The 41490-nt window shown below is 66.4% G+C and carries 41 protein-coding genes and 1 tRNA gene (1 of these 42 only partly in view); 25 read left to right on the forward strand and 17 right to left on the reverse strand.

The window, feature by feature from the left end; genetic code table 11:
• Positions 1-395, reverse strand: the 5' portion of a protein-coding gene (gene rsmD, locus ACR9ZH_RS05775) for a 16S rRNA (guanine(966)-N(2))-methyltransferase RsmD (protein WP_481289810.1). 175 nt of this gene lie to the left of the window's left edge; the window shows 395 of its 570 coding nt (coding positions 1-395); the start codon lies at positions 393-395; its stop codon lies beyond the left edge, outside the window.
• A gap of 64 nt (positions 396-459) precedes the next feature.
• On the opposite strand from rsmD, the gene ftsY reads away from it, so the two are divergent.
• From ftsY to ACR9ZH_RS05805, 6 genes are all read left to right on the forward strand, one after another.
• Complete coding sequence (gene ftsY, locus ACR9ZH_RS05780) at positions 460-1614, forward strand: signal recognition particle-docking protein FtsY (RefSeq protein WP_481289811.1); 1155 nt, start codon at positions 460-462, stop codon at positions 1612-1614.
• A gap of 6 nt (positions 1615-1620) precedes the next feature.
• Positions 1621-2658, forward strand: a complete 1038-nt coding sequence (locus ACR9ZH_RS05785; protein WP_481289812.1) for an AsmA family protein — start codon at positions 1621-1623, stop codon at positions 2656-2658.
• Positions 2655-3701 (forward strand): A/G-specific adenine glycosylase, encoded by a 1047-nt coding sequence (gene mutY, locus ACR9ZH_RS05790; RefSeq protein ID WP_481289813.1) that lies wholly within the window; start codon positions 2655-2657, stop codon positions 3699-3701. Before ACR9ZH_RS05785 ends, mutY begins: the two co-directional genes overlap by 4 nt.
• The gene (locus ACR9ZH_RS05795; RefSeq protein ID WP_481289814.1) at positions 3698-3976 is read left to right on the forward strand and encodes an oxidative damage protection protein; all 279 of its coding nucleotides are present in this window, start codon (positions 3698-3700) and stop codon (positions 3974-3976) included. Before mutY ends, ACR9ZH_RS05795 begins: the two co-directional genes overlap by 4 nt.
• 66 nt (positions 3977-4042) lie before the next feature.
• Positions 4043-4118: transfer RNA gene (locus tag ACR9ZH_RS05800), tRNA-Phe, on the forward strand.
• 83 nt (positions 4119-4201) lie between these two features.
• Positions 4202-4483: a hypothetical protein gene (locus ACR9ZH_RS05805; RefSeq protein WP_481289815.1), complete on the forward strand. Its 282-nt coding sequence runs from the start codon at positions 4202-4204 to the stop codon at positions 4481-4483.
• 30 nt (positions 4484-4513) lie between these two features.
• On the opposite strand, the gene ACR9ZH_RS05810 is transcribed toward ACR9ZH_RS05805, so the two are convergent.
• The 3 genes from ACR9ZH_RS05810 to ACR9ZH_RS05820 all read right to left on the reverse strand — a co-directional run bounded on the left by ACR9ZH_RS05810 (position 4514) and on the right by ACR9ZH_RS05820 (position 5486).
• Positions 4514-4753: a hypothetical protein gene (locus ACR9ZH_RS05810; RefSeq protein ID WP_481289816.1), complete on the reverse strand. Its 240-nt coding sequence runs from the start codon at positions 4751-4753 to the stop codon at positions 4514-4516.
• Positions 4750-4938 (reverse strand): DUF3606 domain-containing protein, encoded by a 189-nt coding sequence (locus tag ACR9ZH_RS05815; RefSeq protein WP_481289817.1) that lies wholly within the window; start codon positions 4936-4938, stop codon positions 4750-4752. Before ACR9ZH_RS05815 ends, ACR9ZH_RS05810 begins: the two co-directional genes overlap by 4 nt.
• 101 nt (positions 4939-5039) lie before the next feature.
• Positions 5040-5486, reverse strand: a complete 447-nt coding sequence (locus ACR9ZH_RS05820; protein WP_481289818.1) for a hypothetical protein — start codon at positions 5484-5486, stop codon at positions 5040-5042.
• A 161-nt stretch (positions 5487-5647) separates the two neighbouring features.
• Between ACR9ZH_RS05820 and ACR9ZH_RS05825 the strand changes: the two genes are divergently transcribed.
• From ACR9ZH_RS05825 to parC, 3 genes are all read left to right on the forward strand, one after another.
• Positions 5648-6478 (forward strand): endonuclease/exonuclease/phosphatase family protein, encoded by an 831-nt coding sequence (locus tag ACR9ZH_RS05825; RefSeq protein WP_481289819.1) that lies wholly within the window; start codon positions 5648-5650, stop codon positions 6476-6478.
• Positions 6479-6562: 84 nt separating this feature from the next.
• A complete protein-coding gene (locus ACR9ZH_RS05830) occupies positions 6563-7600 on the forward strand; it encodes a proline iminopeptidase-family hydrolase (RefSeq protein ID WP_481289820.1) in 1038 nt (345 codons plus the stop codon).
• Positions 7601-7697: 97 nt separating this feature from the next.
• On the forward strand, positions 7698-9938 hold the full coding sequence (gene parC, locus ACR9ZH_RS05835) for a DNA topoisomerase IV subunit A (protein WP_481289821.1): 2241 nt from the start codon (positions 7698-7700) through the stop codon (positions 9936-9938).
• 116 nt (positions 9939-10054) lie between these two features.
• On the opposite strand, the gene ACR9ZH_RS05840 is transcribed toward parC, so the two are convergent.
• Positions 10055-10543 (reverse strand): NUDIX hydrolase, encoded by a 489-nt coding sequence (locus ACR9ZH_RS05840; RefSeq protein WP_481289822.1) that lies wholly within the window; start codon positions 10541-10543, stop codon positions 10055-10057.
• A 40-nt stretch (positions 10544-10583) separates the two neighbouring features.
• On the opposite strand from ACR9ZH_RS05840, the gene ACR9ZH_RS05845 reads away from it, so the two are divergent.
• Positions 10584-11456: a phosphodiester glycosidase family protein gene (locus ACR9ZH_RS05845; RefSeq protein WP_481289823.1), complete on the forward strand. Its 873-nt coding sequence runs from the start codon at positions 10584-10586 to the stop codon at positions 11454-11456.
• Positions 11457-11480: 24 nt separating this feature from the next.
• Here the strand turns inward: ACR9ZH_RS05845 and ACR9ZH_RS05850 are convergent, their stop codons facing one another.
• The 6 genes from ACR9ZH_RS05850 to map all read right to left on the reverse strand — a co-directional run bounded on the left by ACR9ZH_RS05850 (position 11481) and on the right by map (position 21689).
• Complete coding sequence (locus tag ACR9ZH_RS05850; RefSeq protein WP_481289824.1) at positions 11481-15701, reverse strand: hypothetical protein; 4221 nt, start codon at positions 15699-15701, stop codon at positions 11481-11483.
• A 112-nt stretch (positions 15702-15813) separates the two neighbouring features.
• Positions 15814-16944 (reverse strand): succinyl-diaminopimelate desuccinylase, encoded by a 1131-nt coding sequence (gene dapE / locus ACR9ZH_RS05855; RefSeq protein ID WP_481289825.1) that lies wholly within the window; start codon positions 16942-16944, stop codon positions 15814-15816.
• 11 nt (positions 16945-16955) lie between these two features.
• Complete coding sequence (locus ACR9ZH_RS05860; RefSeq protein WP_481289826.1) at positions 16956-17309, reverse strand: Spx/MgsR family RNA polymerase-binding regulatory protein; 354 nt, start codon at positions 17307-17309, stop codon at positions 16956-16958.
• Positions 17310-17312: 3 nt separating this feature from the next.
• Positions 17313-18140, reverse strand: a complete 828-nt coding sequence (dapD, locus tag ACR9ZH_RS05865; protein ID WP_481289850.1) for a 2,3,4,5-tetrahydropyridine-2,6-dicarboxylate N-succinyltransferase — start codon at positions 18138-18140, stop codon at positions 17313-17315.
• The gene (glnD, locus tag ACR9ZH_RS05870) at positions 18127-20790 is read right to left on the reverse strand and encodes a [protein-PII] uridylyltransferase (protein ID WP_481289827.1); all 2664 of its coding nucleotides are present in this window, start codon (positions 20788-20790) and stop codon (positions 18127-18129) included. The genes dapD and glnD overlap by 14 nt, the downstream gene beginning before the upstream one ends.
• Before the next feature lie 131 nt (positions 20791-20921).
• On the reverse strand, positions 20922-21689 hold the full coding sequence (gene map, locus ACR9ZH_RS05875; protein ID WP_481289828.1) for a type I methionyl aminopeptidase: 768 nt from the start codon (positions 21687-21689) through the stop codon (positions 20922-20924).
• 350 nt (positions 21690-22039) lie between these two features.
• Here map and rpsB point away from each other — a divergent pair, with 350 nt between their 5' ends.
• The 15 genes from rpsB (at position 22040) to ACR9ZH_RS05950 (ending at position 37031) form a co-directional block, all read left to right on the forward strand.
• Complete coding sequence (gene rpsB / locus ACR9ZH_RS05880; RefSeq protein ID WP_481289829.1) at positions 22040-22891, forward strand: 30S ribosomal protein S2; 852 nt, start codon at positions 22040-22042, stop codon at positions 22889-22891.
• Between the two features lie 81 nt (positions 22892-22972).
• Positions 22973-23851 carry a translation elongation factor Ts gene (tsf, locus tag ACR9ZH_RS05885; RefSeq protein ID WP_481289830.1) on the forward strand — a complete coding sequence of 293 codons (879 nt, stop codon included), beginning with the start codon at positions 22973-22975 and terminating at the stop codon, positions 23849-23851.
• Between the two features lie 168 nt (positions 23852-24019).
• Entirely contained in the window at positions 24020-24742 is a 723-nt protein-coding gene (pyrH, locus tag ACR9ZH_RS05890; protein ID WP_481289831.1) for a UMP kinase, read from the forward strand.
• A 68-nt stretch (positions 24743-24810) separates the two neighbouring features.
• Complete coding sequence (frr, locus tag ACR9ZH_RS05895) at positions 24811-25368, forward strand: ribosome recycling factor (protein ID WP_481289832.1); 558 nt, start codon at positions 24811-24813, stop codon at positions 25366-25368.
• Between the two features lie 21 nt (positions 25369-25389).
• Positions 25390-26124 (forward strand): polyprenyl diphosphate synthase, encoded by a 735-nt coding sequence (gene uppS / locus ACR9ZH_RS05900; RefSeq protein WP_481289833.1) that lies wholly within the window; start codon positions 25390-25392, stop codon positions 26122-26124.
• A 12-nt stretch (positions 26125-26136) separates the two neighbouring features.
• The gene (locus tag ACR9ZH_RS05905; protein ID WP_481289834.1) at positions 26137-26955 is read left to right on the forward strand and encodes a phosphatidate cytidylyltransferase; all 819 of its coding nucleotides are present in this window, start codon (positions 26137-26139) and stop codon (positions 26953-26955) included.
• Between the two features lie 2 nt (positions 26956-26957).
• On the forward strand, positions 26958-28142 hold the full coding sequence (locus tag ACR9ZH_RS05910; RefSeq protein WP_481289835.1) for a 1-deoxy-D-xylulose-5-phosphate reductoisomerase: 1185 nt from the start codon (positions 26958-26960) through the stop codon (positions 28140-28142).
• 45 nt (positions 28143-28187) lie between these two features.
• The gene (gene rseP, locus ACR9ZH_RS05915) at positions 28188-29531 is read left to right on the forward strand and encodes an RIP metalloprotease RseP (RefSeq protein WP_481289836.1); all 1344 of its coding nucleotides are present in this window, start codon (positions 28188-28190) and stop codon (positions 29529-29531) included.
• 150 nt (positions 29532-29681) lie between these two features.
• A complete protein-coding gene (gene bamA, locus ACR9ZH_RS05920) occupies positions 29682-32105 on the forward strand; it encodes an outer membrane protein assembly factor BamA (protein WP_481289837.1) in 2424 nt (807 codons plus the stop codon).
• 178 nt (positions 32106-32283) lie between these two features.
• Positions 32284-33312 carry a UDP-3-O-(3-hydroxymyristoyl)glucosamine N-acyltransferase gene (gene lpxD / locus ACR9ZH_RS05925; protein ID WP_481289838.1) on the forward strand — a complete coding sequence of 343 codons (1029 nt, stop codon included), beginning with the start codon at positions 32284-32286 and terminating at the stop codon, positions 33310-33312.
• Positions 33313-33317: 5 nt separating this feature from the next.
• Positions 33318-33782 (forward strand): 3-hydroxyacyl-ACP dehydratase FabZ, encoded by a 465-nt coding sequence (gene fabZ, locus ACR9ZH_RS05930; protein WP_481289851.1) that lies wholly within the window; start codon positions 33318-33320, stop codon positions 33780-33782.
• Positions 33779-34552, forward strand: coding sequence for an acyl-ACP--UDP-N-acetylglucosamine O-acyltransferase (gene lpxA, locus ACR9ZH_RS05935; RefSeq protein ID WP_481289839.1), 774 nt, complete (start codon positions 33779-33781; stop codon positions 34550-34552). The genes fabZ and lpxA overlap by 4 nt, the downstream gene beginning before the upstream one ends.
• A 134-nt stretch (positions 34553-34686) precedes the next feature.
• The gene (gene lpxB / locus ACR9ZH_RS05940) at positions 34687-35886 is read left to right on the forward strand and encodes a lipid-A-disaccharide synthase (protein ID WP_481289840.1); all 1200 of its coding nucleotides are present in this window, start codon (positions 34687-34689) and stop codon (positions 35884-35886) included.
• Between the two features lie 10 nt (positions 35887-35896).
• Positions 35897-36550, forward strand: coding sequence for a ribonuclease HII (gene rnhB / locus ACR9ZH_RS05945; RefSeq protein ID WP_481289841.1), 654 nt, complete (start codon positions 35897-35899; stop codon positions 36548-36550).
• Between the two features lie 115 nt (positions 36551-36665).
• Positions 36666-37031 (forward strand): hypothetical protein, encoded by a 366-nt coding sequence (locus ACR9ZH_RS05950; protein ID WP_481289842.1) that lies wholly within the window; start codon positions 36666-36668, stop codon positions 37029-37031.
• A 108-nt stretch (positions 37032-37139) separates the two neighbouring features.
• Here the strand turns inward: ACR9ZH_RS05950 and ACR9ZH_RS05955 are convergent, their stop codons facing one another.
• The 6 genes from ACR9ZH_RS05955 to ACR9ZH_RS05980 form a co-directional block, all read right to left on the reverse strand.
• Positions 37140-38330, reverse strand: coding sequence for a molybdopterin molybdotransferase MoeA (locus ACR9ZH_RS05955; protein ID WP_481289843.1), 1191 nt, complete (start codon positions 38328-38330; stop codon positions 37140-37142).
• The gene (gene moaCB / locus ACR9ZH_RS05960) at positions 38330-39268 is read right to left on the reverse strand and encodes a bifunctional molybdenum cofactor biosynthesis protein MoaC/MoaB (RefSeq protein WP_481289844.1); all 939 of its coding nucleotides are present in this window, start codon (positions 39266-39268) and stop codon (positions 38330-38332) included. Before moaCB ends, ACR9ZH_RS05955 begins: the two co-directional genes overlap by 1 nt.
• Positions 39265-39750 (reverse strand): molybdenum cofactor biosynthesis protein MoaE, encoded by a 486-nt coding sequence (locus ACR9ZH_RS05965; RefSeq protein ID WP_481289845.1) that lies wholly within the window; start codon positions 39748-39750, stop codon positions 39265-39267. The genes moaCB and ACR9ZH_RS05965 overlap by 4 nt, the downstream gene beginning before the upstream one ends.
• A gap of 1 nt (position 39751) precedes the next feature.
• A complete protein-coding gene (locus tag ACR9ZH_RS05970) occupies positions 39752-40003 on the reverse strand; it encodes a MoaD/ThiS family protein (RefSeq protein ID WP_481289846.1) in 252 nt (83 codons plus the stop codon).
• A gap of 26 nt (positions 40004-40029) precedes the next feature.
• Complete coding sequence (moaA, locus tag ACR9ZH_RS05975) at positions 40030-41004, reverse strand: GTP 3',8-cyclase MoaA (protein ID WP_481289847.1); 975 nt, start codon at positions 41002-41004, stop codon at positions 40030-40032.
• A gap of 164 nt (positions 41005-41168) precedes the next feature.
• On the reverse strand, positions 41169-41490 hold a 322-nt coding region (locus ACR9ZH_RS05980; protein WP_481289848.1), incomplete at its 5' end, for a hypothetical protein.

The following is a 41490-nucleotide window of genomic DNA, read 5'->3' on the forward strand; positions in this document are numbered from 1 at the left end:
GTCTCCGCCCAGGCATCGAGGGCGAAGGGCGGATCCAGCAGCACCAGGTCGAACGGTTGCGCGGGGCCGCGCAACCAGCGGCCCGCGTCGTCGCAGACGACGTCCGCCGTTACCTTGAGTCGCACGAGGTTCGCCTTCAGCGCCGCGACGAGACGCGGCTCGCGTTCCACGAAGGTGACCGACGCGGCGCCGCGCGACAGCGCCTCGAGGCCCAGTGCCCCCGTACCGGCGTACAGATCCAGGCAACGGGCCCCCTCCACCACCGGCTGCAGCCAGTTGAACAGGGTCTCCCGCACGCGGTCCGTCGTGGGCCGCAGGCCCGGAAGGTCGGGCACTTCGATCCGCGAGTTGCGCAGGGAGCCGCCGATGACGCGGATGCGGCCGGACGCGGTCATCGCTCAGCGGCCAGTGAGGGCGAGGGTGATAGCATTCGCCTATTGTCTTTGAATCCCTCGCGCAATGCTCAAGTTCTGGAAGAAGAAGACCACCGAACCGGCTGCCACCGAGCCTGCGGCACCGGAAGACCGCGCCGACCTCGCTGCCGATCCCGCCTCGGCAGAATCCGGTACAGGCATTTCGGAAGCGCTGGCCGAAACCGCGCAGCCGGAGCCCGATGCGCCCGAGGTGGCGCCGGAACTGGAGGAATCCGCGGTCGTCGAGGCCGCTCGCGAGGCCGTGTCTCAGGAAGCGGAGCGTCCCGCGCGCCGCAGCTGGCGCGACCGCCTGTCCGGCAGCGGGTTCGCGAAGAGCCTCAGCTCCCTCTTCGTCCGTCATCCGAAGCTCGACGACGACCTGCTCGACGAGCTGGAAACCGCGCTCATCACCGCCGACGTGGGTGTCGACGCCAGCACGCGGCTGGTCGAGGACCTGCGCAGGCGCATGCACAAGCGCGAGTTCGCCGATGCCGGCGCACTGCTGAAGGCCCTGCGCACCGAGCTCGTCGCCCTCCTGAAGCCCGTCGAGCAGCCGCTCGACGTCGCCGCGCCGTCGCCGTTCGTGATCCTTACCGTGGGCATCAACGGCGTTGGCAAGACCACCACGATCGGCAAGCTCGCGCGGCGCTACGCCGACGAAGGCCGTAGCGTGATGCTCGCCGCCGGCGACACCTTCCGCGCGGCCGCCGTGGAGCAGTTGAAAACCTGGGGCGAGCGCAACAAGGTGCCCGTAGTCTCGCAGGGGCAAGACGCCGATTCGGCCAGCGTGATCTTCGACGCGCTGCAGGCCGCGCGGTCGCGTGGCACACAGGTCCTGATCGCCGACACCGCGGGCCGTTTGCACACCCAGGGTGGCCTGATGGACGAGCTGGGCAAGATCGGACGGGTCATGAAGAAGCTGGACGCCGGCGCGCCGCACGAGGTGCTGATGGTGATCGACGGCACGACCGGACAGAACGCGATAAGCCAGGTGCGCCAGTTCCGCGATACGGCGGGCGTTACCGGCCTGGTAGTGACCAAGCTCGACGGTACCGCCAAGGGCGGAGTGATGTTCGCACTGGCCCGGGAGTTCGGCCTGCCGATCCGTTACGTCGGCCTGGGCGAGACGGCCACCGACCTGCGCGTATTCGACGCCGAGGCGTTCGTGGATGGCCTGCTGCCAGCCAGCATCGGCGGCTGAGTGGCGATGAACCGTCCGCTGCGGATCGGTCTCTATACCGCCGCCGGCCTCGTCGTCGCCGTCCTGCTGGCGGCGTTCATCGCCACGTACGTGATGCTGCAACCGGAGCGTTTCACCTCGCTCCTCCAATCCCGCGCGCGCGCCGCGGGTCTCGAGCTTACCCTGGCCAACCCGGCGAGCCCGACCTTATGGCCGAAGCCCGCGCTGGAACTCGAGGGACTGACCGTACGCGCCAGCGCCGCCGACACGCCGTTGCTGGTGGCATCGCGCGGCAAGCTCGTCCTGCCCTGGCACACGCTGATCGGCGGGGAGGCACGCATTTCGCGACTGGAGGTGGAAGGTGCGCGGATCGACCTCGACGCACTCGCGGTTTACCTCGACACCCTTCCCTCGCGTCCGTCCACCGCCGGCGCGATCCTGCCCACCATCGACGCGGGCTTCCGCATCGAGCGCGGCACGCTCCTGCGCGGCAACCAGTTGCTTCTGTCGGACGTGGACATCGACGCCGGAAGACTCGCCAACCGGTTACCGTTCGCCGTTGCGCTGGCAGCCAGCACCGCCGACGGCACCGCCTACTCCCTGGAACTGGAGACGACGCCCTCGTTGTCGCGCGGCGTGCTGACGCTCGGCGATATCGAACTCGGCCTGTCCAGCGAGCCCCGCTTCGCCGCGCGCCTGCAGGGCAACGCCACCTGGCGCGGCGGCGCCGATGTGGGTGCCTCCCTCTCCGGGCGTGTGACCCGCGCAGCGGGTCCACCGTACGCCATGGCGCTCGACATCACGCCGGCAAACGAGCGGGATCCGCTCTACGTCGCCCTGAAGCTGGACGGCGAAAACGACCGTACCGATATTCGCATTCCGCCGATCGGATTCACCGAATGGTGGGGCGGCATCCAGGCCGGCGGTCCGCCGACGCTCCCGCCCTTGCTTGGCACCATCGAAGCGAAGGCGCTCGACATGGGCAACGTGCACGTGAAGGGCTTGCGCATCCGTGCGACGCCGCAGGCACCGGCCGCGGCGACATCCACCGCGAGCACGCCATGAACGCCTTTGCACGCGAACTGTTGCGCTGGTACGACCACCACGGACGCAAGGACCTGCCCTGGCAGCATCCGCGCGACGCATACCGGGTATGGTTGTCCGAGATCATGCTGCAGCAGACCCAGGTGATCACGGTCATCGGTTACTTCCAGCGCTTCGTCGACCGCCTGCCCACGCTCGCCTCACTGGCCGCTGCCGACGAGGACACCGTGCTGGCCCTGTGGTCCGGCCTCGGCTACTACCGCCGGGCGCGCTTCCTGCACCGAGCGGCGCAACTGTGCGTCGAACGCCACGGCGGCGAACTGCCGCGCGACCTCGACGCGTTGATGGCCCTGCCCGGCATCGGACGCTCCACGGCCGGCGCGATCCTGGCCCAGGCTCACGGGATGCGTTTCCCGATCCTCGACGGCAACGTCAAGCGCGTTCTCGCGCGCTACCACGGTATCGCCGGGTTTCCCGGCGAGAGCGCAATCGAGAAGCAACTGTGGCGTCACGCCGACGAGCACACGCCGGCGGAGCGAACCGCCGACTACACGCAGGCCATCATGGACCTCGGTGCCACCGTGTGCGTACGCGCGAAGCCGCTGTGCCTGCTCTGTCCGCAGGCGGCCACCTGCGTCGCTCACCGCGACGGGCTTACCGCGCTGCTGCCCACGGCGAAGCCGGGCAAGAAGATTCCCACGCGCTCGCTTGCCATGCTGCTCTTGCGCGACACGCGTGGACGCGTGCTGCTCGAGAAGCGCGGACCGCAAGGCGTCTGGTCGGGCCTGTGGAGTCTGCCCGAAGCGGTGGATCCCGACGCCGCCGATGCGGTGGCCTCGGGCCTCGCGCGCGTCGGCGAGGCCAGCCCGCTTCCTGCCTTTACTCACGTCTTCAGCCATTACAGGCTGGACGTGTCGCCTATCCTGTTCGACCATGCGGCCCCGCTCGCCGCCGTGGCGGACGGCGACGACCGCCGCTGGTGCGGCCGCGAGGAACTCGCCTCGCTCGGCCTGCCCGCTCCGGTGCGGACGCTGCTGACCAATCTTCCGGAGATCGATCCATGAGCCGCATGGTCCATTGCGTAAAACTCGGCCACGAGGCCGAAGGCCTCGATTTCGCGCCCTGGCCGGGCGAACTCGGCAAGCGCATCTACGAGAGCGTGTCGAAGGAAGCCTGGGCCAGGTGGCTCGCCCACCAGACCATGCTGATCAACGAGATGCGCCTGTCCCCGCTCGACCCGAACACGCGCAAGTTCCTCAGCGCGGAAATGGAAAAGTACTTCTTCGGCGGCGATGTGACCCAGCCCGCCGGATACGTTCCGCCCGAATCCGACGCTTGACGGCGACGCCCGCAACCGATTTAATACGCGGCTCCACTCGCCGCAACGATCGTTGCAGGCATCTGTGGCTCGGTAGCTCAGTTGGTAGAGCAGGGGATTGAAAATCCCCGTGTCGGCGGTTCGATTCCGTCCCGAGCCACCACATTCCCGACGCCTCTTCCCCTTTCGCCGGAAATCCTGCATGTTGCCTCATGCTGGATCAATCGGACTGAGACAGGGGAACCCATGCGCACCGCTCTACTCGTTTTCGTCGTCGGCCTTCTGGCCGCGTGCACGGCGCCCAGGCAGGTCACGCTTCCCAACGGCGACCAGGCCTATGTCATCTCCTGTGACTCGGGCTCGCAAGATATCGGCGACTGCTACAACAAAGCCTCGGGCCTGTGCCACGGACCTTATGAAGTCGTGGACCGCAGCGAGGGATCCCAGGTCAGTTACAGCGCCAGCCCGTTCAGATCGACCGGCGGCGTCATGCCGAAGCGGGACATCACGGTCGAATGCGGCAGCTGAGTTAGCGGCGGATGCGCTGACCCGAGCGCGCTAAGACGCGGCGGGCCGCGCCACGACCATCCAACCGCCCGAAAGCGTTTCTTTCAGCACCTCGACGCGCCTCATGCGTCCCGTCGTCACTGTAGACGCGGACGTCAGGGCGAACTCGACCGCCCGGCCTTCCGTGGGGAAGAGGTGCTTGGATCCGCCCGGGAGCACCACGCGCCAGATCCGCTCGTTGATGCCGGGATAAAAAATGAAGATGCGGAATGGCCTGCCTTCGTCATTCATACGCGGCGGCGCCGGCGGAGCTCCGCCCTCACGTCCCAGGAGTGCTCACCGACGTTTTTCACGGCACTGCGCAATGCCAGCTCGCTGACGCCGAGAACGCGCGTCCAGTAGCGGATGTCCGCCCGCAGGGTGACGTTCACCCTGGTCAGGTCGGTCGGCGCGGCGACGTATATCTCGTCGGTCATGGGCGAAGCCTCTTTCGAAGACCCACGGTTACCACGAAACCTGTTACGCGGACGTAAGTGGACAGGCTCGGATCGCATCACTTACCGGGCAACGAACGCATTCATTCGCCGGGTCCGCATGCGCGCAAGGCATCGTCGAGTACGGCGGACTCGTTGGCATGGCCCGGAGGCTGTCCCCCGTGCAGAAGCGCCCGGATGTGCGATTCCATCGCCCTTTGCAGCCGGTTGCGCGCCTCCTGCCCGCAAGGCGTGCGGGCTTTCCACGCCGACAGCGCCTGGGTATGACCGACGAGCCTGTCCAGGTACGGCTGACGATTCCCTTCCGGAGCGTTCAAGGCCTCGCCCATCTGCGTGTGCCAGCTGGCCAGGTCGCCGCGCAGTTCCGCCGTGTCGGCCGCAAGCGCCTTCGCATCCCTCTCGCGAGCGCGATGCGACGCTGTGAACGCGAGCATGGCCGTAGTCGCCGACGCGATGAAGGCGACCGCCACCACGATGAGCACGGTCTTGCCACCGTGCGACAGCTTTTCGGGATCGGCTTCTTTTTCCATGGGACGCGGTTTCGACGAATCGGGACCTGCCGGTATACCGCGTGCCCTCGCACGATGCAAAAGAGAGCGGACGAGAGCGCATGCGCCTGGCGAACCCGTCACGACAATGACCTCGTCACGCCGCTATAGTCGGTGGACCCGTTCAGCCGAAGCCGGTGCCCATGACTCGTCTCTCCCGAATCGCCCTTGCCTTCGCCCTTGCCACGTTAGCCCTGCCTTCCCTCGCCACGGACCTCAAGGTCATGACGTTCAACGTCCGTACGATGACCGGGAAGGACGGCCCAAACGGCTGGGAGTTCCGGCGGGATCTTTTCGCCGACACCATCCGCCAGATGCATCCCGACGTGATCGGCACGCAGGAGCTGTACAAGCAGCAGGGCGACGACACGGTGGCGCGCCTGCCCGAGTACACCTGGTTCGGTCGCGACCGTTACGGCAAGCACACCGACGAACACATGGGCATTTTCTATCGCAAGGACAGCCTGAAGCTCATAAAGTCCGGCGACTTCTGGTATTCCAGCACGCCGGACAAGCCGGCAAGCATGGACTGGGGCAACATCATGCCCCGCATGGTGAACTGGGCGCTGTTCGAGCGTCTGTCCGACCACAAGCGCTTCTACCTGCTGGACACCCACCTGCCCTACCGCGACCAGGACGAAGACATCCGCACGCGCTGCACGAAGCTGCTCGCGGAATGGATTGCCAGGCTGCCGAAGGGCGTGCCGGTGATCGTCACCGGCGACTTCAACACCGGGCCCGATGGCGAGTCGCACAAGGTGATCACGGCGTCACTGAAGGATGCCTGGGCTACCGCACCGAAACGTGAGGGTCCGGCCGAAACCTTCCACGATTTCACCGGCAGGGCGACCAAGCGCATCGACTGGATCCTTTCGAGTGGCGTGACCGCGACGGCCGTCCAGACAATCACCACGTCGAAGGATGGTCGCTATCCGTCGGACCACTTCCCGGTGCAGGCGGACTTCGACCTGTAAATGAAAGTGAGAGCGCTCCCACAGGTTCTTGCACACAGGCCTGCGGGCGCCGATGATGCCCGCACATCTCTTTGGGGATACACCATGCGCCGTCTGTTCGTTGCCGCACTATTAGCCGTCACCGCGCTCTGCGCGCATGCCGCCACGCCCGCGGCGGTCACGCCAGGTTCCTATTTCGACAACACCGGCCGCGACGACGTGTTGTCCGGTGGCCAGAAATCCATTGTCATCGACACGCCCAAGGGCAAGTTCCGGGTCTGGACCAAGCGGGTGGGCAACAATCCGACGATCAAGGTCCTGTTGCTGCACGGGGGACCGGGCGCCACGCACGAGTACTTCGAGGCCTTCGACAGCTACTTCCCCGGCGCGGGCATCGAGTATTACTACTACGACCAGCTGGGCTCGGCCTTCAGCGACAAGCCCACCGATCCCTCACTGTGGGAAATCCCGCGCTTCGTCGATGAAGTGGAACAGGTACGCAAGGCGTTGCACCTGGACAAGGACAACTTCTACCTCCTCGGCCATTCCTGGGGTGGCGTCCTCGCGATCGAGTACGCGTTGAAGTATCCGCAGCACCTCAAGGGCCTGGTCATTTCGAACATGATGGACAGCATCCCGGCGTACAACGACTACGCCAACAAGGTGCTGATGCCGTCCATGGATCCTAAGAAGCTCGCCGAGGTGAAGCGCCTCGAGAAGGAGCATAAGACCCAGGACCCGGCCTACATGGCCATCCTCATGCCCATGCATTACGAGAAGCACATCCTCCGGATGCCGGCGGCGCAGTGGCCGGACCCGGTGGAGCGGGCCTTCACGCACATCAACGAGCAGATCTACGTGTCCATGCAGGGGCCCAGCGAGCTCGGCGCCAGCGGCAAGCTGCTGCACTGGGACCGTAGCGAGGCCCTGAAGACCATCAAGGTGCCGACGCTGGTCATCGGCGCCCAGTACGACACCATGGATCCGAAATACATGGAGGCCATGGCGAAGAAGATGCCGGACGCCCGTTTCCTGCTCTGCCCGCAAGGCTCGCACCTGGCCATGTACGACGACCAGAAGACCTATTTCACCGGCCTGATCGGGTTCCTCAAGGATGTGGACGCGGGTAAGCCGTTGAAGTGAGGGGGGCCGGAAGGCGGTCTTCGCTCCTGAGACGCCTTTCTGGCAACATCGTCCGGTTATCGACGCGCCGTGGCGCGCCTGCCGGATGCACAAACCTATGAATTTGCAAGCCAATTACGAACAGATTCCGCTCAAGGAGTACGCCGAGCGGGCCTATCTCGACTACTCGATGTACGTGGTGCTGGACCGCGCCCTGCCCTTCGTGGGCGACGGCCTCAAACCGGTCCAGCGCCGCATCATCTACGCCATGAGCGAACTCGCGCTGGGCGCCGCCGCCAAGCCGAAGAAATCGGCGCGTACCATCGGCGACGTGATCGGCAAGTTCCACCCGCATGGCGACTCGGCCTGCTACGAGGCCATGGTGCTCATGGCCCAGCCGTTCTCCTACCGCTATCCGCTGGTGGACGGCCACGGCAACTTCGGTTCGCCCGACGATCCCAAGAGCTTCGCGGCCATGCGTTATACGGAGTCCCGGCTGACTCCGATCGCCGAGGTGCTGCTTTCCGAGCTGGGCCACGGCACCACCGACTGGGTCCCGAACTTCGACGGCACGCTGGAAGAACCCTCCTGGCTGCCCGCCCGCGTGCCGCACGTGCTGCTGAACGGCTCCATGGGCATCGCCGTGGGCATGGCCACCGACATCCCGCCGCACAACCTGCGCGAGATCGCCAGCGCCTGCATCCGCCTGCTCGACGATCCGGATGCCACCATCACCGACCTGTGCGAGCACGTGCAGGGTCCGGACTATCCGACCACGGCCGAAATCATCACGCCGCGCAAGGAAATCCTGGCGATGTACCAGAACGGCACGGGCTCCGTCCGTGCCCGGGCCGTGTACGAGCGCGACGACGGCAACATCGTGATCACCGCCCTGCCCCACCAGGTGTCCCCGTCGAAGATCCTCGAGCAGATCGCCGCGCAGATGCGCGCGAAGAAGCTGCCGATGCTGGAAGACCTGCGCGACGAGTCCGACCACGAGAACCCCATCCGCCTCGTGCTGGTGCCGCGCTCGAACCGCGTGGACGTGGACGAAATGATGCAGCACCTCTTCGCCACCACCGACCTGGAGAAGAGCTTCCGCATCAACCTGAACATGATCGGCCTCGACGGCCGTCCGCAGGTCAAGGATCTGAAAATGATCCTGGCCGAATGGCTGCGTTTCCGCACGGATACCGTCACCCGCCGCCTCAACCATCGCCTGGGCCGCGTCGAACGCCGCCTGCACATGCTCGAGGCGTTGCGCATCGCCTACCTCAACATCGACGAGGTGATCCGCATCGTCCGTACCGAGGAAGAGCCGAAGCCGGTGCTCATCGCCCGCTTCCGCCTCGACGAGGAACAGGCCGACTACATTCTCGAGACGAAGCTGCGCCAGCTGGCCCGGCTCGAGGAAATGAAGATCAACGAGGAACGCGACAAGCTCGAGGAAGAGCGCGCGCGCATCAACGTGCTGCTGAAATCGCCGGCCAAGCTCAAGGGCCTCATCAAGGAAGAGCTGCGCAGCGACGCCGAGAAATACGGCGACGAGCGCCGCTCGCCGCTGATCGAACGCAGCGTCGCCCAGGCGCTGGACGAGAGCGCGCTGGTCGCTTCCGAGCCGGTCACCGTGGTGCTCTCGCAGAAGGGCTGGGTGCGCGCGGGCAAGGGCCATGAAATCGACGGCGAGGCGCTCTCCTACCGCGACGGCGACAGCCTGCTGGCGATCTCCCGCGCACGTACGACGCAGCAGGTCGCGTTCATCGACTCGACCGGCCGTGCCTATGCCACGCCCGCGCACACGCTGCCTTCGGCACGCGGTAACGGCGAACCCCTCACCGGCCGCTTCAGCCCGCCGGCGGGCGCGCGTTTCGATGCCGTCGTCGCCGCGGATAACGATACGCGCATCATCCTCGCCACCGACTTCGGCTATGGCTTCGTGACCCGGTTCGAGGCGCTCACGGGCCGGCAGAAGGCCGGCAAGCAGATCATCACGCTGAGCGACGGCGCGCGCGTGGTCGCCCCGGCCATCACCGCCGATCCCTCGCGCGACCGCGTCGTGGTCGTCACCGGCGAAGGCCACCTCCTGATGTTCTCCGTGGCGGAGCTGCCCGAACTCGACAAGGGCAAGGGCAACAAACTGATCGAGATCCCGAAGGCGAAGCTGGCTTCGGGCGAGGAACGCGTCGTCGGCGTGGCGGTGGTCGCCGAGGGAAAGGGCGAGGTCACGCTTTACGCGGGACAGCGCAAGCTCACGCTGAAGTGGGCCGACCTCGTCGAGTACGGCGGCAACCGCGCCACCCGTGGTGGCGTGCTGCCGCGCGGATTGCGGCGCGTGGAGCGGATCGAGACGACGGGCTGACGAATGCGCAAGCCGTAGGAGCGCGCCTGCGCGTGCTGAGCCTTTGAGGCCGGGCCTTGGAGCTGGCGCGCGGGCGTCATGACTGCGGCGAAAGGATGTCGCGCGCAGGCGCGCTCCTACAGGCGCGTGACGCTCCAGGAGACCATGCGCCCGTCCTTGTACGGCATCACGCCGTGGAACGGGCGCGGGTCGGCGTCGAAGACCAGCGGCAGGAAGTGGCGGTCGCCCTCCCACATCGGCAGCGTGTCCAGGGCATCGACGGGCACCCACTCGAGCGCCCCTTCATGGTTCGACGCCAGCGGCGTGCCCTCGAAACGGGTGATGACGAAGATGAAGCCCAGCCAGTCCTCGCCATGCTTCCCGAAGCCCGGCCAGTTCAGCGTGCCGCGCAGGCTCATGTCCAGGCACTCGATCCCCGCCTCCTCGCGGATCTCGCGCCGCATGCACGAGGCGATGTCCTCGCCGGGCTCCATCTTGCCGCCCAGGCCGTTGTACTTCCCCAGGTGCTGGTCGTCGGCACGGGCGTTGCGGTGGATCATGAGGACGCGCTTGCCGTCCGGCGACAACACGTAACCGAGCGTGGCGACGATGGGCGTATAAGGCATGACGATGAGGAAGTGGAGGAAAAACCCGGGAGTTTACGCCTTGCGCCCGGAATCCGCCGCAGCGCAGCTTGCGCGGGGCGCCGCGCCCGGCGACCATCGGCAGATGCTCCATCCCAATTTCCGCCGCTTGTTCAGCCACGCCACGTTCCGCATCCTCGCCGCCGGCAGTATCGCCGCCCTGGCGGGCTGCGCGAGCCCGGCCGATGCCGTGGAAGGCCGCGACCTCGTCTTCGACAGCCAGTCCTATTTCGCCGTCACCGTCGACACGCGCAAGGAAGACATCGAGCTTTATTGGCGCAATCCGGACAGCGGCCAGCCCTTCGGTGGTCTCGAGGCGCTGAAGACCTGGACGGCGAGCAAGGGCCGCCCGCTGGCCTTCGCCACCAACGCGGGCATCTACGACCGCGAATTCAAGCCGCTCGGTCTTTACGTGGAGAACGGCAAGACCGTCGTCCCGCTCAACCTGGCGCACGGCAATCCGCGCTCTGGCAATTTCTCGCTGCTGCCCAACGGCGTCTTCGCCGTGTACGACGACGGCAGCACCGAGGTGCGCACCAGCGACGATTTTCGCGCCGCGGGACGCAAGCCGCGCTGGGCCACGCAGTCCGGTCCCATGCTGGTGATCGACGGCGAGATCAACACGCAGTTCGAGAATGGCTCGGACAGCATGAAGTGGCGAAGCGGCGTCTGTGCGAAAACGCCACGCGAGGTGGTCTTCGTCGTCAGCCGCGCGCCGGTGAACTTCCACAGTTTCGCCCGCCTCTTCCGCGACGAGATCGGCTGCCGGAATGCGCTGTTCCTCGACGGCAGCATTTCCCAGGCCTACACCCCCGAGGCCGGCTATATGGGAGCGCCTGCGTTCATGACGAAGCCATATGCCGGCATCATCGCGGCGTTTCCGAAGAAACGATGATGCCGGACAGTCCGGCGCGCTCCCCTATCGTGTCTCGCGCCATGAGTGGCAGTTTCCCGGGGTAACGAGGCAGCGCAAGGGTGAGTATTCGGCGATGGCGAAATCGGACGGCCGCTCTATGAGGTCTCCGCCGTCCAGCCACGATGGACGGGGTTTTCCTTTGAGGACGAACCTGTCCCAGATCGCATCCGAAAAAGCCGCGTGCCCATGGGAATGCATCCTCAGCTGGTCGTTGAAGACGCCCGGACCCGTCACCCTCGATATCTCGCGCATATATTCCAGGAACGACGAACTTGGGATGGTTCCAGCGACGACGTAGGGCCGTTCGCTCAGCGCGCCACGGGAAAGATCGAATCGTCTTGCCTGCTCGTCGAGCAGCCGGAGGAAGAATGGGTTGTCAGGATGGGAGGCAAAGACGTCGGTGTTGAATTGCCCATCCATACCCAGCGTAGGATTCTGGGTCACCCCGCCGGTAAGCACTTCGTCCGCCTTTGCCTTCAGCGGCACGACGCCGAACCCGGGGGTCAATGCGTCGTCCGTGTCCAGGTACATGCCACCCTCCTTATATTGGATGTAGTTCCTCAGGATATCGCCGGCGGCAGGCAGATCTCGCTTAGACCTATCGTTGGCCTGGAAGAATTCGAACACCTTGGCGTACCTGGTCGACTTGAATTCCCGGAACATATCGCTCTTACGCAGATCCACGATCCCCACATGCGGCAGTAGCGCACGCAGCGACGCCATGGCTTCCGGCGTTTCATCGTCGAGCAATACGTACAATATGACTTGGTAACCTCGTCGCTTGGCGATGGACGCGTTAGCATTCATGACATCGGCCAGCAGGTCGCCGCTGATGCCGTTCGCGCGATTCGTCAGGAGCGCATCCTTATCGCCCAGCCAGATCTGGTTTATGTGCCTGGGGATCTCGCTACGTGTACCGGGAGTAGGAACAGGCCACGCCACGAGATCGCGGCTCAGGCCGAATTGCCGCATGGCTGCCCTCTTCTCAGCGGCGTCTGCAAGGGGCGGCGGCAAGCTGGGCCCGCCAAGGGATGACGGCTCCAGGACGGTATACCGCCATGTCCGCGCACTCTCGTCGTACTCCACATAACGACCGCTCGGCGTTTTCCATTTGCAGACCGACAGATCGAAGGTGATGCTGGTGGATGCGAGATCTTCCAGAACGATCTGGATGGTTCCATCATGGGCCTGTCCGGGGATGCCTTTCAGGTGTCCCGTGCCCCAATGGGGTTCGCCCCAGGCGAGCGGCGCAGGCCGCTCGGGAGGACGGCCGGAAGATGTCTTCGCCGCAACCAATCGGGGCTCGGATGACTTTGCCGGCTTGCGCAAAGCCTTGCCTCCGCTGAGCAACCCTCCTTCGTCGCGTTGCCACCGCCCGTGCCGGTACACCACCCGCACATTGAAAGCACGAGAACGCGCGGGATCGCGCACGCGTACCGTTACCCAGCCATCGTCGGAAAACACCTCGAACACCCCGCCTCGTTCCGCGATGTAGGTCTTCCCGCCGCTTTCATAGAACTGTCCCGCAGTCGCCTTGCCGGGCCGGTTGGGCATCCGCGTCAACTGCTCCAGGGTAATGGCCGTCTGCGAAAACTCGGCATTGAGGCTACCGTCGGGGTCGAATCCCTTGATTCGCCGCACCGCCGTTTCGATCGCTTCGCTCGCCTCGTCCACGCTCGCGAAGTGGCTCTTCTGCGCCAGTCTCAGCAGGTACTTCGGCTGAAATACCTTCAGCCCCTGGCCGACCTCAAACGCGTCCGCCCAGAGGAAGGCCACGTCCCACAGGGCAGCGGTGCTGCGACCGCGTTGCAGGTTCTCGATGGCGCTGCTCAGATCGACGCCCATGAGGGTTGCCGTCCCGATCGCGCATAGCGCCGCTCCCGCGCCTCCCGTAGCGGCGGTGCATATGCCGAACGTGGCAAAGCGGACGCCCTTGATGACCTGCTCCCGGATCACTTCACCCCGGCTGGTCGTTGCTTCGTCCGCGTCACTTATCAGGTCACGCAGCGATTCGTCGCACCCGGCCCTGAAATCCTGGATCGGCGCGTAGGAGGTGCTGAAACCCGCTGAATAAGGAGCGCCGAGCGCGCCTTCAATCACGTTGCGGTCGCGCGCCAGTGACCTGTCGGCAAGGTATTGCTTGAATTCGCTCGTCCTGAGAAGGCTCAGGAAATGAGCATCCTGCTTGTAGACGACCCGCCCGAAAGGCCCCTCTGGCACGAAGATGAAACTGTCGCGCAGGAGTTCCTTGCTGTCCGGTCCCGCGGGCCACTTCCGCGAAACCACCCATACGCCGGAAATTCGCTTGCCAGCCAGCCGGAACCCGGCGATCTCCACCTCGGGCCGGGAGATGCTTCCAGGCAACGCAGCCAGCGTGTCCTTCAGCCACCGATAATCGTAGGGGTTGAGATGGCCCTTGGAGTGCTCGATGGCGGCCGCCAGTTGCATCTCCAGTATCTGCGTGGCCACGCGAAGATCCTGCGAGGTTTGCCGGCGAGGATCGTCAGGATCGAGCAACGCCTCCACGGTCTTGATGTAATCGCTCCCTGCGTACGTCCGCCGCAGGTTGAGCATGACGCTCAGTTTGACGTCGGATGCATTCAGCCGGGCGGCGATCGAAGAATCGCTGGAGCTCAGCGTGGCATCGCGCTCGAAATCGGTGTTCTCGGCAAAGAAATTGTCGCCGTGCTTGCGGTAACCGTCGAGAACCCAATCGGTCCACTTCAGGTGCCGGCCCTTGTAGTCGATGAAGATCGTATCCGGGTCCACCTCGCGATCATCCGGAACAAGCTTCTCCTTGTGGAAGAACGCCGTTAACTTCTGGCGCTCCTTGCGCCGGGTGAATTCCCTGAGCGTCGGCAGGTGCTGCTCGTTGAACGCCCGGTTCTTCGCCGCCACCGCGTTGTAACGGGCGAGCAGCAGGGGTAGTTCAGGGACCCTCGACAGTTGCTCGAGGCCCGCCAGCATCAGGTCCGTTTTTCCCTCTGACCACCTGCGCAGGTTGTCGCGGAAACGGTGGCCGGGATAGGGATTGAACTGCAGATTGTCGCCCCAGGACGCCGGCTTGTTGCAGATGCCTTCGAAGAACTGCGCCACCACCGTCTCCCGTCCCGCTGCCGACGCAGCGAGAGCGACCTGCCTGAGAGATGACGAGGGGTTGTCGCCTGCGGGCGCCGGAGACGGGCTGGCGGCGCAGAGGCTGCTGCGCTCGCCCGCGGCAGCCTGACTCAGCCGGTGGATGTCCAGGTATTGGAAGAAGTCCTGCCGCTCGTCGAACAAAGACTGGCCGCTCCCGGGCCGATAGAGCACGGCGCCGTCTTCATTCCCTTTCGCGTCGCTGCGGAGGAAGACCAGCCACTGCGGCAGTACGACGGATTCCCCGCCAGGCCCTGTCGAAAGCGTCAGCGTGCCGGCCCGGACGGAGGCGGAGTCGTTCATGGCCTCGAGGACGATATCGAGGCCCTTGATCGAGGCCTCCCGTCCACCGGTGAGGTGCCCCTTCAGCTTCGCCTCCAGGACGGCTTTGCGGAATTCCGCCTCGACGAGGGCCGCGTATCCGTCCTGAAAGCCCGATCGCTGCGTCCTGAAGCGTTCAAGCCGTTCCGTCATGGACATCCGGCAGGATGGCTCGGCGAATAGGCCCACGATGATCCGCTGATGCGCATCCGGCACGGCTTGCTCCGCATGCTTCACCGTGGCCTGCGAGACATCCATGCCCGCGCCCGTGCCCAGGCAGGCGTTCGCCAGGGAAAGTTGGTAAATGACCGGAATCCGTATGTCACCCACCTCGACGACCTGGTCGAGAGATAACCGATAGTCCTCGGGATCGCCGTCGACGTCGTGCTGCCGAAGCGCCTGCCGGAAGTGTGCCTGAGCGGTTCGATCCGGGCTTCCGGGAAAATCGCGCAACGCCTGGTACCTGTCGCCGACGGCCGCCGCGTCATCGAGCCAGCGCTTCTGCTCCGGCTCGGAAGCCCGGGCGAGCCAGTGCATGTCGTGATCGCGATTCCAGTACCGTTGCAGGGCCTCGAAGGTCCGGCGTTCATCGGCGATGTCCGCAGGCGAGGCGGCCTGCACGCCGGTCGCCACGACGTCCGGGCCCGCGGCGGCTATGGGCAGCGGTATCTCTTCGTTCCCGCTCGCAGCGCGGCCGGTCATACCCGGGACAACCGCAAGCGACATGATGAGGATGCCGGTCGGCAATATCGGGCGAGCCCTGTACATGTCGTACTCCTTCCTTGGTAGAAGGGACGATATGAAACCGGCTTCGGGTTGTATGCAGGACTATTCCGACAAGAGCGGCGATGACGCTCCAGCCGTACGGAGCATCAGGACATCACGCCAGCATGCGCAGGCAGATCGCCTCATAGAGATCCGGCAACCGCTCGAGATCGGCGATGGACACGCATTCGTCCACTTTGTGGATCGTGGCATTGACCGGACCCAGTTCGATCACCTCGGCACCCATCGGCGCGATGAAGCGGCCGTCGGAAGTACCGCCCCCCGTGCTCTGCTCCGGATCGATGCCGCAAAGCTCGCGGCACACGCCGAGCACGGTCTCGCGCAGTCGGCCTCCCGGGGCAGCGAGGAACGGGTGGCCGGAGAGGTGCCAGTCGATGGCGAAGTCCACGCCATGCGCACGAAGGATGGCTTCCGTCCTTTCGCGAAGATCTCCGGCGGTGCTCGCCGTGGAGAAACGGAAGTTGATCAGCGCAACCAATTCGCCCGGGATGACGTTGTTCGCGCCCGTGCCTGCGTTGATGTTCGACACCTGGAACGAGGTGGGCGGAAAATCGGCGTTGCCTGCATCCCAGTGTTCCGCCACGAGCGCCGCGAGCGCCGGAGCAAAAGCGTGGATTGGATTGCGCGCCTTCTCCGGGTAGGCTACATGGCCTTGTACCCCGCGCACCGTGAGTGTGGCGGACAGTGAGCCGCGGCGCCCCACGCGGATCAGGTCGCCGAGCTTCGCCTTCGCAGACGGCTCGCCGACCACACAGGCATCGATGCGCTGCCCCGTGCGCTCGAAATGCGTGACGACTTCGCGCACGCCATGCAGCGCCACGCCCTCCTCGTCGCTGGTGAGCAGCAGGCCGACGGTGCCGGCATGATCGGGATGCGCGGCGACGAAGCGTTCCAGGGCTACGACCATGGCGGCCACGGAACCCTTCATGTCGGCCGCGCCGCGTCCATAGAGCAGCCCGTCGCGCTCGGTCGGCTCGAACGGCGGCGAAGCCCAGCGATCCTCCGGCCCGGTCGGCACCACGTCGGTGTGGCCGAGGAAGGCGACCACGGGCCCATCGCTGCCGTGGGTTGCCCAGAGGTTGTCCACGTCGCCGAAGCGCAGCTGCTCGATGCGGAAACCGAGCCGCTCGAGTCTCGCCGCGATCAACGGCAGGCAGCCCGCGTCGTCCGGCGTCACCGAGCGGCGGCGGATGAGGTCGCATGTAAGCGCCAGGACGGGCGACATGGCAGGCGCGGTCACTTTCCGAACCGCTTCTTGAACGCGTTATCGGTGAAGCCGACGGAGACCTCGTCGCCGTCCACCACCACCGGCCGCTTGATCAAGGCCGGATATTCCTTCAACAGCAAGGTCCACTCCGGGTCCGTCCGCGGGTCCTTCCGCTGCGGCAGCAAGGTACGCCACGTCGTGGACGCCTTGTTCACCAGCTTCTCCCATCCGCCGAGCTTCTCCGCCCACGCGTTCAGCGTGGCCGAAGGCACGGGCGTCGCGCGGTAATCGACGAACTCGTGCGCCACGTCGAAGCGGGTGAGCCAGTTGCGCGCCTTCTTGCAGGTATCGCAGGTGGGCAGGCCGTAGACCGTGATCGCCATGGTTCAGTCGCCGCTGCGCAGGAGTTCGTTGATGCCGGTCTTCGCACGGGTCTTCTCGTCGACCTGCTTCACGATCACTGCCGCGTAGAGACTGTGGCTCCCGTCCTTCGCGGGCAGGCTGCCGGACACGACCACGCTTCCCGCGGGTACGCGGCCGTAGCTGACCTCGCCGGTGGCTCGGTTGTAGATGCGCGTGGACTGCCCGAGGAAGACGCCCATGCCGATCACCGAGCCCCTTTCCACCACCACGCCTTCCACCACCTCGGAACGGGCGCCGATGAAGCAACCATCCTCGATGATGGTCGGGTTGGCCTGCAGGGGCTCCAGTACGCCGCCGATGCCCACGCCACCGGAAAGGTGCACGTTGGCGCCGATCTGTGCACAGGAACCCACCGTGGCCCACGTATCGACCATCGTGCCGGCACCCACGTAGGCGCCGATGTTGGTGTAGCTCGGCATCAGCACAGCGTCCTTCGCGATATGCGCGCCGCGGCGTACCAGCGCACCCGGGACCACGCGCGCACCGAGGTTCGCGTACTCGGTGGCGTCGCCTTCGGTGAAGCGCAGCGGCACCTTGTCGAAGGCGCTGGACGGACCGCCGTCCATCACGCGGTTGCCGTTCATGCGGAAATACAGCAGCACCGCCTTTTTCAGCCAGGCGTTGACCGTCCAGCCACCCTTCCCGTCCGGCTCGGCCACCCGGCGCTCGCCGGATTCGAGCAGGTTGAGAACCTGCTCAACCGCGTCGCGCAGATCGCCTTCCATTTCGTTCTGGGTGAGCGAGGCGCGGCGCTCGAAGGCGTCATCGATGAGGGATTCAAGCGTTTGCATCTGCATGATCTGAAGTCCTGGGGCTTTCGGAACCGATGTGGCGCAGCAGGCACGTCCGCAGGATCTCCCGGCGGTCGGGGGAAAGCGACGCGTTGCTGCGATCGGTAAGTTGGAAAAAATCCTCGACACGCTCACCGAACGTGGCGATGCGCGCATCATGCACGCGCACCTGCGCTTCGGCCAGAGCCTGGGCCACGGCGGCAAGCAGGCCGGGTCGGTCGGTGCATACGAGCGCGAGCTGGGTGCGTTCACCGGCATCGACGAATTCGATGCGCGGAGCCATCTGGAAATGGCGCAGGTGGCGGGAGATGCTGCGCTTGGCGGGACCGTGGCCGGCCGGCTGGGCGAGCGCGTGGCGCATCCGCGCGCGCAGTTCTTCCGCGCGCTGCAGCGAAGCGGGCGCCTGCGAATCGGATTCCAGCAGGAGGAAGGTATCCAGCGCCTTGCCTGTGCTGGAGACGAGGACGCGCGCTTCCATAACGGAAAAACGCAGGCGGTCCAGTACGGCGGTCACCGTGGCGAACAGGCCGTCGCGGTCGGGCGTGTAGATGAAAAGCTCGGTACTGCCACGCACGGAGAACGGATGCACTTCCACGAGCGGCGTCGCGCCGCGGGCGCGCAGGATGGCGGCCGTCTGCCATGCGATCTGTTCGGGACGATGGCGCAGGAAGCTCGAATCGGGGAACTCCGCCCAGACCCTGGCGATGTCCCCGGCATCCAGCTGCTCGGCCGCGAGTATGCCCAACGCTTTCTCGCGGCACTCGTGCACGCGCACGGCCGAATGCGCGGGCGGCGTGAGGTCGCTGCGCAGGGCGAAGCGCGTGGCCGTATAGAGGTCCGCGAGGAGGCGGTCCTTCCACGCGTTCCACAGCTTGGGACTGGTGCCGATGATGTCCGCGATCGTCAGCAGGTAGAGATGGTCGAGGTGCTCCCAGTCGCCGACTTCCGCGCCGAAGCGGTGCACCACGTCCGGATCGGTGATGTCCTGGCGCTGGGCGGTGGTGCTCATCGACAGGTGATGCCGGACCAGCCAGGCCACCAGTTCCACCTGTTCTTCCGGCAGCCCCAGGCGCATGCAGAAGGCGCGTGCCTCCTCCTCGCCCAGCACCGAGTGGTCGCCGCCGCGGCCCTTCGCGATGTCGTGGAACAGCGCGGCCAGGAGCAGCAGCTCGGGTCTTTCCAGGTGCGGCCAGACCTCGCAGGCAATCGGAAACTCGCGCCGCGCCGCCGGGTCGGCGAAGCGCGCCACGGTGCGCAGCACGCGCGTCGTGTGCTCGTCCACGGTGTAGACGTGGAACAGGTCGTACTGCATGCGTCCGACCACCTTGCCGAACGCGGGCAGGATGGCCGCGAGCAGGCCGTGCCGGTTCATCCGCCACAGCGCATCCACCGCGGGCGCGCCCCGGCGCAGCAGCGTGAGGAAGGCGCCGAGTACCTGCGGGTCGTCGGCCAGCGACTCGCCGTGTTGCGATACGGCGTGCTGGATGCGGCGCATGGTCTCCGCGGTGAAGCCGGTGATGTCCGGCTCGTCCAGCCGCGCGATGAATATCTCCACCAGCGACGACGGCCGGCGCACGAACAGGTGCGGATTGCGCGGCGCGATGCGCGAGCCATAGCGGACGTAATCGCTGCCGACCGGCTGCGGCTCCGCCACGGGATCGAGCATTTCCTCGAACCGCTCCACCAGTTGGGTGCCCGAGCGCTCGATCTGCGTCGCCGCGCGGTAATAGCCTTGCATGAACTGTTCGACGCCGAGGTTCTTCGCGTGCTCGTCCTCGAAGCCGAGGCGGGCCGCCAGCGCGCGCTGGTAGTCGAACAGCAGGCGCTCCTCGGCGCGGCCGGCCTCGAGGTGCAACGCGTAACGGTAGCGGCGCAGGGTTTCCTCCGCGCGGGTCAGGCGCGCGGCCTCGACCGGCTCCAGCAGGCCCTCGGCCACCATGGCGTCGAAGTCCGGCGCATTGGCAAGGCGCCGCCCGAGCCAGCGGATGGCGTCGAGCGTGCGGAGGCCACCGGGGCCGTCCTTGAGGTTCGGCTCGAGATTCTGCGCGGTGTCGTCGTAGCGAGCGTGGCGCGCGCCACGCTCCGCGACGCGCGCTGCCAGGTAGGCGCGCGGCGGCCAGATCGCCGGATCGTCGAGGATGCCGCGCAGGCGGTTGCCGAGCGATGGCAAGCCGACGAGACGCCGCGCGTCCAGCAGGCTGGTGAAGACGCTGACATCCTGGATGGCCAGCTCGCGGCATTCACCCACCGTGCGCACCGCGTGTCCGGGCTTCAGCCCGATGTCCCACAGGCAGGCGAAGAAATGCTCGAGTGCGCGCGAGAGGGCCGGCGAACTCTCTTCGACCAGCGCCAGCAGATCGACGTCGGAACGGGGAAACAGCATGCCGCGGCCAAAGCCGCCGACAGCGAAGAGGGCCGCTTCGGCACTGTCGCCGAGGCTCGCATGCCAGGCATGGACCACGACGCGGTCGACGATCTCGGCACGCCGGCGGGCCAGTGCCGACGCGTCCTCACCTTCCCGGAACGCGACGGCCAGCGCGCGGTCCACATCGCCCAGCAGCTGCCGCAGCGAACGCCGCGCCTCCGGCGATACGCCCGAACGGGGCACCACCTTCGGAAGGCGCGGTAGCGATGGCAGCGTCAAAACCAAACCCTCTCTGTGGGTAGGAGCGCGCCTTGCGCGCGACAGCTTTTGGGGCCGTGAGCCGCAGGGCCTGTGCTTTTCGCGAAAATCTGTCGCGCACAAGCGCGCTCCTACATCATCGCGTCAGGCGGTGCGCTTCAGGCCGCGTCCGGCCAGGGCGTCAGGATTTCGAAGCCATCCTCGGTAACGGCAACGGTGTGTTCCCACTGGGCCGACAGGGAGTGGTCCTTGGTGACCACCGTCCAGCCGTCCGGCAGGGACTTGGTCTGCGGCTTGCCGGCGTTGATCATCGGCTCGACGGTGAAGGTCATGCCGGGCTTCAACTCCAGGCCAGTGCCGGGCCGGCCGTAATGCAACACCTGGGGCTCGTCGTGGTAGACCTTGCCAATGCCGTGGCCGCAGTACTCGCGGACCACCGAGAAACCCGCCGCCTCGGCGTGCTTCTGGATCGCCGCGCCCACGTCGCCCAGCGTCGCGCCCGGCCGCACGGCCTGGATGCCCTTCATCATGGCCTCGTAGGTGGTCTCCACCAGGCGCTTCGCCAGCACGCTGGGCGTGCCCACGTAGTACATGCGGCTGGTGTCGCCGTGCCAGCCGTCCTTGATGACCGTCACATCGATATTCACGATGTCGCCGTCCTTCAGGACCTTGGTCGGGCTGGGAATCCCGTGGCAGATCACGTGGTTGACCGAGGTGCAGGTGGTTTTCGGGTAGCCGCGGTAGCCCACGTTCGCGGGAATGGCCTTCTGCACGTTCACGATGTGGTCGTGGGCGAGCTGGTCCAGTTCTTCGGTGGTGACCCCGGGCTTCACGTGGGGCACCAGCATCGCCAGGACCTCGGCGGCCAGCCGGCCGGCCTCGCGCATGGCCTGGATCTCTTCGGGGGTCTTCGGTACGACTGGCATACGATCTCTCTTTTCCTTTGCCCTTCAGGGGATTGGGCCTGCCATCCCAGATGGGGGCGCCCCTCCCGGTTGCCAGCCCCGGCTTGCGACCGGGCGGCTCCGCGGGCTACAATTAGCGAGTTTTGCTGTCCGGCGCAGCCACCCAGAGGGTGGCCACGGCGGCGAATCGAAGCGCGATTGTAACCGCACGGCGCCACCCTTGGCCCCGGCGCGAGGCAATCGCTTACCGCCACACACGTATCGGCACCGTCTTCGGGGTGCCCGTCCTTTCCAGGACGGGTCGAAGCCGGGGATACGTGGAGGTCCCAACCCCCATAGAACCGCCAAGACGGTTCGCCCAGGAGTATTCCATGGCACAAGTCACCATGCGCGAGATGCTGGAAGCCGGCGTCCATTTCGGTCACCAGACCCGTTACTGGAACCCCAAGATGGCTCCGTACATCTTCGGCGCCCGCGGCAAGATCCACATCATCAACCTCGAGAAGACCCTCCCGCTCTTCACCGACGCGATGAACTTCCTCTCGGGCCTGGCCCAGAAGGGCGGCACCATCCTGTTCGTCGGCACCAAGCGTTCCGCCCGCGAAGCCCTCGCCGAGGAAGCCGCGCGCGCCGGCCAGCCCTTCGTCACCGCCCGCTGGCTCGGCGGCATGCTCACCAACTTCCGCACGGTGAAGCAGTCGGTCGCCCGCCTGAAGGAACTCGAGGCCGCCGAAACCGACGGTTCGTTCGACCGCCTGGTGAAGCATGAAGTGCTGGCCCGCCGCCGCGAGCGCGAGAAGCTGCAGAACTCGCTGGGCGGCATCAAGGACATGAACCGTCTGCCGGACGCCCTCTTCATCGTGGACATCGGCCACGAAGACATCGCCGTCCAGGAAGCCCGCAAGCTCGGCATCCCGGTCGTCGCCGTCGTCGATACCAACTACGACCCGGCCCTCGTCGACTACGCCATCCCGGGTAACGACGACGCCATCCGCGCCATCCAGCTCTACGCCCGCGCCGCCGCCGACTCCATCCTGGAAGGCAAGGCCGCCGCTCCGAACGCCGCCCGTGGCGACGCCAACGAGTTCGTGGAACTGGACGAGGAAGGCAACCCGGTCGCCAAGGACGAGGCACCGCGCGGCGAGCGTCGTGGCGCCCCGGCCAAGAAGGGTGCACCGCGTCGTGAAGGCGGTCGTGAGGGTGGCCGCGGCGCGCGCGCTTAAGCGCCCTGCCCCGTAGCTTCCGTATCACCCGGCGCCGCGGCACCACCGCCGCGGCGCCCATCAAAACTTTGAGGATTTACCATGGCTGAGATCACCGCGGGCCTCGTCAAGGAACTGCGTGAGCGTTCCAGCGTCGGCATGATGGAGTGCAAGAAGGCGCTCGTCGAAAACAACGGCGACATCGAAGCGGCAATGGAATGGCTGCGCAAGAACGGCCTTGCCAAGGCCGACAAGAAGGCCGACCGCGTCGCCGCCGAAGGCCTCATCGCCGTCGCGCAGAAGGGTGGCAAGGGCGTCCTGGTCGAAGTCAACAGCGAAACCGACTTCGCCTCGCGCAACGAGCAGTTCATCGAATTCACCAAGAAGGTCGCCAACGTCGCCCTCGAGACCGGCGCCGCCGACATCGACGCGCTGAAGGCCGCCCAGCTGGACGGCGCCACGGTCGAGGAGAAGGCCAAGGAGCTGACCCTCACCATCGGCGAGAAGTTCGACGTGCGCCGCCTTGCCCGCGTCGAAACCGACGGCGTGCTCGGCGCCTACTCGCACGGCGGCCGCATCGGCGTGCTCGTGGCGCTCAAGGGCGGTTCGGAAGAACTGGCCAAGGGTATCGCCATGCACGTCGCCGCGATGAACCCCAAGTTCATCAAGGCGGAAGACGTTCCGGCCGATTTCCTCGAGAAGGAAAAGGAAATCGAGCTGTCGAAGATGACCGACAAGGAAAAGAGCAAGCCGGCCGACATCCTCGACAAGATCGTCACCGGCAAGGTCAACAAGATCCTTGCGGAAGTCACGCTCGTGGGCCAGTCCTACGTGATCGATACGGACGTCACGGTCGCCGAAGCCCTCAAGAAGGCCGGTGCCGAGATCGTCTCCGTCGAGCGTCTCGCCGTCGGCGAAGGCATCGAGAAGGTGGCGGACGACTTCGCCGCCGAAGTGATGAAGCAGGCGGGCCTGGCGTAACAGCCGCCTGCATTGCATGAAGAGGCCGCGAGCGATCGCGGCCTTTTTTTTGGAGCAGGGATGGGGGCGGCGCCCAAAGCGCGACCTCGGACACCAATTCATCTGCCCGTAACAAACTACGCGCGCTACACTACGGCCGTTTTGCCCCACACAATCTGGAGATCCCTCATGAGCAATTCGCTGAACCACCGCCGCATCCTGCTCAAGCTCTCCGGTGAAGCTCTGATGGGTAGCGAGGATTACGGCATCGACCCGCAGGTGATCGGCCGTCTCGCGAAGGAAATCCTCGAAGTCCACCAGGCCGGCGTACAGGTCGGCGTCGTCATCGGCGGCGGCAACATCTTCCGCGGCGCGGGCCTGGCGGCAGCGGGCATGGACCGCGTCACCGGCGACCACATGGGCATGCTTGCCACCGTGATGAACGCGCTGGCCATGCAGGACGCCATCGAGAAGCTGGGCGGCGAAGCGCGCACCATGAGCGCCATCAAGATCAACGAGGTGTGCGAGGACTTCATCCGCCGCCGCGCCATCCGTCATCTCGAGAAAGGCCGCGTGACGCTGTTCGCCGCCGGCATCGGCAATCCGTTCTTCACCACCGATTCCGCCGCCGCCCTGCGCGCCGTCGAAGTGGGGGCGGACCTGCTGCTGAAGGCCACCAAGGTCGACGGCGTCTATTCGGCGGATCCGAAGCGGGTCGCCGGCGCGGAACGCTACGAGCACCTCACCTACAACCAGGTGATCGAGCGCCGCCTCGAGGTGATGGATACCGCCGCCATCGCCCTGTGCCGTGAGAACAAGCTGCCGCTGCGCATCTACGACATGACCCAGCCGGGAAACCTCATGCGGATCATGCGCGGGGAGCCGGTCGGCACCCTGGTCGACGCCGGCTGAACCGCCGCCGCGGCCCCGCCGGGCGCGCTGCTATACTCGCCTGCTGACCCGCTCCACCGGACGAACCCATGATCAACGACATCAAGAAAGATGCTGAAACCCGCATGGGCAAGAGCATCGACTCGCTGAAGCACGACCTCAAGACGATCCGCACCGGTCGCGCCAATCCGTCGATCCTCGAGAACATCAAGGTCCCGTACTACGGCACCGACACCCCCCTCGCCCAGGTCGCCAACGTGACCACGCCGGATGCGCGGTCGCTGTCGGTGAAGCCGTTCGACAAGAGCATGATCGGTCCGATCGAGAAGGCGATCATGGCTTCCGACCTGGGCATCACGCCGACCACCATGGGCATGGACATCCGGCTCAACTTCCCTCCGCCGACCGAGGAGCGCCGCAAGGAGCTCGCGAAGAGCGTGGCGAAGGAAGGCGAACAGGCCAAGATCGCGATCCGCAACGTGCGACGCGACGCGATCCAGCACATCGACAAGCTGCTCAAGGACAAGACCATCACGGAAGACGACAAGAAGCGCGCCGACGACGAGATCCAGAAACTGACGGACAAGTACGTCAAGAACGTCGACGACGTGGTCAAGGAAAAGGAAAAGGAGCTGATGGCGCTCTGACGCGCCATCGGTTTGCCGCTCATGGCAGCGACGTCCGTCGACCGGATTCCCCGCCACCTCGCCATCGTGATGGATGGGAACGGCCGCTGGGCGAAGCAGCGCCTTCGCCCGCGCACGTTCGGCCACCACGCTGGCCAGAAGGCGGTGCGGGAAGCGGTGGAGTTCTGCCTGCGCCGCGGCATCGCCTCGCTCACGCTGTTCGCCTTCTCAAGCGAGAACTGGCAGCGGCCCGCCACCGAGGTGTCGGCGCTGATGGAACTGTTCCTGAAGGCGATCGACAAGGAAGTGGACGAATTGCATGGCAATGGCGTGCGCGTGCGCTTCATCGGCGACCTCGACGCTTTCGCGCCCGAACTGCGCAAGCGCATGCTCGGCGCGATGGAACGCACGGCCGGCAACACCGCGCTCAACATGAACGTGGCCGTGAACTACGGCGGCCGCTGGGACATCGCGCATGCCGCGCGCCTTGTCGCCGAGGCCGTCGCGCGCGGTGAATTCCGCGCCGACGAGATCGACGAAGACCGCCTGAACAGCTACACCAGCCTCGCCGACCAGCCCCCGCTCGACCTCTTCATCCGCACGGGCGGCGAGCGCCGGGTAAGCAACTTCCTGCTCTGGCAGATCGCCTATGCCGAGCTTTATTTCACCGACACCCTGTGGCCCGACGTCGACCAGGCCTGCCTCGCCGAGGCACTCGACGACTATGCCCGCCGCGAGCGCCGTTACGGGCGCACCGGCGAACAGATCACTGGTTGACGCCGGAACCCCATGCTGAAGCAACGCATCACTACCGCCGCAATCCTCATCCCGCTGGTCCTGGCGCTCATCCTGCTGCCACCCACGCTGTTCTTCGCCGCCCTCGTCGCCATCGTCTTCGTCGGTGCCGCGTGGGAATGGAGCCTGCTGGCCGGCTGCCGCTCGCCCTTGAGCCGCGGCATCGTGGCCGGCGCGGCCGCGGCGATCTTCATTGCCCTCCTGATCGTCAGGACGCCTGGTCTGCTCGTCGTCCTGACGCTGGCCGGCGTGGCCTGGTGGATCGGCTGCTGCTTCTGGCTGCGCCATTTCACCTTTGCCGCCGCGCCCAACGCCGAGAACCGCATGCTCAAGCTGGGCGCCGGCGCGCTCGTGATCGTGCCGACCCTCGCCTCCGCGATCCTGCTGCATTCCGGCGTGCGCGGAAACTGGTGGACGCTCGTCGCCCTGGTCATCGTCTGGGCCGCCGACACCGGCGCCTACTTCAGCGGTCGTCACTTCGGCCGGCGCAAGCTGGCGCCACGCATCAGCCCGGGGAAGACCTGGGCGGGCGTCTACGGCGCCCTGCTGGCAGGCGGCCTGGTCGCCCTCCTCGGCGGCTACCTGCTTGGCGTCCGCGAAGGCGCGCAACTGATCGGCCTTCTGCTGCTCGGCGTCGTCACCGTCGCCATTGCCGTGGTGGGCGACCTCTTCGAAAGCCTGATGAAGCGTCATGCCACGGTGAAGGATTCCGGCAGCCTGTTTCCCGGACACGGCGGCCTGCTGGACCGCCTCGATAGCGTCTTCGCTGCACTGCCGGTATTCGTCGCCGGCAAACTCCTGCTGGGGCTCTGACCATGGCCCCGCGTCAGGTCGCCGTGCTCGGCGCCACCGGCTCCATCGGCGGCAGCACGCTCGACGTGATCGCGCGGCATCCGGACCGCTTCCGCGCCACCGTGCTTGCCGCCAACCGCGACAGTGCCGGGCTCGCGGCGCTCTGCGAACGCTTCCGTCCGCAACTCGCCATCGTGGCGGATCCTGCGATGGAAGCCGACCTCGCCCGCCGCCTTGCCGCCGCGAACGTTCGCTGCGAGGTTGCCAGCGGTGCCGATGCCGTGACCGTGGCGGCGGCCGGTCCGCTCTGCGACACGGTGGTGGCAGCCATCGTCGGCGCGGCGGGACTCGAGTCCACGCTGGCCGCGGCCCGCGCCGGCAAGCGCCTGCTGCTGGCCAACAAGGAGTCCATCGTGATGGCGGGCGCCTTGCTGCTCGAGGCCCTGCGCGAGGGCGGCGGCGACCTCATCCCGATCGACTCCGAACACAACGCCATCTTCCAGTGCCTGCCCGGCGGGCGGCCGGACCTGGGCCGGGCCGGCGTACGCCGGATCATCCTCACCGCCTCGGGCGGGCCCTTCCGCGGCCGCACGCGCGCGGAGCTCGGCCGGGTGACGCCCAGCGAGGCCTGCGCCCATCCCAAGTGGTCGATGGGGCAAAAGATCTCGGTGGACTCGGCCACCCTGATGAACAAAGGGCTCGAGGTGATCGAGGCCCACCACCTGTTCGCTGCGCCGGTCGACGCCATCGAGGTGGTGGTACATCCGCAGAGCCTGGTCCATTCGATGGTCGATTACGTCGACGGCTCGGTGCTTGCCCAGCTCGGCAATCCCGACATGCGCACGGCCATCGCCTGCGCCCTCGCATATCCCGACCGGATCGAGGCCGGGGTGACCCCGCTGGACCTGGCCGCACATGCCCGGCTCGACTTCGAGAAGCCGGACACCGACACCTTCCGCTGCCTCGCCCTGGCCTTCGATGCCCTGCGCGAGGGCGGCGACGCCACGGCGATCCTCAACGCCGCCAACGAGGTGGCCGTGGCGGCCTTCCTGGCCGGCTCCCTTCCCTTCCTCGGCATCGCCGACCTCGTCGAGCGGGTGCTCACGGAACTGCCGGCCCAACCCGTGGTCGATGTCCAGACCCTCGTCGCCCGCGACGCCGAGGCGCGCCGTGCCGCCAGGGGCGTGCTCCATCGCGCTTACTGCTAAACTCGCTCCACCCAAACGTTTTTCCACCGAGACCCACCCTCCCCGATGAGCCCCGTACTAGGTTCCGTGTTCTGGCTGCTGGTCACGCTTGGCGTGCTGGTGACCTTCCATGAATTCGGCCATTACTGGGTCGCGCGCCGCTGTGGCGTGCGGGTGCTGCGTTTTTCCGTGGGCTTCGGCCGTCCGCTCTGGCGCCGCGTCGCCAGGGACGGTACCGAATACCAGATCGCCGCCATTCCCCTGGGCGGCTACGTGAAGATGCTCGATGCCCGCGAAGGCGACGTCCCTGCCGCCGAGCGCGGCCAGGAGTTCACCGGCAAGTCGGTGTGGAAGCGCATCGCCATCGTCGCCGCCGGCCCCGCGTTCAACCTCATTTTCACCATCGCCGCGTTCTGGGCGATGTACATGGTCGGGAAGCCCGACGTGGCCCCGATCGTCACCGCCGATCCCGGCACCGTTGCCGCCGTCGCCGGCATTCGCCCGGGCGACCGCCTGGTCGCCATGAACGGCGACCCGGTGAACAACTGGAGCGATGCCACCGAGGTACTCGCCAACGGCCTGCTCGGCAGCGAGCCGCTGCCGGTGCGGGTGAAGGGCACGGACGGTACGCAGCGCGATGTCGTGCTGCCCCTCCAGCGCCTCGACGCCGGCGGCGACATCGGCAAGCGCTTCACCCAGCTCGGCATGAGCCTCCAGGCGCCGCCCGTCGTCGGCGAGGTGGTCAAGGGCGACCCCGCCTCCCTCGCCGGGATCCGCCCGGGCGATCGCATCCTCAGCGTCAACGGCAAGCCTGTCTCGGATTTCGACGACTTCACCAGGCTCGTGCCGGAGCAGGCCGCCATCTCGCCCAAGCTCGCCGTGGCGGTCCAGCGCGACGGCCAGACGAGGACCTTCGAGATCACCGCGCGGATGAAGTCCGAGCAGGGCCAGCCCACCCGCTGGCTCATCGGCGTGGCCCGCCAGCCGCTCGAAGAGGCCACCCTGCGTTACGGCCCGGTCCGCGCCTTCAGCGAATCGCTGCGCGCCACCTGGGCGGGCACGGCATCCACCTTCAACCTCATCGGAAAGATGCTGTCGGGGGAGGCTTCGACGAAGAACCTCTCCGGCGTCATCGGCATCGCGCAGGTCGCGAACGATTCGGCCAACCGTGGCCTGGGCTGGTTCCTCAACTTCCTCGCCCTGGTGTCGCTCAGCCTGGCCATCCTGAACCTGCTGCCGATCCCGGTCTTGGACGGTGGACACCTGCTGTATTACCTTATCGAGTTGGTCAAGGGCAGTCCGGTCAGCGAGCGCACCATGATCGCCGGCCAGTACGTGGGGATCGTCCTGCTGTTCACGTTGATGGGGCTGGCGTTCTTCAACGACATACAACGCATGCTTGTCTCGTGAGCCGCCAGCTCACGACGCAACCGTATTACCCAGGCTCCTGGCGCACCCGCGCCCTGCGCCGAACGACGCAAGGCAAGAGTCTTGCGCGTGCTCCTCTTCGGTTGCCGGCCTCGTCCGCCGTCGACTGGAATTAACCCAACGGAATCGACGATGAAGCGTATCGCCGCCCTGATCCTGCTTGCCTCCCTGTCCGCAAATGCGCTTGCCGCTTTCGAGCCGTTCGTCGTTTCCGACATCCGTATCGATGGCCTGACCCGCATTGCGCAGGGTACGGTGCTGAGCTACCTGCCGATCGAGAAGGGGGAAACCCTCAGCGACGACAAGGCACAGGCCGCCATTCGCGCCCTCTACCAGACCAAGTTCTTCAGCGACGTGGAACTCGACCGCCAGGGCGACATCCTGGTGATCAAGGTCGTCGAACGTCCCGCCATCGCCAAGCTCACGCTGCGCGGCAACAAGGACATCAAGGAAGACGACCTGCGCAAGGGCCTGAAGGAGATCGGCCTGGCCGAAGGCGAGACCTTCGACCGCCTCTCGCTCGACCGCGTGCAGCAGGAGCTGATCCGCCAGTACTACAACCGCGGCAAGTACAACGTGTCGGTCGATCCGCACGTCACCCGGCTCGATCGCAACCGCGTCGCGATCGACATCGAAATCCGCGAAGGCAAGGCGGCGAAGATCAAGGAGATCAACGTCGTCGGCAACAAGGCCTTCACGGACAAGCAGATCCGCGACGGTTTCGAATCGAACACGACGAACTGGCTGTCCTGGTATTCCAAGGACGACCAGTACTCGCGCGAGAAGCTCTCCGGCGACCTGGAGAAGCTCAGCAACTACTACATGAACCGTGGCTACGCCGACTTCGGCATCGATTCCACCCAGGTGGCGATCAGCCCGGACAAGCGCGCCATGTACGTGGACGCCAGCGTGAAGGAAGGCGAGGTCTATACCGTCTCCGACGTCAAGCTGCTCGGCGAGCTCATCCTCCCGGAAGACACCCTGCGCAAGCTGGTCTTCATCCACAAGGGCGACACCTTCAACCGTGGCGCCATCGAGGCCAGCACGGACGCGATCAAGGGCATCCTGGCGAACATCGGTTACGCATTCGCCAAGGTCACCCCGATTCCGAAGCTGGACAAGGACAAGCGCACCGCCGACCTCACGCTCTTCATCGAGCCCGGCAAGCGCGTGTACGTGCGCCGCGTGGTGTTCCAGGGCAACACCCGCACGGAAGACGAGGTGCTCCGCCGCGAAATGCGCCAGCTCGAGGGCGCGTGGTATTCGCAGGGCGCCATCGATCGTTCGAAGACCCGCCTGCAGCGCCTCGGCTACTTCAAGACCGTGGACATCGACAAGGCGCTGGTGCCCGGCACCGTCGACCAAGTCGACCTCACCGCCAAGGTCGAGGAGCAGTCGGCCGGCTCGCTGATGTTCGGCGTGGGTTACTCGCAGTACTCCGGCATCATCCTGTCGGCCTCGGTGTCGCAGAACAACTTCCTCGGTACCGGCGACCGCTTCTCCATCGCTGCGGAAACCAGCACGTACTACAAGCGCGTCAACGCGAGCTACACGAACCCCTACCTCACCGACTCGAACATCGCGATCGGCTACAACCTGGGTTACAGCAAGCTCGACTACGGCGACACCGACCTCGCGAACTACCAGTACAGCACCAAGTCGTTCGAAACCACGGTATCGATCCCGATCACCGACTTCGACAACCTGTCGACGAGCCTCGGCATCAGTTCGAACCTCATCAACACGTCGATCTACACGCCGGCAGAGCTGGTGGCCTACCAGAACGCGCTGGGCAACAAGACGATCCACTCCTGGACCTCGAGCCTGGGTTACTCGCACGACACCCGCAACAGCTACTGGGCACCCACCCGCGGCGGCCAGCTCACGGCGTCCATTTCCGGCGCGCTGCCCGGTTCCACGGTGCAGTTCTACAAGCTGTTCGGCGAAGCCAACCATTACTGGCCGATCGGCAAGGGCTTCGTGCTCTATCTCGACGGCCAAGTGGGTTACGGCAAGACCTACGGCCAGACCTACGACCACGACGGCTACGTCATCAATCCCGATGGCACGCGTGGCGCGCAGATCTACAAGAAGGGCGACAAGATCGACTTCCCCTTCTGGGAGAACTACTACGCCGGCGGCGTGCGCGACGTGCGCGGCTTCCAGGACAACACGCTGGGTCCCCGCCTCTGCGACGGTGCCAGCACCACCCGCGAGCCGAACAGCAAGGGCCAGTGCACCGGCGGCTACTACAGCTACGGCCAGCCGGTCGGCGGCGCGTTCAAGGTGCTCGGCACCGCACAGGTGTTCCTGCCGCTGCCGTTCCTGAAGGACGTGAACACGGCCCGCGTGTCCTGGTTCGTCGACGTCGGCAACGTCTACAAGGATTACAATTCCTTCGACGCCAGCGAGCTGCGCGCCTCCACGGGTCTCTCGCTGCAGTGGCAGGCGCCGATCGGCCCGCTGATCATCAACTTCGCCGTGCCGTTCCGTAAGAAGGACGCCGACAGCCGCTTCGTCGAGCGCATCCAGTTCACCTTCGGCAATACGTTCTAATCCGGACACTGTAGGAGCGCGCCTGCGCGCGACATCTTTCGCGCCAGTCTTCCAGCTGGCGCGCCAGCCCTGAAGGGTCGGCCCCAAAAGATGTCGCGCGCAAGGCGCGCTCCTACAATCCCACCTGTAGAATCGCGGGGGTGGCCAACCAGCCACCCCTTTCTTTTGGGAGCTTTCCGTGAGCGGAAACCCACAATTCACCCTTGCCGAACTGGCCGAACGATTCGACCTGGAAGCACACGGCGACCCGTCCACGATCGTGGACGGCGTCGGCACGCTGGCGACCGCCACGCCAAGTCAGTTCACCTTCCTCTCCAATCCGAAATACACGTCGCAGCTGGCCGAATCGCAGGCAGGCATCGTGGTGCTCGGCGCCGAAGCCCTGCCCCTGCGCAAGGGTGCCGCGCTGGTGGCGAAGGATCCCTACGTCGCCTACGCGAAGATCGCCGCGCTGTTCGAGAAGCACGCGGCGGCGCCGCACGGCATCCACATGAGTGCCGTGGTATCGCCCTCGGCACGGATCCATGCCACGGCGAGCGTGGGCCCCTGCTGCGTCATCGAGGACGGTGCCGTCGTCGAGGAGGGTGCGATTCTGGGCCCCCATTGCACGATCGGTCCCGGTTGCGTCGTCGGCGCGGATTCCCGGCTGGTGGCGCGCGTCACCCTCGTGATCCGCGTCACCCTCGGCAAGCGCGTGCTGATCCATCCGGGCGCCGTGATCGGCGCCGACGGCTTCGGCATCGCCTTCGACCGCGACCACTGGGTGAAGCTGCCCCAGCTGGGCGGCGTGCGCATCGGCGACGACTGCGAGATCGGCGCCAACACCACCATCGACCGCGGCGCGCTGGAAGACACCGTGCTCGAGGAGGACGTGCGTCTCGACAACCAGATCCAGATCGCCCACAACGTGCACATTGGCGCGCACACCGCCATGGCCGGCTGCTCCGCCGTGGCCGGCAGCGCGAAGATCGGCCGGTATTGCCTCATCGGCGGCAACGCCGGGATCCTGGGGCACCTCGAACTGGCCGACCGGGTTACCATCACGGCCAAAAGCCTCGTGACCGCGTCGATCAGGGAGCCCGGCGAGTATTCGTCGGGTTCCCCGCTGCAGGAGAACCGCCTGTGGCGGCGTAACGCGGCGCGCATGAAACACCTAGACGAGTACGCGCGCCGCCTGGCGGCGCTGGAAAAGGACAAAGGGCAATGACCGAAATGAAAGCTGCCGTGACGCTCCCGGTGGACGTGGAGCAGATCCAGCGCCTCCTGCCGCACCGCTACCCGTTCCTCCTCGTGGACAGGGTGGTCGCGATCGATCCCGGCAAGACCATCACGGCGATCAAGAACGTCACGATCAACGAGCCGTTCTTCCAGGGCCATTTCCCGGGTCACCCGGTGATGCCGGGCGTGCTGATCGTCGAGGCCATGGCGCAGACCGCCGGCCTGCTCACGCAGATCACCAGCCAGATCGATGGCCTCTCGGGCAGTCCCTTGTTCTACCTCGTGAAGGTGGATAACGCGCGCTTCTCCGCCGTGGTCGCCCCGGGCGACCAGCTGGTGATGGACGTCTCGCTGAAGCGCCTCATCCGCGGCATGGGCCTGTTCGAGGCCAAGGCCATGGTGGACGGCAAGATCGTGGCCTGTTGCGAACTGATGTGCGCCGCGAGGAGCGACAAATGATCCACGCCACCGCGCAGATCGATCCGTCCGCACGCATCGCGGACAACGTCAGCATCGGTGCCTATAGCGTCGTCGGTGCCGACGTGGTCATCGGCGAGGGCACGACCGTCGGTCCGCACGTGGTGATCGAAGGTCCCACGGTGATCGGGCGCGACAATCGCATCTCGCAGTTCGCCTCCATCGGCGGCCCCCCGCAGGACAAGAAATTCAAGGGCGAGCGCACCGAGCTCGTGATCGGCGATCGCAACCTCATCCGCGAGTTCGTCACGATCAATCGCGGCACGGGCGACGGCGGCGGCGTCACCCGCATCGGCAACGACAACTGGCTGCTGGCGTACGTACACGTCGCGCACGACTGCCAGATCGGCAACAACGTGGTTTTCTCCAACTATTCGGCGCTGGCCGGGCACGCGGAAATCGGCGACTGGACGATCCTCTCGGGCTTCTCCGGCGTGCACCAGTTCTGCAAGGTGGGCGCCCACGCCTTCATCGGCATGGGTTGTCTCGTCGGTTCCGACGTACCGCCGTTCGTCATGATGGCCAACGAGACCCGCGGCCGTCCGCGCGGCATCAACAGCGAAGGCCTCAAGCGCCGCGGCTTCGACACCTCGCGCATCGCCGCCATCAAGCGTGCCTACCGCACCCTCTACATGGCCGGCCTGCCGCTGGCCGAGGCGCGCGAGCAGCTGATGGCACAGGCGGACACGAGCGAGGACGTCCGCCAGATGCTCGAATTCATCGACCGGAGCGAGCGCTCGCTCGCGAGGTAACCGGCACGGCGCTACCATGGCGCCGAGCCACCTCGTCGACCCGAGACACCTGGTTGCCCCGAGACACCTCGTTGCCCCTGCGAAGGCAGGGGCCCAGCGCCTGAAAGGCCACAGGCTGCGGGAGATCCGCCACCATGCAGCAAACCCAGCCCCCCTCCGACGCCCCGCTGATCGCCCTGATCGCCGGCGAGGACTCCGGCGACCAGCTCGGCGCGGACCTCATCGTGGCCCTGCGCCATCGCTTTCCCGGCGCGCGCTTCGTGGGCATCGGCGGCAGGCGCATGCTCGCCCAGGGCTTCGAGTCCTGGTACGACATCCGCGAACTCTCGGTCATGGGCTTCGCCGAGGTGGTCAGGCACCTCCCCCGCCTGCTCCGCCTGCGACGCGAGTTGCTGACGAAGCTGCTGACCAGCAGACCGGCCTTGACCATCGGCATCGACGCGCCGGACTTCAATCTCGCCGTGGAGCGCAGGCTCAAGGAAGCCGGTCTCGTCACCGCGCACTACGTCAGCCCCTCCGTATGGGCCTGGCGGGAGAAGCGCGCCGAAAAGATCGGCCACTCCGCGCAGCGCGTGCTCTGCCTGTTCCCCATGGAGCCGCCCATTTACGCGAAACACGGCGTGGACGCGCGTTTCGTGGGCCATCCGCTGGCCGATCGCTTCCCCATGGTTTCCGAGCGCGAGGGTGCGCGGAACGCTCTGGGCCTGCCGCACGACGCCCCCGTGCTGGCCGTGCTTCCCGGCAGCCGGCCCAGCGAGATCGAGCGGATCGGCGCGATCTTCATCGATGCCGCGAAGCGGGTTGCCGGGGCCATGCCCGGTCTGCGCATCGTGGTGCCCGCAGCGAACGAGCGCGTCCACGTCCGTCTCGCCAGCCTGCTCCAGGACTTCCCCGGCACTCCGCCGCTGCTGGTCGATGGCCATGCGCATGAAGCCATGCTGGCCGCCGACGCGGTGTTGCTCGCGTCGGGCACGGCGACGCTCGAGGCCATGCTCGCCAAGCGGCCGATGGTGGTGGGCTACCGCGTCTCGCCGACCAGCTATCGCATCGCCAAAGTCCTGCGCATGCTGAAGACCGACGTCTACAGCCTGCCGAACATCCTGGCCCGCGCCTGCGGCCTCGGCCGCGAGCGCCTGGTGCCGGAGTTCATGCAGGACGAATGCACGCCCGACAATCTGGCCCGGGCCACCCTGGACCTGCTCGCCGACAGCGACCGCCGCGGCGCCATCGTCGCCGCCTTCGAATACCTGCACCAGGAACTGCGCGGCGGCCTCGAAGGTCGCGCGGCCGACCACGCAGCCGAGGCAGTAGCCGATCTGCTGGAACGCCGGTAACCTTCCGCGCATGCCTCGCCGCCGTAACGTCACCTCCCAGCTTGCCCGCGACCTCGTCGTCGCCGGCGTGGACGAGGCCGGACGCGGCCCCCTGGCCGGGCCCGTGGTGGTCGCCGCGGTGATCCTCGACCCCGCCCGCCCCATCCGCGGGCTGGACGACTCCAAGCAGCTTGCCGAGCCGGTGCGGGAAAAGCTCTACGCCCGCATCGTGGAACGCGCCCTCGCCCACTGCGTGATCTTCGTGGACCACGAAGAAATCGATCGCATCAACATCTTCCAGGCCACGATGCTAGGCATGACCCGCGCTCTCATGGGCCTGCCGCTGGCACCGCACATGGCCCTGGTAGACGGCAACCGCCTGCCGCGGACCCTGCCCTGCGAAGGCCGTGCGGTGATCGGTGGTGACGGTTCCGAACCGGCCATCAGTGCGGCCTCCATCCTGGCCAAGGTCAGCCGCGACCGGCACATGGCAGCCGTGGATGCCCTGCACCCGGGCTACGGCTTCGCCCGGCACAAGGGTTATGCGGTACCCGAGCACCTGGAAGCCCTGGACCGCCTGGGACCCTGCGCCATCCACCGGCGCAGCTTCGCTCCCGTGAAGCGCTGGTTCGAACCCGAGGCCGAGCTCTCCCCGATGGACGACCTGTTCGCCGAGGCTGTGTGACCCGGCGCCTAGGCCGAACGGCCTAGCCTAAAGTCCTTGTGGGTCCTGCCGATACGAAGGCTAACGCCCTCCTTGTGGGGGTGTCGCCCTTTCCCTATCGCTCAGGTAACGCCCCATGAAGAAGCTCGCCATCGCCATCGTGCTGTTCGCCGCCGCCCCGTTGTCCGCCCAGGCTGCCTGCGCGGTCAAGGACTTCACGATCGACGGTTTCGCCGTGAAGCTTCAGCAGGGATCGGGCCAGCCGCGCTTCAGCATGAAGGGCAACCTGGTCAACAAGTGCGCCGAGCCTGCCGCCGCGCAGATCCGCATCGACGCGAAGGACGCCTCGGGCAAGGTCATCGCCAGCAAGCAGGGCTGGCCGGCCGGCACCTCGAACATCGAGCCGGGCAAGAGCGTCGACTTCGACCTCGGCCGCCTGTTCCGTTACTCCGCCGACATGCAGGACTACACGGTCGTCGTGTCGGACGTGAAGGCCTGGTAACCTCCGCGCGGGCCCGCGACGCGGGTCTGAGCACGCAAGAGCGCGCCAGCGCGAACGGCACTCGCAACGACCGCCGTTCTCCGCTGGCGCGTCAGGACCAGGGAATGGTCAGATAGACAACCAGGCGACGATTTCGCCCGCGGCGAAAGGCCTCGGTCGTGCCGGTAGCCACACCAGGGCGTGGGCCGAGGCGAGGTTGCTCAGCATGTGCGACTCCTGCCCGGGAAGGAGCTCGAGCTTCGACGAACCTCCGCTCATGTCGAGGCGCATACGCAGCAACCGGTCGCGACCCGCATCCGCGTCCACGGCGGCAGCGAGGACGCCGCTGCGCCACGCCGGCTGCCCGGCGGATTCGCCCTCCATCTGCGCAAGTACGGCCCGAGCATGGACCGCGAGGCAGACGAGTACCGCGCCGGGATTGCCCGGCATGCCGAGCAACACCTTCCCATCGCGCATGCCGAACCAGAGCGGCTTGCCCGGTTTTTGCGCCACCTTCCAGAAGATCTGGCGCACGCCGAGCCGGTCGGCGACGAGGGGCACGAAGTCGCGGTCGCCGACGGAAACGCCGCCACTGGTAACGATGAAATCGGCGCTGTCGAGCGCGGCGCTCATGGCCTCTTCCAGTGCCGTCTCGTCGTCGCGCACGTAGGCGACCACCGGCTCGCCATAGCCATTCTCGACGAACCATGCGCGCAGCAGCGGTCCGTTGGCGTCATAGACCTGGCCGGGCGCGAGCGGCTCGCCCACGCGTATCACCTCGTCGCCGGTGACGAGCACGGCCACGCGCGGCCGGCGATAGACCTCGACCGAGTCGATGCCGGCCATCGCCAGCGCGGCCAGCAGGCCTGCCGTGATCCGCTGCCCCGCCTGGGCTATCGCCGTACCCGCGACGAGTTCCTCGCCTTCGCGGCGAATCGCCTCGCCCACGCGCACGGCCTCGCGCAAGGCGATGCCTTCACCCGTCCGCTCGACGATTTCCTGGCGGGCCACCGCATCGGCGCCCGCGGGCAGCACACCGCCGGTAAGGATGCGCACGGCTTGCCCCGGGCCCACGGTTACCGCGGCGGGCGCACCGGCGGCGGCCGTGCCGATCAGCGTCCGGGCCGAGACGCCGTCCGCGGAACGTACTGCATAGCCGTCCATCGCGCTCTGGGTAAAACGCGGCAGGGAAATGCGCGACTTCGGCGCTTCCGCCAGCACCGACCCGAGGGCGAGATCGAGGGGAATCCGATGCGTGGGCAGCGTGCGTACGGAGGATCGGTAGTGGGCAAGTGCGTCGACGATGGGCAGGAGAGCCATCAGGTCGCCTCCCCGTAACCGCCGGGATGCCTGCCGCCGGTCCGGCCCGTTTCGAGCAGATGGATCAGGCCTGGAAGTGTCGCCGCCAAGGATTCGCTGGCTCCGCCGCGGCTGCCAGGAAAGGTGACGAGCAAGGTGTCGCGTGCGTAGCCGGCGACGCCGCGTGAGAGCATCGCGAACGGCATGCGCTTCTGGCCGAAGGCGCGCGCGGTTTCCATGATCCCGGGAATTTCCACGTCGAGCATCGGGCTCACGGTATCCACCGTGATGTCGCGCGGACCCAGGCCGGTACCGCCGACGGTGATCACAAGCGCGATGCCACCCTCGACCAGCGAGCGCAGCAGGTTGCCGAGCACGCCGGCATCGTCGGCAATGACGGCGTATTCGACCGGATCGAAATGGGCATCGATCAATGCATCGCGTACATACGCGCCCGCGGTATCGGGCTTGGCCCCGCTGGCGACGGTGTCGGAGAGCACTACGACGGCCGCGCTGCGCGGCTTCGCCAGCGTGCGGCGGTAGTGCGACTTGCCACCCGTCTTGCGTTCGAGGCGGCAATCCTCGATATGCAGCTCATCCGGCTCGGCATACGGTTTCAGCATGTCGTACAGCGTGAGCGCCGCCAGGCTCGCCGCCGTCAGCGCTTCCATCTCGACCCCGGTAGGGCCGATGGTCTGCACCTCGGCGATGACGCGGACCGACGTCTCGCCGAGTTCGTAATGGACGTCGGCACGATGGATCGGTAGCGGATGGCACAAGGGAATCAGTTCGTCCGTGCGTTTCGCGGCGAGGATCCCGGCGACGCGCGCCGTCTTGAGCGGATCGCCCTTCTCGGTCTCGCCACTGCGCAAGAGGTCGATGCATGCCGCGGGAGCGTGCAGCGTCGCTGTCGCGCGGGCAACGCGCAGGGAATCCGGTTTCTGGCTGACGTCTTTCATCCGTGGCTCGTGTGCGAATGATGGCGATGTACTGCCGGGGCGTCCTGGTCCAGGTCGTCGCGGATGCAGCAGCCTTCGACGAAGGCGCTGCTGCCATCCGTGTAGAACTCCTCCTTCCAGATCGGCGCGCCGTGTTTCACGGCATCCACGGCGTAGCGGCAGGCGTCGAAGGCTTCCGCGCGATGCGGCGCACGGACCACGCAGACAATGGCGATGTCGCCAATGGCGAGATCGCCCAGGCGATGGACGATGCGCACGTACGGTACGCCGTAGCGTTCGCGCGTAACGTGTTCCACCTCGCGAATCACCTTCGCGGCCAGGGGCTCGTGGGCCGTATAGGCGAGGTGGCGCACGGAACGCCCCTCGTGGTGATCGCGTACCGTACCGACGAACAGCGCCAGTCCGCCGCATTCCGGGTGGGCATCGAGCTCCAGCAGGGGCTCGACGGCGATCGCTACGTGGGAAAGGACCTCGTGCGCCATGTCAGCCTCCCGCCACCGGCGGCAACAGGGCGATGCGGCCGTCGGAAGGAACGGCGTCGGCGCGGCGCACGATGGTGTCGCCCGCCACGCAGGCGCAGCGTTCCAGCGATGCGGCCAGTTCCGGGCGCTCGCGGGCAAGCAGCGCCAGCGCGTCGCCGATGGTGGCGACATCGCCACCGGCATCGACGCGGCATTCTTTCGAGCCGGCCAGCCGCTCCAGGTTGGCGAAGAGTTCAAAGACGATCGGTTTCATGGACATCCTGGCAAACGGAAAGGCGTTCAGCCGCCCATGGCATGCATGGTCAGCGGGCGGTCCACCGGGCCCGGGCGCGAAGCATAGCCCGCATCCTTCATCCAGACGGCGCGCGCGATCTGTGCGGCAAGTGCGTCGTCGTCCGCGCCTTCCCGCAGGCGGGCACCAAGCGGCACGCCGATAGGCGAGAACAGGCAGGTGAACAGCTCGCCCGTGGCGGTAATCCGCAGGCGGTCGCACGTGGAACAGAAGGGATTCGACACGGTAGAGATGATGCCGAGAGGATAACGGCCGTCCACGAGGTACGGCGTGGCCGGATCGTGGCTGCGCGGCTGCGCTTCCACCCGATGCGACTGGCGGATGGTCGTGAGGATTTCCGCTTCGGGTACCACCGAGTCGCGCTTCCAATGGCCGGGGGCATCGAGCGGCATGTACTCGATGTAGCGCAGCGGCAAGTCCCGGTCCATCGCCCATTCGAGCAAGGGCACGATGTCCTTGTCATTGTCGCCGCGGATCACCACGGCGTTGAGTTTCACCTTCGCGCCCGCGTCCACCAGCGCATCGATGCCATCGAGCACCGGGGCGACCTCGCGACGGGTGAGGCGGCGGAACGTATCGGGGTCGATCGCATCCAGGCTCACGTTGAAGTCGTCGATGCCGGCCTCGACCAGCTCGCGCGCCTTGGGGGCGATGCGCGAGGCGTTGGTGGTCATCGACAGGCGCGAAAGCCCGCGTACGCGGAGAGCGCCGATGTCGCGCACGCATTCGAGCAGGTCCTGGCGAAGCAGCGGTTCGCCGCCGGTGAGGCGGATCTGGTCGATGCCGTGGTCCACGAACAGGCCCGCGAGCCGCACGATTTCCTCCCGCGCCAGCAGGCTGGCGCGGGGCAGCCAGTCCGGGTGCTCGGGCATGCAATAGGTACAGCGGAAATTGCAGCGATCCGTAAGCGAGATCCGCAGCTTTCGCTTGGTACGTCCGTGGCGGTCGATGAGTGGGGACATGGTCGCCTTAGCAGAACACGGAGGGCGTGAGACCGGTGTTTCCGTCTTGTCACGCCCCTTCTGGCGCCATCGTGCCAGAGTTCGCGCCCATGTGCCTTGGATTCCTCACCCCTAGTGACCGACCCGCCAGGTCCGGAGGACCCGGCAGGCCTGGCTTGACGAGATCAGCCCGCCGACATGCGCCAGCGGATCTGGTAAGTCCACGGCAGTTGGGTGACGTTTTCCACCCAGACCCTATACGTTCCCGGATCGAGATTCGTATTGATCGAGAGGCCTCTGGCAACCCGCTGCCACCCGCTCCCGAGGCGCCTTTCGAGCCGGAAGAGCCCGCCCCCGGACATCATCAGTGAGCCGCTACACGCCGCTGACCATTGATGCACGAGCACTTCGCTTCTTGCTGCGACACGTTGCTGATATGTGGCCTGGGGTAAAGAGAACATGCACTTGCGCGCGTTTGCCTGGGGCGACCACACCATTCCCATCAAT

Source organism: Luteibacter sp. SVR4-7G, from assembly GCF_056755555.1.

Coding starts and splice junctions, on each gene's coding strand:
- ACR9ZH_RS05825 (WP_481289819.1), top strand. CDS start 5,648: ATGACTCGTCTCTCCCGAATCGCCCTTGCCTTCGCCCTTGCCACGTTA.
- tsf (WP_481289830.1), top strand. CDS start 22,973: ATGGCTGAGATCACCGCGGGCCTCGTCAAGGAACTGCGTGAGCGTTCC.
- ACR9ZH_RS05810 (WP_481289816.1), bottom strand. CDS start 4,753: ATGAATGACGAAGGCAGGCCATTCCGCATCTTCATTTTTTATCCCGGC.
- rseP (WP_481289836.1), top strand. CDS start 28,188: ATGAGCCCCGTACTAGGTTCCGTGTTCTGGCTGCTGGTCACGCTTGGC.
- ACR9ZH_RS05815 (WP_481289817.1), bottom strand. CDS start 4,938: ATGACCGACGAGATATACGTCGCCGCGCCGACCGACCTGACCAGGGTG.
- dapE (WP_481289825.1), bottom strand. CDS start 16,944: ATGTCGCCCGTCCTGGCGCTTACATGCGACCTCATCCGCCGCCGCTCG.
- ACR9ZH_RS05905 (WP_481289834.1), top strand. CDS start 26,137: ATGCTGAAGCAACGCATCACTACCGCCGCAATCCTCATCCCGCTGGTC.
- moaCB (WP_481289844.1), bottom strand. CDS start 39,268: ATGAAAGACGTCAGCCAGAAACCGGATTCCCTGCGCGTTGCCCGCGCG.
- mutY (WP_481289813.1), top strand. CDS start 2,655: ATGAACGCCTTTGCACGCGAACTGTTGCGCTGGTACGACCACCACGGA.
- ACR9ZH_RS05830 (WP_481289820.1), top strand. CDS start 6,563: ATGCGCCGTCTGTTCGTTGCCGCACTATTAGCCGTCACCGCGCTCTGC.
- ftsY (WP_481289811.1), top strand. CDS start 460: ATGCTCAAGTTCTGGAAGAAGAAGACCACCGAACCGGCTGCCACCGAG.
- ACR9ZH_RS05850 (WP_481289824.1), bottom strand. CDS start 15,701: ATGTACAGGGCTCGCCCGATATTGCCGACCGGCATCCTCATCATGTCG.
- pyrH (WP_481289831.1), top strand. CDS start 24,020: ATGAGCAATTCGCTGAACCACCGCCGCATCCTGCTCAAGCTCTCCGGT.
- ACR9ZH_RS05860 (WP_481289826.1), bottom strand. CDS start 17,309: ATGGCGATCACGGTCTACGGCCTGCCCACCTGCGATACCTGCAAGAAG.
- uppS (WP_481289833.1), top strand. CDS start 25,390: ATGGCAGCGACGTCCGTCGACCGGATTCCCCGCCACCTCGCCATCGTG.
- rnhB (WP_481289841.1), top strand. CDS start 35,897: ATGCCTCGCCGCCGTAACGTCACCTCCCAGCTTGCCCGCGACCTCGTC.
- rpsB (WP_481289829.1), top strand. CDS start 22,040: ATGGCACAAGTCACCATGCGCGAGATGCTGGAAGCCGGCGTCCATTTC.
- ACR9ZH_RS05965 (WP_481289845.1), bottom strand. CDS start 39,750: ATGGCGCACGAGGTCCTTTCCCACGTAGCGATCGCCGTCGAGCCCCTG.
- ACR9ZH_RS05820 (WP_481289818.1), bottom strand. CDS start 5,486: ATGGAAAAAGAAGCCGATCCCGAAAAGCTGTCGCACGGTGGCAAGACC.
- ACR9ZH_RS05910 (WP_481289835.1), top strand. CDS start 26,958: ATGGCCCCGCGTCAGGTCGCCGTGCTCGGCGCCACCGGCTCCATCGGC.
- fabZ (WP_481289851.1), top strand. CDS start 33,318: ATGAAAGCTGCCGTGACGCTCCCGGTGGACGTGGAGCAGATCCAGCGC.
- parC (WP_481289821.1), top strand. CDS start 7,698: ATGAATTTGCAAGCCAATTACGAACAGATTCCGCTCAAGGAGTACGCC.
- ACR9ZH_RS05795 (WP_481289814.1), top strand. CDS start 3,698: ATGAGCCGCATGGTCCATTGCGTAAAACTCGGCCACGAGGCCGAAGGC.
- dapD (WP_481289850.1), bottom strand. CDS start 18,140: ATGCAAACGCTTGAATCCCTCATCGATGACGCCTTCGAGCGCCGCGCC.
- ACR9ZH_RS05805 (WP_481289815.1), top strand. CDS start 4,202: ATGCGCACCGCTCTACTCGTTTTCGTCGTCGGCCTTCTGGCCGCGTGC.
- moaA (WP_481289847.1), bottom strand. CDS start 41,004: ATGTCCCCACTCATCGACCGCCACGGACGTACCAAGCGAAAGCTGCGG.
- map (WP_481289828.1), bottom strand. CDS start 21,689: ATGCCAGTCGTACCGAAGACCCCCGAAGAGATCCAGGCCATGCGCGAG.
- ACR9ZH_RS05970 (WP_481289846.1), bottom strand. CDS start 40,003: ATGAAACCGATCGTCTTTGAACTCTTCGCCAACCTGGAGCGGCTGGCC.
- bamA (WP_481289837.1), top strand. CDS start 29,682: ATGAAGCGTATCGCCGCCCTGATCCTGCTTGCCTCCCTGTCCGCAAAT.
- lpxB (WP_481289840.1), top strand. CDS start 34,687: ATGCAGCAAACCCAGCCCCCCTCCGACGCCCCGCTGATCGCCCTGATC.
- lpxA (WP_481289839.1), top strand. CDS start 33,779: ATGATCCACGCCACCGCGCAGATCGATCCGTCCGCACGCATCGCGGAC.
- ACR9ZH_RS05955 (WP_481289843.1), bottom strand. CDS start 38,330: ATGGCTCTCCTGCCCATCGTCGACGCACTTGCCCACTACCGATCCTCC.
- ACR9ZH_RS05840 (WP_481289822.1), bottom strand. CDS start 10,543: ATGCCTTATACGCCCATCGTCGCCACGCTCGGTTACGTGTTGTCGCCG.
- ACR9ZH_RS05950 (WP_481289842.1), top strand. CDS start 36,666: ATGAAGAAGCTCGCCATCGCCATCGTGCTGTTCGCCGCCGCCCCGTTG.
- ACR9ZH_RS05785 (WP_481289812.1), top strand. CDS start 1,621: ATGAACCGTCCGCTGCGGATCGGTCTCTATACCGCCGCCGGCCTCGTC.
- frr (WP_481289832.1), top strand. CDS start 24,811: ATGATCAACGACATCAAGAAAGATGCTGAAACCCGCATGGGCAAGAGC.